This is a genomic window from Desulfomicrobium apsheronum (genome assembly GCF_900114115.1).
Taxonomy (GTDB): Bacteria; Desulfobacterota; Desulfovibrionia; order Desulfovibrionales; family Desulfomicrobiaceae; genus Desulfomicrobium; species Desulfomicrobium apsheronum.
In genome coordinates, this window is sequence record NZ_FORX01000010.1 from 1 (window position 1) to 55,752 (window position 55,752).

Genomic DNA, 55,752 nt, shown 5'->3' on the forward strand with positions numbered 1-55,752 from the left:
TGGCAAAGCAAAGAACGGAGTTGGTCGAACGAAGTTTCCAGCATGTGCTCGATCGTGGCGGAATGCGGCGAACACACCTTCGGGGACAGGAAAACGTCCACAAACGATACCTCTTGTGCGTGGCCGGGTTCAATCTCGGCCTGCTGATGCGCCAGTTGATAGGTTTCGGGACCCCGAAGGGGTATTTTTACCTCAATTCAGCGCAAATTGTTATTATTGTTTGGGGACGGATGGTCGTTTCGATGATTTTGGTTGAGATGAAGAGCGAGACTGGCGAAGAATTCGTCGGAACTCAGATTACCGTCGAGCTGTGTTGATCATGAATAAATCAACGGGCTGTTAGCCTTCATGTCTTCCGTGGTCTGCGCGGCGGGGAATCGTTCGAAGAGGTATTTCAGGTAGGCTTGGGGCTCGATCTCATTAGCCTTGGCAAGTTTCCACCAGGAAAAAGAGCATGGCGCTGGCGTCAGCACCCTTGGGATTAAGACGAATTAGGAAAGGGCGAATCTTCGCGCCTAGGACCAAGTAAACACTTCTAAACAAAAATGGCTAGAATCCTTTGTTATTCACTTAAAAGCTAATACTTTTTTTTCTTTTACACATTTATGAGTACTTCTTAGCCATCTCAATAAATCATTTTCATCTTTATCCCCTAGATACTCTTTCTTTCTGTCTTTTCTTTTCATATTTAGGCTTTTAAATACATCTGTTGAATAAAACCAACTTAATACATTTCCAGAATTATATTTACCTTTTGAAAAATAGATTTTTTCCCATAAATAAAGACCTATCGATCGAGAAAAGTTACTTGAAATGTTGAATTTAAAATCATTAATTTTTTTCAAGTAATTATTATATTCAAAAAAATCTTCTTTTTTTGCAAATTTCTTTTTTAAAACACTCTTGTTAATTTCGTTTATTTTCAACTCAACACTCGCGATATTCAAATAATCTTTAAAATTATATTTTGACTGATCAATATTTATTTCTATACTACTTAAAAAATTATCATAATCTTGAACTAGTTCATCTTCAATATTATTGTCAATTTTACAATTTACAGTAGATGATATCAAAAATTTGTACGATCTGTCAGTGAAGAAATGAGGGAACGGATTCACATAAAAATTATCATTTTCTACATTCTTAATTGAGTAATACCCAAATGGTTTAAATCTAAATTGCCACGGATAAAATTCATTTTTTATCATTAATTTATACAATTTATACAAAGATTTTAATTCGCTTTTCGTGAATATTGAAAAATAATCATCGATTTCTCTATAATTTCTATTTCTTAATTCATCTGAAAGACAATTTTTAATTGTTTTAAAAAATACAAAAACCATAGCTTTTTTTAGCTCATCATGATTGATTTCAATCACATCTCGTAACTCATAAACATATTTTAATACATTATTATAATCGTCAGACATTGAATATGAATATGCGTTAGTATAAATATAACACCATCGAATATAGCTTTTCATATAAACATTATAGTCTAGTCCGTTATTACTCATCAAAACACACCTCATATGAATTTGTAGTATTAATTTTATCGAACATCAAATCTCGTGGCAAGTAGTTAGAAATTATATCTCACAAGACGATTGCCTATTGGAATTTTCCAAAATCCTGTGAAGTTGTAAGCGCGCTGTTTGCCACCGGAAAAATGGGTCACGGCCCCAGCATGTCGCGCCAAATAGCCCGCTAATCCAGCAGCGCGAAAATAATCAAACCACCCGCCAACACGCGTCACTCCAACACTCATCCCCCCCTATCCCCCTCGATCCCATCATATCCCGTCTGTGCCAAACACTTCGCTTCCTCAAACAAGTGTTGGGCATAGTGTTGGGCAGGCAAAAAAAGAAAAGAAAAAAGGACCTAGATTTTACATCTAAGTCCTTGATTTCTATTGGTCGGGGCGAGAGGATTCGAACCTCCGGCCCTCGGTTCCCAAAACCGATGCGCTACCAAACTGCGCTACGCCCCGAAGAGCGCCGTATCTACACAGGCGCGCTTAACACTGTCAACAGGTTTCTCGATCGGGCTCTGGACAGGGTTTGAGCTTGGTCTTAGATACATCGAATGCGCCCGATTATCGTTCTACTCACTGATTTTGGTCTCCTCGATCCCTATGTCGGTCAGATGAAGGGAGTCATTCTGCGTGAGGCGCCGGACGCGTGCATCGTAGATCTTTGCCACGAAGTGGTCGCGCACGACAGTGTTCAGGCTGGTTTTCTGTTGCAAGCCAGCCATGGCCACTTTCCGCCGCAAAGCATCTTCGTGAGCGTGGTCGATCCGGGCGTTGGGTCAGACAGGTTCATCGTGCTGGCCCAGCGGGAGAATCAGTTCTTCCTGGCCCCGGACAACGGGCTGCTGTCGTTTCTGATCGACGAGCCCGTGTCGTGGTGGCGGATTGACGCGCAGGCCTTCGCCGCCGGCAACACCTTTCACGGTCGGGACATATTCGCGCCCATCGCCGCGCGACTGGCCCTGGGCGCGACGCCGCAAGCCTTCGGGTCGCGCGTCGCGCCGGACACGATCATACGCCACGATCTCAACTGGGCCGAAATCGGGAATCCTGTCGTTGACTGCACGGTCCTGCACGTGGACCGTTTCGGCAACTGCCTCGTGAATCTGCGCGCCGAACATTTTCATGAATCGCCAAGGACCTGGCTCCTCGATGACGGCAGAAGCGTCGTCAAGGCCGCCGCCTACGCGGAGCTCGCTCCCGGACAGATCGGCCTTCTGGCAGGCAGTCAGGGCGTGCTGGAACTGGCGGTAAACCAGGGCGACTGCGCCCGTACCCTTGGCCTTGCCCCCGGCCTGAACATCCGCCTGACCCGAAAGGACACCCCGCATCCGTGAACCCGCTCCAAGACTTCCTCGTGGCCCTGACTTTCCTGACCCGCCTGGGCCGCGCCCATATCACCACCTCCGAGGCCATCAGCAAGTCCATGCCCATGTATCCGATGGTAGGGCTGCTCCTCGGGCTGATCCTGGCTCTTTGCTCCAGGCTCCCGCTCTCGTCCTGGGTCCTGGCCTGGATTCTGACCGGGCTCAACATCTACCTGACTCGGGGCCTGCACTGGGACGGCTGGGCCGATCTGTGGGACGGATGGGGCAGCGGCGCGACGGGCGAGCGCTTCTGGGCCATCGTCAAGGACAGCCATATCGGAGCCTTCGGCACCATGGGCCTCATCTTGGGCCTGGGACTTCAGGCCGCGCTCCTTGAAGCAGCCGTTTCCCGCGATGCGTGGCCGGCGCTCATCCTTGCCCCTGTTTTTGGCCGGTTTTCCTGCCTGGTGCTGGCCCGCATGAGCCAAAACCTGTCCCGCCCGGGCCTCGGACAAAACGCCGTGCAGGGCGCAACGCGCTCCGCCCTGGTCGTGGGCGGATGCACCACCCTGCTCCCGGCCCTGGCTTTGGCCCCGAGCCATCTGGTCCTGAGCCTCGCGCTGACCAGTGCCGTCCTGGCTGCGCTGCTGGCCCTTGGCCGCAAGCAGGGCGGGGTAAACGGCGATTTTCTGGGAGCCGCCATCATTGCAGGGGAGATCTGCGTTCTTCTTCCCCTCTCCCTGCCGATCTGGTAAGTATTGATAGGTATCCCGCGTTTTTGAACGACTGTTCAGGGCCTTAGCATAAGTCCGAAAACCATACATGCAGATCGGCACACCAGCAGGCCGTGGGGCCTTCATTGACCCCCCTTTTTTTTTAAGTTAGCAGCGCCACAAACGCCTTTATTAAGTGGTCACTCAAGGTCTTCACTTCTAGCCGACCACACGGCGTAATCCATACAGGAGAACACAATGGACTTCCCACAACTCAAGATCGGTGATCTTGTTGCAAAAATCCCCATCATCCAGGGCGGCATGGGTGTTGGCATTTCCCTTTCCGGGCTGGCTTCGGCCGTGGCCAAGGAAGGCGGCATCGGCGTCATCGCCGCCGCCATGATCGGCATGGGCGAACCCGATATCGGAAGCAATTACCGCGAAGCGAACACGCGCGCCCTGGCCCGCGAACTCCGCAAGGCCCGCGAAATAACAGACGGCATCCTGGGCGTGAACATCATGGTCGCCCTGACCAACTTCAGTGACCTGGTCAAGACATCCATCAAGGAAGGCGCGGACGTCATCTTCGCCGGTGCCGGCCTGCCCCTGGATCTGCCCTCCTACATCAAGGACGGAGCCAAGACCAAGCTCGTGCCCATCATCTCCTCGGCCCGGGCCGCCAGCATCATCTGCAAGAAATGGCTGTCGAAGTTCGATTACCTGCCCGACGCTTTCGTGGTCGAAGGCCCCAAGGCCGGTGGACACCTCGGCTTCAAGCCCGAGCAGCTCGACGACCCCGAATTCTCGCTTGAAAAGACCGTGCCCGAAGTCATCGAGGCCGTTCGCGAATTCGAGGCCAAAGCCGGTCGCCCGATCCCGGTCATCGCCGCAGGCGGTGTCTATGACGGCGCGGACATCCACAAGTACCTGAAGATGGGCGCGGCGGGCGTGCAGATGGGCACACGCTTTGTGGCCACTCACGAATGCGACGCGGATATCAAATTCAAGGAAAGCTACGTAAACGCCACGGAAAAAGACATCCAGATCATCAAGAGCCCCGTGGGCCTGCCCGGACGTGCGGTCAGCGGACCCTTTCTCGACGATGTGAACAGCGGCCTCAAAAAGCCTTTCAAGTGCCCCTTCCACTGCATCAGCTCCTGCGACTTCACCAAGAGCCCTTATTGCATCGCGCTCGCGCTGGTGAACGCCAAGAAGGGACAGCTCAAGCACGGTTTCGCCTTTGCGGGCGCCAACGCCTACAGGGTGAACGCCATCATCTCCGTGAAGGAGCTCATCGAGTCCCTGCGCCAGGGCTATATCGCGGCCGCCAGCGCCGCCTAGCAAAAAGCGGCCAAAAGCCTCCCGAAGCCCGGCCGGAATAGCCGGGCTTTTTTGTGCACGCTTTTTGCTGGCATACCGACATGGCACGCCCCTTTCTGTTCAAACTTGAAAAGATCCTGGAATACCGCAGGCAGCTCGAAGACCAGGCAAAACTGGCCTTGAGCCTTACCAGACAACAGGTCGCGGAACAGAAACTGCGTCTCGAAGCCCTGCACAAAGACCTGGAAGCCTGTCTTGTCGAACTCAGCGCGATCAAACAAATGACCCAGCCGGAGCTGTGGCTCTGGTCGGGCTGGCGAAAACGTCTGGAACTTGACAAAACACAGGCACAGGCAAAACTTGTCGAACTGCAAAAGCTGGCCGAAACCCGTCGGCTCGAACTGGTGACAAAAGCCAAGGACCGCAAACTCCTGGAGAAACTCCGGGCCAAACAGGCAGAAAAACATGTTCAGGAAGAACAGCGAAAAGAGCAAAAGGAATTCGACGAAACAGGCACCCTCCGCCACGGGCGCACGCCTTACTAGGCTGGTCCAGGCCTTCATCGCCCTCGCGGCCGTCAAGCTGGCCGCCATCTGCCTGCTCTGGATTCCGCCCACTCTCCCCGACAATCCCTTGCTGCAGCCCGTGATCATCCGTCCGGCCATTGCCGCAACCCAGGCCCTGGCGCAGGAACCGGCCGCGCCCTCCACGCAGGACAACGCCACCGATTCCGACGCCCAGGCAAATCAGCCCCAGGACCTCAATGCCCGGGAACAGGCCCTGGCCAAGAAAGAGGCGGAACTGAAGGCACTGGAAGCGCAGGTCGATCAAAAGCTCACCACATTGCGGGAGCTTGAAATCAGGATGCAAAACCTGATCGACTCCGCCGCAAGCATCCAGGACGAGAAGATGGTGCACCTGATCGACGTCTATTCGAACATGAAGCCCAAGCAGGCAGCGGTGGTGCTGCAAACCCTGGAAGAACCCATTGCCGTCAGAATCCTGGCGGGGATGAGCGGCCGCAAGGCGGGGGAAATCCTGTCCTCGGTGCGGGCCGATCGCGCGGCAGCGCTCTCTGCGGCCCTGACCCGGCTGCAGACCGGCGAGAACGGGAACTGAGGAATGCCGCGCATCAGGCTTACCGTGGCCTACGTCGGCACCCGCTACCAGGGCTGGCAGATTCAGGGCCAGGGAGCGACCATCCAGGGCGCCATCGAGGACAAGCTGACCCGCATCTGCGGCGAACTGGTGCGGGTTCACGGCTCCGGACGCACGGACTCGGGCGTGCATGCCCTGGCGCAGGTAGCCCACTTCGACGTCCCGGAATCCAAGGCGCACATCCCCTGGCAACAGGCCCTGAACGCCATGCTGCCGGACGACATCGCCATTCTCGACGCAGTGGAAGCGCCCGAGGATTTTCATGCGCGCTTTTCGGTCCGCTCCAAGCGTTACGCCTACACCATCTGGACCGAGCCGCACTTCGTCCTGCCGCAACGGGCGCCCTTTGTCTGGGCCGTGCGCGGACTTGATTTCGAGGCCATGGACCAGGCCGCGCAAGAACTGGCCGGAACCCACGATTTCGCGGCGTTCCAGAACGCCGGAACGGAGATCAAAGGCACCGTGCGCACTCTCGAACCCATTCTGCGCACCCAGGGGCAGAGCCCGGCGGAATGGATCTTTCGCTTTCAGGCCGACGGCTTTTTAAAACAGATGGTCCGCAACCTCATGGGACTGCTGGTCGAAGCAGGACGAGGCGGGCTGGCCCCCGGCGAAGTCCGCGCCATCCTCGAAGGATGTGATCGCCGCAAGGCCCCGGCCACGGCCCCGGCACGGGGACTCACGCTGGAGGAAGTCATCTATTAATGACTTTTAAAAAACATCCGATTGGTCAGGAATGCGCACCGGAATCCGCCTGCGTCGATAACAAGCGCCCGTAAAGAGGTTTTCATGGCTTTAAGCGATCTGCAAAAACTCTTCGTCGTTTCCACCGCCACCCAGATGTGGCAGCAGGATCTGCTCATGAACGTCTACTTCCAGGGTTCATCGGTGGGCGCCAACCTGCGCGAAATGATACTTGGGCAGCAACCGGTCAAGCCCCTGACCAACCCCTTCGACGAGGCCATCACCGGCAGGCTGCGCTCGGACAGCGCGGCCATCCGCCAGGCCGGCAAGAATGTGCAGGAAGCATCCGCCATGGTCGGCATCGCGGCCAGCGCGGTGGGCACGATCAAAAGCACTTTAGAGGAAATGCTAAGCCTCGCCCAGCAGGTCAAGGACGGCGATCTGGCATACTCCGCGGATGTCGCCACGCAGTACAACGCCCTGCGCGACAAGGTCACGGGCATCATCGAATCGACCCAGTACAACGGCATCTCCCTGCTCGACGATACGCGATGGGGCACCGACCAGATCGACGCGGACGGCAATGTCTTCATCCAGTCGTTCGCCCAGGGCGCGAACGGCGGCTTCGACGTGACCTTCCAGAAACTCGACGCCACCGGTCTTGCCGCCCTCAGTGGCGCCGCCCTTGAAGACAATCCGGCAGGCAGCCTGCAAACCGAACTGGACACCCTCTCCGTCCATATCGGGGACATGACCACCCTTGAGGAAGTCTACTCCCAGCGCGAAGACGGCCTGAACTACCAGGCCACGGCCCTCGACTCCCAGGCGGATCTGCTCGATCAGGCCGTGGAAGCGCGGCGACAGACGCCGGTCCTGTCCCTGGAGGAAATCCTGATCCGGCTCCTCATGCGCGACACAGGCACCCTGCTCGACGAAACGAGCTGACGCAGCGCGCGACGTCCATTTTTTTTCTTGCCCGTAAGCCTCTCCAAAACTTGCCCGCTGCCATTTTAGCGTTTACCTTCCGCTATCGAACCTTTTTTTGAGAACAAAACAACTCGGCAAGCACAAGCCTGCTCGTTCGGCAGGTCAACACGGGTCGAACCCGAAGAAGGTGACCATGAGCCGCATACGCTCCGTAAAAATTCTGTTCTTTCTGATCGCCGGAGTCCTGATCATCAACTGCGGCAACGCATCTGCTTCATCTGAAAACGAATTCGCAGCCAGCCTTTACGGCGGAGTCATGACCGACGACAACTGGCGCCAGTCCATTTCCGGACAAGCCGACCTGGTCGATTCGCACATCCTTGTCGGAGCCTTGGGCTGGACATTTTACCGTCCGGCCAACCGCCTTTGGTCCCTTGAACTCGAAGCCAACGTGGCCCGGCATTTCGGCATCCAGGAACATTTTGAATTCAATGCCCCTATTCTGACTGCCCGCTGGGAATATTTCCCCTGGAACAAATTCCTGGAAACAAGCCTGGCATACGGCCTCGGCCCTTCCTACGCCACGAAACTGCCCGAATACGAACGACAAAAAAGTGGCGACAGCGAACAGTTCCTTCTTTTCTGGCACATCGAGGCCACCTTTGCCTTGCCGGAATCCAGATGGTCCACCCTCTTGCGTCTGCATCACCGCTCGTCCGGCTACGGAATGTTTGCCGACAAAGGCGGAAGCAACATCCTGACCATGGGATTGCGATACGACTTCTGATCATCTCCAGATGTATTTTTCCCTTGCCCGCAAGGCCCGATCGAACCTAGGTTATTCCATCCAATAATCAACACCGGAGGTCCCATGTCCATACGTGTCCAACTGCCGAATCTGAAAATCGTCTGCGCCCTGGTCACGATGCTGCTTCTTGGCAGCGTTTCAGGATGGGCCCAGAACAGTCTCCTGCAACAGGGGCTCGGGCTGCTTTCCTCGGGCGACGGAGCCAAGACAGGCTCCCTTTCCCAGGGTGAAATGGGCGACGGACTCAAGGAAGCCCTGCGCGTGGGCACCGAGAACGTGGTCGCAAAGCTTGGCCAAACCGACGGCTTCAACACGGACGAGGCCATCCACATCCCCCTGCCCGGACAGCTGGCCACGGTGCAAAAAGCCCTCAAGGCAGCAGGCTATTCGAGCCTCGTCGATGACCTGGAACTAAAACTCAATCGCGCCGCCGAACAGGCCACGCCCAAGGCCAAGGCCCTCTTCGTGGATGCCATTTCGGCCATGACCATTGAGGACGCCCAAAAAATCCTGAGCGGCCCCGAGGACTCGGCCACCCAGTACTTCCGCAAGTCCATGGGCCCGAACCTGTCCAGGGAAATGAAGCCCATCGTCGACACCACCTTGGCCGATGCGGGCGCAGTCCAGGCCTATGACAACATGATGGGGCAGTACAAGGCCCTGCCCTTCATGCCCGACGTCAAGGCCAACCTCTCGGATTACGTGGTCGAGAAGGGCATGGACGGCATCTTCCACTACGTGGCCAAGGAAGAGGCCGCCATCCGCACCAACCCTGCCGCCAGAACCACGGACCTGCTGAAGAAGGTCTTCGCCCAGTAACTCCCCAAAAAAGAGAGGGCGAAGCTTTGAAACTTCGCCCTCCCGCGCCCTGGGTATCCCCAGATCCTTCCTTCCCAGCCGACCCAGCCGACCCCGCCGAGCCAGCCGGCCCATCCGGTCAATCCGGTCCATCCGGTCCATTCAGCCCATGGAATCCACAATACCCAGAATTTCCTCGGTCTTCTCCTCCATGAGCGCCCTGTCCCCGCGCGACTCGACGTTGAGGCGCAGCACCGGCTCCGTGTTGGAAGAGCGCAGGTTGAAGCGCCACTGATCAAACTCAAGGCTCAATCCGTCGGTATTGTCACGGCGCCCCCCCTGGGCGGCAAAGCGCTCCTCCACGGCGGCAATGGCGACGGCCGCGTCCTTTACCCGGCGGTTGATCTCGCCGCTGGCCGGATACGCGGTCATGGCCTGGTCCACCAGCTCGGCCAGGGACTTGCCCGTGCGCGAAATCTGCTCGGCCACCAGCAGCCAGGGGATCATGCCCGAATCGCAGTAGGCGAAATCGCGGAAGTAGTGATGCGCGCTCATCTCGCCGCCATAGACGGCGTCCTCCAGGCGCATGCGCTCCTTGATGAAGGCGTGCCCGGTCTTGGACATGATGGGCCTGCCCCCGGCCGCCTTGACGGCGGCGATGGTGTTCCAGGTCAGGCGCGGATCATGGATGATGCCCGCCCCGGGAACCTTGCGCGCGAACGCTTCGCCCAGAAGACCGACCAGATAGTAGCCTTCGATGAAGCGCCCGTCTCCGTCGAAGAAAAAGCAGCGGTCAAAATCCCCGTCCCAGGCCAAACCCAAATCCGCCTTGTGCTCGATCACCGCCTGGGAGGTGAGTTCCCTGTTTTCGGGCAGCAGGGGGTTGGGCACGCCTGCCGGAAAATTGCCGTCGGGCTTGTGCAGCAGCTTGTGGAACTTGAAGGGCAGCCTGTGCTCCAGCAGATCCACGACGCTCCCGGCTCCGCCGTTCCCGGCATTGACCACGATGGACAGGGGACGCAGCACGTCGCGATCCACATAGGACAGAAGATGGTCGATGTAGCGCGGGCGCATTTTAAGTTCATGCAACTGACCGCTTCGCTGCGCGACCTTGAATTCCCCGGCCGCCGCCAGATCGCGGATGGCGAAAAGGCCCGTGTCCCCGCTGATGGGGCGGGACTCTTCGCGCACGAACTTCATGCCGTTGTAGTCCCTGGGGTTGTGACTGGCGGTGACCATGATGCCGCCGTCCAGTCCCTGATCGAAAACCGCGAAATACACTTCCTCGGTGCCACACTCGCCCAGGGTGAAAACATCCACTCCCGAATCGCGCAAGCCTTTGGTCACGGCCTCGGCCATGGCCGGACTCGACAGACGGATATCATGCCCGACAACCACCCGGTCGGGATTCAGGAACGCGGCGTAGGCCCGGCCGATGCGATACGCCAGGGCCTCATCGAGTTCGTCCGGGACGCGTCCGCGAATGTCGTAGGCTTTGAAGCAGGAAAGATTCATGGGTAAGACTCCTGAAATAATGACATGCATTGAAATATCATGAGCAAAAGGGCCGGACAGACGGCTAGCAAGGCCGGGCCGCCCGATGCAAGCAAAAAGAGGGATTCCGCCGCCACGCCGACCACCACATGTGGTTATGCCCTCCGGTCCGGCATGTCGACATGGACTTGTGCCCTGAAGCATGCAGGCCCGTACCGCTTCGTGTGAATCGTATCCGATTCCAGGATAAATCGAATCAAAACGGCCTGTTGAATTCAAGGGAAGCGCTGTTGCATGAAAAGCAGATTGATCTTGTCAGAATTCCTGTTTTCAAATATTGTTAACAGTATCTTTTATCGAAAACACGGGAGACGCTCATGCTTGATTCGAAATATCGTGCCTTTCACAAGGCGGTGGCCGCCTTTGTCCCCATCGCGCGCATCATCACCGATCCCTTGCGTCTTCTGGCCTACGGAACCGACGCAAGCTTTTATCGCCTCGTGCCGAAGATCGTCATCAACGTGGAATCCGAGGACGAGGTGGCCCGCATCCTGCGTCTGGCGTACAAAAGCCGCATTCCCGTGACGTTTCGCGCGGCAGGCACCAGCCTCTCCGGCCAGGCCGTGACGGACTCGGTGCTGATTCGTCTCGGCGAGGGCTGGCTTGGCTGCCGCGTCTATGACCAGGCCCGCCGCATCGACCTCGAACCCGGCATCATCGGCGCCCACGCCAACCGCACCCTGGCACCCTTCGGCAAGAAGATCGGCCCGGACCCGGCCTCCATAGACAGCTGCAAGATCGGCGGCATCCTGGCCAACAACGCCAGCGGCATGTGCTGCGGCGTGGCCGAGAACAGCTACCAGACCCTTGAAGAACTGCGCCTCATCCTCGTCGACGGCACCATCCTGGACACGGGAGACGACGAGTCCAAACGCAGGTTCACCGAAAAGCACCCGGAAATCGTGAACGGACTTGCGGACCTGCGCAACCGGGTCATGGCGGCTCCGGAGCTTGAGGCGCGCATCCGCCACAAGTTCAAGATCAAGAACACCACCGGCTACAGCCTGAACGCCCTGGTCGACTTCGAGGATCCCTTTGACATCCTCAAGCACCTGCTGGTGGGCTCCGAGGGGACGCTGGCCTTCATCTCCAAGGTCACCTACCGCACCGTGACCGAGCACGCGCACAAGGCCTCGGCGCTGATGCTCTTCCCGGACATCCGCACGGCCTGCGAAGCGACCATCATTTTGAAGAAACAGCCCGTGGCGGCCGTGGAACTGATGGACCGCCCGGCGCTCAGGTCCGTGCAGGACAAGGACGGCATGCCGCCCTACCTGAAGGAACTGAGCGACAGCGCCGCCGCGCTGCTGGTGGAGACCCGCGCCGAGGACACGGCGGGGCTTGACGCCCAGATCGAGACCATAAGGGCCGCCCTTGAGGGCGTGAAGATGGTCCGCGACATCGAGTTCACGCCCCTGCCCCAGGAATTCGCCAAGCTGTGGAACATCCGCAAGGGCCTCTTTCCGGCCGTCGGCTCAGTGCGCGCCACCGGCACCACGGTCATCATCGAGGACGTGGCCTTCCCCATCGAACGCCTGGCCGACGCGACCCTTGAGTTGCAGGGGCTGCTGGAAAAATACGGCTACTCCGAGGCCATCATCTTCGGCCACGCCCTTGAAGGAAACCTGCACTTCGTCTTCACCCAGGATTTCGGAGATCCCCGCGAGATCGAGCGCTACAGCAAACTCATGGACGACGTGGCCACCATGGTCGTCGACAAGTACGACGGCTCCCTCAAGGCCGAGCACGGCACGGGCCGCAACATGGCGCCCTTCGTAGAAATGGAGTGGGGCCAAGACGCGTACCGCCTCATGCAGGACGTGAAGCGCATCTTCGACCCGCTGACCCTCCTCAACCCCGGCGTCATCCTGAACCCGGACCCCAAGGCCCATTTGAAGGACTTAAAACCCCTGCCCGCCGCCCACGAACTGGTGGACAAGTGCATCGAGTGCGGCTTCTGCGAGCCCATCTGCCCCTCCAAGCACATCACCCTGACCCCGCGCCAGCGCATCACGTCCTGGCGCGAAATACAGCGTTTGAAAGGCAAGCCCGAACACAAGGCGGAGCTGGCCAAGCTCCTCAAAGCCTACGGCTACCAGGGCGACGGGACCTGCGCCACCGACGGATTGTGCGGCACGCGCTGTCCCGTGGGCATCGACACGGGCAAGATGACCAAGGCCCTGCGCGCCGAGAGCGCGACCATACGGCAGAAAAAAGCCGCCGACTGGATCGGGGAGCACTTCGCGGGCGTGGCCCGGACCGTGTCCGGAGTGCTGCAGGTCGTGGACGCGGTGCACGCCGTGACCGGAACCAAGTTCATGGACGTGTCGTCCGAAACCCTGCATCGCATGACGGGCAAGCGCGTCCCGCGCTGGAACGAACGGATGCCCGGAGGAATCAGCCGCATTCGCCGCGAAAAGGTGAACGCGGACAACCCGCTCAAAGTGGTCTACTTCCCGAGCTGCATTGCCCGCAACATGGGACCGTCCCGGTGCGAAAAGATCCGCCCCCTGCCCGAGACCACGGTGCGCGTGCTGCGCAAGGCCGGATACGAAGTGATCTTCCCCGAGAACATGGCCGCGCTGTGCTGTGGACAGGCCTTTGAAAGCAAGGGCTTCGTGGCCCAGGCCGACGTCAAGAGCGCCCAGCTCGAAGAGGCGCTCCTGGCCGCAAGCCAAAACGGGGCTCTGCCCGTACTGTGCGATACCAGCCCGTGCCTGAAGCGCATGCAGGAGGTGCTGGACCCGAGGCTGAAGATGTTTGATCCGAGCGTCTTCGTGCTGGAACACCTGCACGACAAGCTGACCTTCATCCAACAGGACAGGCGCGTGGCCCTGCACGTGACCTGCACGTCCCGCAAGCTGGGACTGGAAGGCAAACTTGTTGAGCTGGCCCGCAAATGCGTCACCAAGGTAGTCGTGCCGGAAGACATCTTCTGCTGCGGCTTTGCCGGGGACAAGGGCTTCTCCGTGCCGGAACTGAACGCCTCGGCCCTCAAGACCCTGGCCGAAAAGGTCGAGGACTGCACCGAGGGCTACTCCACCAGCCGCACCTGCGAGATCGGCCTGGCCCTGCACGGCGGCATCCCTTACCGCAACATCCTCTACCTGGTGGACGAGTGCACGGCTTGAGGCAATCCAGGGGCATTGCTTAATAATCACAACAATTATAAAAACACCATATTGGCCCGGCTAATGTCCGGGCCAATATGTGTCGTGTGACCATCTTTCCAGCACCTCTCGCGGAGGCTCTCATGTTCGGAATAGGCGTTCAGGAACTGCTCATCATTCTGGTCATCGCCCTTTTTGTCTTTGGGGCGAAAAATCTCCCGCTTCTCGGCACCAACATGGGCCGGGCCATCTTCAATTTCAAGAGAGGGCTCAGCGAACCGGAAGTGATCGACATCACCGCCGAATCAAAATCCAGGGACGCATCAGGGCAGAATTCGTAAAATTCAGGGCGGCATCCATCCCGTGCCGGTGCGACCGTCAAGACACATCACCTGACTTCCGGCACGAAAATCCGGGCCTGCCGACCGGACAAGCCCGCGATCCATCCCGAATGACATGATCCCCGCCGAACACCAAACGACGGGGATCTTCACTTTTTTTCCGGTGCAAAACCCTGAGTATTGGAAAGTCATTTGCCGCCCCCGTCGCATCTTGCTATGCTTGATCCAAATTTTCATGTGTTCACCGATAATCCGCATCCTCCGGGACAACCATTTCCTTCATAAAAGTCTGACTCAAGGAGTCTTCATGCCAACCAGAATCGTAATCACTTTCCTTTTTCTTTCGCTGTTTGCCTGCAGCGCCATGGCCATGGAGGCCTCGGACAGCGCGACCTCGCACCCACTGCCCGTGGGCAGCTCCATGCCGGACCTGCTCCTGCGCGGCGAACTGAACCCGGAGCATCTTAGGCATTTGGGACTCAAAACCCCCGCGCCGCGGCATCTCTCCGAAATAAATGCCAAAACAGTCATCCTCGTAGCGTTCAGCATGTACTGCCCGCACTGCCAGCGCGAAGCCCCGGCCCTCAATGAATTGAACGCACTGATCGCCAGTCGGGGCCTTGGCGAAGACGTCAAGCTCATCGGTGTCGGCATCGGCAACTCGGATTTCGAGGTACAGGTCTTCCGCGACAAGTACGCCATCACCTTTCCCCTCTTTTCCGACCCGGATTTCAAGGTCAACAAGGAGATCGGCGAAGTCGGGACCCCGTTCTTCTACGTGCTGGCCATGAACCCGGAGAAAAAGGAAATTCGTGTCGCCAAGACACTGCTCGGGCGCATGGAATCGGCGGAAACATTTCTTGAGCAAGCCTTGAAAGCCTGTGACGGAGGAAAATGAACATGATGCGCGCGCTGCTTTTTGCCGCACTGCTGACCATTGTCCCGGCCCTGCTCCCGGCCCAGGAAACGCCGATACCAAAAGAACGCATCTTCGAGACAGGCAGCCTGGACCCGCTGGACAGCAGCCTGAAGGTCAAGGTCGGTGACCCGGCGCCGGACTTCTCCCTGCCGACAATCGATGGACGCACCGTCACCCTGGCCGAGTTCCGGGGCAAGAAGAACGTCGTCCTGTCCTTCATTCCGGCGGCCTGGACGCCGGTCTGCTCCGGGCAGTGGCCCGGTTACAACATCGTAGAGGACATGTTCGATCAGGCCGAAACCCAGCTCGTGGGCATAAGCGTGGACAACGTGCCCACGCTGCACGCCTGGGTGCAGGAGATGGGCGGGGTGTGGTTCCCCGTGGCCTCGGATTTCTATCCGCACGGCAGATTGGCCGAGGCGCTGGGCATCCTGCGTTCAACGGGCGAGGCCGAACGCTCCCTGTTCCTGATCGATAAGCAGGGCATCATCCGCTACATCGACGTGCACGACATCAACTCGCGCCCGGACCTGGGGCCGCTCATGAAGGCCATGCAGGAACTCAAGTAGTGAATGGTGATTGGTGAATGATGAATGGGAGAGAACGTGGATGCTTGCCGCGCCTGTTTCCCGGAAAGTCGGGCTCGACGCGACGCGGATCGGGATTTACAGAGGCAGCATCCGTCTTGATTGGGAACACCCTGCAACCTGAGAGCAAGGAGAAACATGATGGAACTCCTGGACGCCATCCACACCCGTCGCAGCATCCGCAAATATCTCGATAAACCCGTCCCGGAGGAGATGCTCGGCATCCTCCTCAAGGCCGCCATGAGCGCGCCTTCGGCGGGAAACCAGCAGCCCTGGCATTTCATCGTCATAAGGGACAGGACCAAGCTCGACTCCATCCCAAGCTTCCATCCCTACAGCAAGATGGTCCTGCAGGCCCCTGCGGCCATTGTGGTCTGCGGCGACCCGGACGGCAAGAAATGGCCGACCTTCTGGGATCAGGACGCAAGCGCCGCCACCCAGAACATCCTCCTGGCCGCCCGTGACCTCGGGCTCGGCACAGTCTGGGTCGGAATCTACCCGGAGAAGGACCGCATGGACGGCTTCCGCAAGCTCCTCGGCATCCCGGAAAACATCATCCCCTTCTCCCTCGTCCCGGTGGGCTGGCCGGACGGAACCTTCGAGGCCGTGAACCGCTTCAGGCCGGAACTGATCCATAACGAGTCGTGGGGCGCCAAGTAGCCACAACGCTTCGAACAAACGCCCCGGCTTTGCGCATTGCACTGGACCGGGGCGTTACTCATGAGCGCCGAGACAATCCATAACTCCAGTCCCACGCCCAGCACCGCCGTGAACGGCGCTCCCACATAATACGAAGCACCGCCTTCGCGGGTGTCGTCCGAGGCGTTGATCCTGGAAACGTACTCGAGTCTGTCCGGCATCAAAAAAGGCGGACCAAAAAGGCCCGCCATCCAAAACTATATTTTCTGCTCAACCAACTGAAAACACGGAATACACAGTGTCTGCCCGGCAAAACGGCGCGTGCGCGACTCCATGGTCTTTTCGCCGCAGTGCGCGCAGGCAAGGCTTTCCAGGATCTTGGGAGGCCGTGGCGCGCCCTGCTCCACCGGGGTGACGCAGAACATCTCCTCAAGGGGCAGGGTCATGAAGCGCTGCTGCAGACCGGCGCGCAGTTCGGTCATGCGATTCTTCTGCGCTTCCGTGGCCGTGCCGTTCCCGCTGGCCTGCATCAGCTCGGCCATCTCGTCATCCATTCCGCCTCGCGCGGCCGGATTCAGCAGCGCCCGGACACCCTTGCCCGTGGCACGCCTGAAAAAGGAAAAGGCCATCTTGCCGTGATCGCGGTGAATGAGGTTGCCCTTGCCCATGGTCGTGCCCAGCAGAAACTGCAATGCGTCCACACCGCACATGTCCGTCTCAACCACAGCCACGATCTCCGTATCCTCGGGATTTTCAAGCTCGCGCAGGGCCAGCTCGGCGGCGCGGATGCCGATGGCCAGGCCCGGACAGCTGTGTCCGTGGAAGGCGATGGTCGCGTCTATCTGTTCCGGTGAAATCTGGCAGGACATGCAATTCTCCTTTTCAGTTTTGGGGGATGACTATGGATCGGCCGTCAATGCGGTGAATGTGCACCGGCAGGCCGTAAACTTCGTGGATGATCTCCGGGGTCACGCAGCCGGGCGTGGTCATGGCGTGGATGTCTCCATCCTTCAGGAAAATCGTCTTGTCGGCATGGCGCAGGGCCATGTTCAGGTCGTGCATGCTCATCACCGCCGCGATGCGATGCTCATCCACCACCCGGCGGATGAGGTTCATGATCTCTACCTGATTCCTGAGATCAAGCGCGCTGGTGGGCTCGTCGAGCAGCAGCAGCGAAGGCTCCTGCACCAGGGCGCGCGCGATGCACACTTTCTGCAGCTCGCCGCCGCTCAGGGTGTCGATGTGGCGCATGGCCTTGGAGCACAGGTCCATGGTGTGCAGAATGGCGTCGGTCTTGCGCAGATCGTCATCGCTCATGCGCCAGCGGATGTGCGGAGTGCGACCCATGAGCACGGCGTCGAAGACCGTCAGGCGGGAGGCCTCGTTCTTCTGGGAGACATAGCCGATGTCGCGGGCGATATCCGCGGGCGCAAGCGAAAGGATGTCGCGCTCCTGCACCAAAATCGATCCCGAGGCCGGACGCAGGATGGCGTTCATGCATTTGAGGAGCGTGGTCTTGCCCACTCCGTTGGGGCCGAGGATGGCCAGAAGCTCGCCGCGCTCAAGGCTGAAATCGATGTTCCGCAGGAGCGGATGGCTATTGTAGGTGAAATGCACCCCGCACACCGAGAGCATCATGAGCGCCGCCCCCTTACAATGAGATAGAGAAACGTCGGCGCGCCCAGAAAGGCTGTCAGCACCGAGACAGGCAGAAGGTGCGGAGCCATGACGAGCCGGGCCGCCGTGTCCGAGGCCAGCAACAGGAGCGCGCCGCCGACCAGCGATGCGGGGAGCAGAAACCTGTGATCCGCTCCGATGACGCGGCGGAACATGTGCGGCACGACCAGCCCCACGAAGCCGATGATGCCCAGAAAGGCGATGAGCACAGCCGTGACCAGGCTGGCCAGCAGCATGCCGACGATGCGCACCCGCTCGACCCGCACCCCGAGCCCTTTGGCCGTCTCGTCCCCGGCGTCGATGGCGTTGTAGTTCCAGCTATTGGCCAGAAAGTAGAGGGTACAGCCGAGGGTCGCAAAGGTCATGAGGCCAAGCTCGGCCCAGGACGCGCGGGACGTGTCCCCGAAAGTCCAGAAGACCATGGCCGAGAGCTGCACGTCGGTGGCGAAATACTGCAGGAACATGGTCCCGGCGGTAAAGAGCGCGCCCAGGGCCACCCCGGCCAGGACCATGGTTTCGGGCCTGGTGCCGCGCGTGCGGGAAATGGCGATGATGATCCCGGATGCCACCAAGCTGGCCAGGAAGGCCGAGATGGTGGTCACATAGGGACTGGTGATGTTCACGGCGCTTTGCCCCGAGGTCATGAGCCCCGAGTCCAGGGCCATGACCGAAAAAGCCGCGCCAAAGGCGGCGGCATGGGAAATGCCAAGGGTGAAGGGGGACCCCAGCGGGTTGCGCAGGATGGCCTGCATGACCGCTCCGGCCACGGCCAATCCGCCACCCGCGACCATGGCCGCCAGCGCCTGGGGCAGACGGATGCCGCGCACGATGGCGTCCACCCGGGGACTTGCGGACTGGCCGAGAAGGCTCGCGAGGACATCGCCCAACGGCAACCCCGCCGCGCCGACACACAGGGACAGAAGCAGAAAACCACCCAGCGCGAGGATGCACGCGACCACGACCAAGGTCTTCCAGGCCAGATAGCGTTTGTACTCCTCGGGCACGTTCCCGTGATCGGAATGCATCAGCGCACCGGCACCGGGATGAAGGCCAGTCCGGAAAAGGTCCGGTTCATCTCATCAAAAACGGACTTGCCGACCACAAATGAGTAGATCTCGTCGGCCTTGGCTTTTGGATCGACGTCCGCGAACCCCTCCGGATACAGAGTCTTGCCCACGAAATAGGCGTTGGCCAGGATGGATTCGAAATTCTGGGAATACCAGTTGTAGGGCAGCACCCCGTAAACCCGCCCCTCGGCTACCGCCGAGAGCGTTGCATATGCGGGATCGGTGCGCAGCTCGTGCAGGCCACCGGCATCCTCGCCCATCTGTAATGTGGAGAGGTCAAGAAACAGATGGTCCGGATCCCAGACCACGATCTTCTCCTTGGCCACATCCGTGTTGCTCAGATCCCTGCCCGCCCCGCCCTCTTCGCGGGCCAGGTTGCGGGCATTGACGAACCCGAAGGGCGGATAGGTCGGCTCCGTGGACTGAAAACCGTGCGGCCCCTTGTAGGCCACGCCGCCGATGTAGGCCGTGGGCCGCTCGGAATCCGGAATGTCCGCCGTGCGCCGCCCAAGATCGGCGATGGCCGCGTCGAAATAGGCGACAAGACTCTCGGCCCGCTCCTCCTTGCCCACAATCTGGCCCATGAGCCGCAACGCCGAATAGAATCTGTCGCGACGATCACCCAGATCCCCTGCGTCGAGCACGACCACGGGGATGCCGGTCTTGTTCTGCAGTTCCACCGGATCATGGCCCATGGTTGCGTAGGTCTTGAAGATGACCTGCGGCTGGGGATCGAGGGTCAGGATCAGCTCCGGGTTGTCCTGTCCACGGAACTGGCCGAAGATGGGCATGGTCTTGAACCCCGGATTGGCCAGGGCGTAGGGCCGCGAATCGAAGCGGTTGCGCCTTGATTCGATGTCGTCCACGGCCACGGCCAGATCCTGGGCCTGAAGGTACGCCAAGAGACGCAGGCAGCCGGAGCCGGAGCAGATGACGCGAGTGACGGGAGCCTGAAGTTCATGGGAGCGGCCCAGAGCGTCGGTGACTTTCAGCGCCTGGGCCGGAGAGGTCGCGCAAAGGACAAGGCCGATCAGGAATAACGTGCGAAGCGGCATCGGAATCTCGCGTTGCTTGATGGTTTGAAAAAATGCGCGGGTCCTTGGCCACCGCAACTGTCGCACTGCTGTCAGCTTCCCTTCAGAGCGAAACGAATCGGCAGCAAGGCGGCACACTCCATGCCCCGCCCCCGACAACCTGGACGTTTTTGAGATCTCCGCCAGGGCCTATGACCAAGTTCAGGACCACCAGCCCTTCCCGGCCTCGGCGGCACGGGAGGAAAAGAGCAACACTCGCCCAACCCAAGCTCCGACACGTCAAGACAAGCGAAATCTGTAATTCTGACTAAATTACTCATGAATTCAAGAAGTAATAAAATTTATGCGACGTGGAATCCCGTAACCCATCTGATTCGTGTAATCAATACCATAAGCGTAACACTATCTACATAACATCCTCGCCATAATCCAACCAACATCTTCACCACCATGGCTGGACAACTAGGTTCAAGGCACGAGAAAAATCAGGGCCACCCATAGCGGCAAAATTTTGCCGCAGCTGACCCTAGACGCTGTAAATCGATGCTGCGCAGCATGACAACCGGGATTGAATCAGGGAAACCAGGACACGAAGATACGAAAGAAAGCGGCAGGGAAGGACAGAATGGGATCAGGTCAGTTTAAGATCATATTCGGCGAGCTTGTAGCGCAGGGTGCGGGGACTTACGGCCAGGATCTCGGCCAACCTGGCCTTGCTGCCCCCCGCCTCGGCCCAGCCCCTGATGATGGCCGTGACCTCGGCCTGACGCACGGCCGCTTCCAGGGTCATGACGTTCTGGCCGCACTCCGTGGCCGGCAACCCGGTGGCCAGACGCATTTCCAGGGGCAGATGGGCGGGTTCGATGAGCGGATCGGCGCAAAGCAGAACAAGCCGTTCGGTCAGGTTGCGCAGCTCACGCACGTTGCCCGGCCAGGAATAGCCGCACAGGGTATCAAGAGTGGCCGGGGCCAGCCGCACATCGGGTTTGTGATAGCGGTGCCGGTACATGGCCAGAAAATATTCGGCCAGGGGAGGAATGTCATCGATGCGCTCCCGCAGCGGCGGAAGGGTCACGGGGATAACATTGAGGCGATAATACAGATCGGCCCGGAATTCCCCGGCCGCGACCATCTTGTTCAGCACCCTGTTGGTGGCCGCCACGATGCGGGCGTCGAAGGGCTGGGTCTTCTCTCCGCCCAGGCGGCGGAAGGTCTTTTCTTCCAGGACTCGCAGAAAATCGACCTGGTTGGGCGGCGGAATCTCGCCCACTTCATCCAGAAACAGGGTGCCGTCGGCGGCCATCTCGAAGCTGCCCTTGCGCTGGCGCTGCGCCCCGGTGAAGGCTCCGGCCTCGTGCCCGAAGAACTTGTCGGCGAAGAGTTCGCCCTTGAGCACTCCGCAGTTGACGGGGATAAAGGGCTTGGCTCTGCGGCCCGAGAGCTGATGTACGAGCCGGGCGAAGAGTTCCTTGCCCGTGCCCGATTCGCCGTAAACCAGGATGGTCGCATCCGAACCGGCCACCTGCGTGGCCAGGCGATAAAGATCGCGCATGGTGCGGGACTGAATGACGAACTTGCCCAGACCGTCTTCTGTTCCCAGCTCCAAAATCTCTGCTCCGGCCGAATCCTGCGGAGCATTCGGCAAATTATTGCCAGACCGGGCACGCCCTCTGCCTCTGGCTTTTTTACCGTTATCTGCACGAAATTCCATTGATTCTATCCTTTACAATGCATACTGAAAAACCGGAAATGCTGCTCGAAACCCCTTTGCCAAACCGACCTGTCATTTGGGAAAAAAGGAACAAACTTGCCGATTGCGGCAATATTTTGCCGTTTACTCTCTGCACTCACACACGTCAACACACGGCTGGCGTATATTTCCGTGCTGGCACACTCCTTGCCTAGAAGAGCTTCGGATGCGCTGTGCATCGTAGTGCTGAATCAATCAATGCTTGAGGAAACGTGTAAACGGGAGCGAAACAGGAATGAAACTGAACACGAAGTGGATGCGAATTCTGGGAGGGGCCGCAATGGGCGCACTCCTGTTGGTCACTTTGGCTTGGGCTAGCAATAACCCCGAACTCGCGGATGAAGCAGCCAAACAGCTGGCGGAAGCCACGGGCACAACTTCCGCCCTGCCTTGGTGGGGCTGGCCTACCATCTTGCTGTTTTTCTGTTTTATACTTGGCATCATCGCGGTTCTTGCCGGTGTCGGCGGCGGCGTGCTCTACGTACCGCTGGTCAGCGGATTTTTCCCCTTTCATCTTGACTTTGTCCGTGGCGCCGGTCTCCTCGTAGCCCTGGCCGGAGCCCTGGCAGCCGGTCCCGGTCTGCTGAAACGCAACCTGGCCAGCCTGCGTCTGGCTCTTCCGGTGGCGCTCATAGCATCAAGTTGCGCCATCGTCGGTGCCTTCCTTGGCCTGGCCCTGCCAAACCACATCGTCCAGATGTGCCTGGGCGGCACCATCATGGGCATCGCCATCCTGCTTCTGCTCTCCAAGAACACGGCCCGTCCCGTCGTTGAAAAGCAGGACGCCCTGAGTTTGGCTTTTGGAATGAGAGGCGCCTACATGGAGCCCGCCACCGGCGAGATCGTGGAGTGGAAAACGCACCGCACCGTCATGGGCCTCCTGCTCTTCATCGTCATCGGCATCATGGCCGGCATGTTCGGACTTGGCGCAGGCTGGGCAAACGTTCCTGTCCTGAACCTGCTCATGGGCGCACCGCTCAAGGTCGCCGTCGGCACCAGTAAATTTCTCCTCTCCATCACCGATACTTCCGCCGCCTGGGTTTATCTGAACCAGGGTTGCGTCATCCCGCTCATGGCCATTCCTTCCATCGTGGGATTGATGATGGGTTCTTTCGTCGGTGTGCGCCTGCTGGCCATCGCCAAGCCCACCTTCATCCGCTACATGGTCATCGGCGTGCTGCTCTTCGCGGGTGGAAAGGCATTGGCCAAGGGCCTGGGCTTCTAACATATTCCAGAATCTAAGGAGAAAAGACATGAATAAACCCGAGACCAACGCGCCTGCCGAACAGATCGCCTACGCAAACATCCTCTTCTACGGATGTTGGAGCGGCCTCGCGCTCATGCTGGTAACATACTTGCTCTACGTCACCGGCATCATGGACCCTTACGTGTCAATGGATAACGTGATCAAATACTGGTCGCTGCCTGTTGGTCAGTATCTCACTGACAACAACGTGCCCACCGGCTGGGGCTGGGCGACGCTTCTGTCCAACGGCGATTTCCTGAACTTCCTCGGGATCGCGCTTCTTGGCGGTCTGACCATTGTGGCCTATATTCCGGTCACTATCACCTACTTTAAGAAAAAGGACTTCGCGTTCGCCATTATCGCGTTTCTTGAAGTCCTGGTCCTGTGCTTCGCGGCATCCGGAATCGTCGGAGGCGGCGCGCACTAAAGGAGAGGCTCGTGCTCAAACGGATTGAAGAACTGATCGGCACCGATTGCCCGGACCTGCCCTCCCTTCTGGATGGGCTACCCGTTGGGGTGGCCCTCCTGGACAACGAGGGACATGTCCTCATGCTCAACAAGGCCCTCGAAGCCATGACCGGTTACACCCGAGAGGAAGTGCGCGGACTGCCTTGCAGGCACGTCCTGCGCAGCCGGGCCTGCCTGCAGGACTGTCCCCACGGGAAGGATGCGGCTCCGGGAGTCGGGATCGAGACCGATTGCATCAACCGTCATCACCGCAAGATTCACGTCCGCATCACCCCGGTGCGTGTCCTTGATGGAAACAACCGACCCATCTGCGTGCTCGACGTGGTGGAAGAGTTGACGGCCTTGCGGGAAATCGAGGCGCGCCTGTCCCAGGTCGCGGACCATGGCCAGATCGTGGGTCGCAGCCCGGCCATGAAAAAGATTCTTGGACTCGTGCCCGTCATCGCCCAGCACGACACCCCGGTGCTGATCACCGGCGAGACAGGCACGGGCAAGGATCTTTTGGCCGAATCGGTGCACAAGGCCTCGCCAAGATCACGCGAGCCCTTCGTGCGCTTCAGCTGCGGCCCCATGCCCTCCGAACTGCTCGACGCCGAACTGTTCGGACGCATGCAGGGCCCTGACGGAAAACTCAAGGCCGGCAGGTTCCAGCAGGCCCAGGGCGGAACCCTGTACCTCTCGGAGATCGCGGATCTGCCTCTCTCGCAGCAAAGCAGCCTGGTCAGATTTCTGGACGAAGGCACCATTGTGCCTGTCGGCGCGGGCAAGCCCATGCGTGCAAGCGCAAGGCTCATGGCTTCCACGGCCGAGTCTCCGGAAAAGCTGGTGCAGGAAGGACGTCTGCGGGAGGATCTTTTCCATCGCATTTCAGCCATCCGCCTGCACCTGCCCAGACTCAAGGATCGCGGGGAAGACCTCGGGTTCCTGCTGCACCATTTCATGGGCCATTATGCGACGCGTTTCAAAAAGAACATCACCGCCATAAGCCCCAAAGCCCAGCGCCATGTGTACGCCCACGATTTTCCGGGCAACGTGCGCGAACTCAAAAACATCATGGAATTCGCCGCCATGGTATGTAGCGGCGACACCATCCGGACCGAGCATCTGCCCATGCATCTGACGGACGACGCCGAAACCGAAGCGCCTGTCCGCCCGGTGGAAAAGAGCCGCAAGGCCGGTCGCAAGAACACGGAGGAGCGATAGCAATGGAACGCCGCGTGCTGATCACCGTCGCCAAGGACGAAATCGCCCCTCGCTTCGATCTGACTACCGAAGCCCTGTTGCTGACCATTTCCGAAAGCGGAGAAATCGTCTTGCGCAAGTCCTTTCTTCTGGCTTACGCTTCTGGAGACGAACTTTGCGATCTGGCCCTTTCCAGGGACATCGGAACCATCGTCTGCGGAGGCATTGAGGACGAGTATTACCACTATCTGCGCTGGAAGCGCATCGACGTCATCGACTCGGTCATGGGTCCGGTGGAACGCGTTGTCTCCCGCCTGACGGAAGGAACACTCAAAGCCGGAGACATCCTCTACGACCGGGCAACGGAAAAGAAATGAAAAAAATCCTGTCCGGCCCCATGGATGCCATCAAGGCCGACCTGGCCACGGAGATCAATTCTCCAGACCGCTACAAGCTTTTGCGGCGCAAGATCGTTTCGCTCATGGCCCTGGTCACCCTGCTGCCGCTGCTCTCGCTGGCCGCAATCAATTATTACGAGCACCAGAGCTCCATGTCGGCCGAAATCCAGGCCCCGCTCAGGGCTCTGGTGGGCAAGGCCAAGCATTCCTTCGAGCTTTTCCTGGCCGAACGGACCTCGGCGGTGAGTTTCATCGCCTCGGCCTACTCCTTCGACGAACTCTCCAACGACGCCAATCTGCAGCGCATCTTTCAGGTCATGCGCCGTGAATTCACCGGATTTGTCGATCTCGGGCTCATCGATACTGCCGGCAACCAGATCAGCTACGCCGGCCCCTACGATCTCAAGGACCGCAACTACACCTCCCAGGACTGGTTCCATCAGGTCCAGTTCAAAGGCACGTACATAAGCGACGTATTCCTGGGTTTTCGCAAATTTCCCCATGTGGTCATCGCGGTGCGGCACACCACGGAAAGCGGTCAGTCATGGATTCTGCGGGCCACCCTCGACACCATGCATTTTGACCGCATCATCTCGGCCATGGGTCTTGAACCCGGCAGCGACGCCTTTTTGGTCAACCGCAACGGAGTCCTGCAGACCGAATCGCGACGCTACGGGAAGGTGCTGGACATGTTGCCCTTCAGCCTGCCGCCAACAAATTTCGAATCCAACGTGCAGGGTATCCGCGACCGCGATCAAAACGACATCTTCATCGCTTCGGCCTTCATCGCCGACTCGGACTTCGTTCTCGTGGCCGTCAAGCTCAAACCGACGTTCTTCAGCACCTGGTACACGGTACGCATTGACCTGCTTGTCATCTTTGTCACCGGCGTCATCTTCATCTTCATCGCCGTCTACCGTCTGACCAGCGTACTCATCAACCGTTTACAGGAGAGCGACGAACAGCGCCTCGGTGCCATCCACCAGATGGAGCATTCGCAGAAGCTGTCCTCCATTGGCCGCCTGGCCGCAGGCGTCGCGCACGAAATCAACAATCCCTTGGCCATCATCAACGAAAAGGCCGGGCTCATGCGCGACATCATGGACCTTCGGCCCGACTTTCCGGACAAGGACAAATTTTCCAGACAGATCGAGTCCATTCTCAAATCCGTGGATCGCTGCCGGGGCATCACCCATCGCATGCTCAGCTTTGCCAAGCGCATGGACGTCAAGATCGAGATTCTGGACCTGAACGCCGTGCTCGTCGAGACATTGGGTTTTCTCGAACGCGAGGCCCAGTACCGAAATATCGAACTCAAGCGCGAACTCTCCATGAACCTGCCCAATATCGCCACCGATCACGGCCAGATCCAGCAGGTTTTCCTCAACATCTTGAACAACGCCCTGGCGGCCGTGCCTGATGGAGGCCGAATCGTACTCTCCAGCTGGAACGTGGATGACGACTATGTCGCCATCTCCATCGAGGACAACGGATGCGGCATGTCCGACGAGACGGCCAAGAACATGTTTGAACCGTTCTTCACCACCAAAAAGGAAAAAGGCACCGGGCTTGGCATGTCCATCACCTATGGCATCGTCAAACGCCTGGGCGGAGAGATCAAGGTCAAAAGCAAATTGAACGAGGGCACCACCATGACCATCCTGCTGCCCAAACACCCTGTGGAAGGTTAATCATGGATATGAACACATGGAACATCCTGTTGGTGGACGATGAGGTCGATTTCATCGTTACCCTGGCCGAACGTCTGGAACTCAGAGGGGTCAACCCCCGTGTTGTCCATGACGGAGAATCGGCCCTCAAAGCCGTGGCCGACAATGTGCCGCAGGTGATCGTACTGGACGTCATGATGCCGGGAATGAAGGGAATCGAAGTGCTGCAGAAGGTCAAAAGCGAACACCCAGATGTCCAGGTCATCCTGCTTACCGGACAGGGCAAGACGCGCGACGGCATCGAGGGCATGCGCCACGGCGCCTTTGCCTATCTGACCAAGCCCCTTGATCTCGAAGAACTGATCCGAACCATCAACGAGGCCATCAATCCGCCGGAAGGAATTCCACATGTCTGAAATCCCGAAAGAAGCGCGTTTCATGGGTGCTGTCACGGCTCAGAACATGCACGAAATGCAGAACATTCTGGCCATCATCCGTGAATCGGCGGGCCTCATGGGCGACATCCTCAAAGTCAACTCCAGGGTCGATTTCAAGCACAAGCCCAACATGGAGCGCACCCTTGAGAACATCACCTTCCAGGTGGACCGGGGCAAGGGGTTGCTGGACGCCACCAGTCGGCTGGCCCATACACCCGATGCGGATCTGCTCGAGTCCTGCGACCTGACCGCCTACTCCAAGACTCTGGCCCAGCTGGCGGATCGTTACGTGCGGTTGAAAGGCGCAGCCCTGACCCTCACGGCCCCCCCCAACGCCTTGCCCGTCTCCATGGGCGCCCTGCAGGTGCTCATGAGCGGTTACAGGGCGCTGCAATGGGCGGTAGGTACGGGCACCAAAGAAGGAGTGCTGCGTGTCGACCTTGCAGGCGGAACAGATTTTCATGTCCTGACCATTTGTCCCCCGGACGGGGTGAGTCCTGATCCGGACGGAGTCACCGCCTTGGGGGCGATGCTTGCGCCGGGTCGCGTGGAGTGGGACGGCAGTCGGCTGCGGCTCTTTTTTCCCGTTCAGTCTTGAGTTCACAATCGCGGTAGGAGCACATGGACGAACCCAGCATTTTGCTCATCGATGACGAAGAAGCTTTCGTGACCACGCTGCAAGAGCGGCTTGAAATGCGTGGATTCCCGGCCAGAGTGGCCCTTGACGGTCAAAGCGGACTGGACTTGATCGCCGAGGAACCACCCGACGTGATCGTGCTCGACCTGCGCATGCCGGGAATAAGCGGCGTGGAGGTGTTGCGCCGCATTCGCAAGCAGTGGCCCGGCCTCCCCGTGATCATGCTCAGTGGGCATGGCTCGGACATGGACTTTGAGACCTGCGTTCATCTCGGGGCGGCGATGTACCACAAAAAACCATTGGATATCAATACTTTAATAGAAAGTGTCAGAGCCGTAACCCAAGGCAACCAACATCCCCAGCGGTAAATCGATATGGTACGAGTCCTGGTCGTTGATGACGAACGCGATTTCACGAACCTGCTCTCCGAGCGGCTGCGCACGCGCGGCATGGAGGTCCGGACAGCGTATGACGGGCAGGGAGCCTTGGCGGTCGCGAAGGTCTTTGCACCGGAGGTCGTGGTCCTCGACATCACCATGCCGGGCATGAGCGGACTTGAAACCATGGACGCCCTGCGGGCCGAAAAACCCGCCCCGGAAGTGATCCTGCTCACGGCCGACACCACCCTGGGCACGGCTGTGGCCGGCATGAAAGGCGGCGCCAGGGATTACCTGACCAAGCCGACGGACATAAACGTCCTCGTTGCGGCCATCGGAGAAGCCGAAGGACGGCGGATGGAAAACATGTCCAGGCAGCGCATGGCCGAAACGGCCAAGCTTGCCGCCATGGGGGAACTGGCCACGGGCGTGGCCCACGAGATCAACAACCCGTTGCAGGTCATGCTCAATGAAGCGGGCTGGATCGAGGAAATCCTGGATGAAGCGGTTTTTGAGAACAACAGCCGCGAGCAGATTCTCGAATCCATAGACCTGATCAGACGCCAGGGCCTGCGCTGCAAGGCCATCACCTCCAAGCTGCTGACCTTAAGGTGCGCCTTGGACGCAAAAGGAGCGACCGCGAGCCCCCCCGGACTGGCGCAGGATGTTCTCGATGCACGCAGGAACCGGATCGAGCAAATGGACGTCAGGGTCGAACAGCTCTGGCCGGAATCGCTGCAAGAAATCCGGCTGCCGGATTCGGAGTGGAACCAGGTATTGGGCAACCTCGTCGACAATGCCTTGGACGCACTCGAATCCACACCCGCCAAAGAGCGATTGCTGCGTTTGCAGGGCAGCATCGAAGACGCCCGGCTGCGGATTTCGGTCCAGGATACGGGCTGCGGCATGGAAGAGCATCTGCTGACACGAATTTTCGAACCCTTTTTTTCCACCAAGGAGGTGGGCAAGGGGATTGGACTGGGGCTGGCTATTTGTCACGGCATCATCGAGGCCATGGGAGGGAGCATATCCGTGCGCAGCACACCTGGGCATGGCTCTACCTTCACCATGACGGTGCCCATGGCCGTGCATGCACACAACGAACATAACGGGCCGGAAGAACCGGCATCTGCCAAGGAGGAATGAACATGAACAAGATGAAGCTTCTGATCGTGGACGACGAGAAGGATCTCTGCCGCATTCTCGCCGATCGCCTGAATATCCTGTATGGCGTGTCTCCGGATGTGGCCCACACAGGTGACGACGCCCTGGAGATGGTCAAGAAGAAGAGCTACGATGTCGTGGTTCTCGACATCGAGATGCCCGGCATTGACGGCATCGAAACGCTCAAACAGATAAAGGCCATCAACTCCAAGATCCAGGTCGTCCTCTTCACCGGTCACGGCAGCGAAGAGACCCGCCGCCTGGCCGAAGTCATGGGCGCCTTCAGCTATGTCGACAAGATCGACGGCCTGCCCAAGCTCGCCCCCATGATCGAGGGCGCCTTCCGTCTGCGCAAGGTGCTCGAAGACACCTACGCCGACGCGGCCATGAACGAATACAACTAGACACGAAAAAGGGGGAGCGCGATTGCTCGCACTCCCCCCTTCAAATTTTCATCCGGCCTTTTTTCAGCCCATTCCGTAAAGCACGCAAAGCAGATTCATGGCCTTGGCCCCGTCATCCCACTTGGGGTTCCCGGGCACGGCGCAAAGCACTCCGAGTCCTTCGCTGTCCTCGTGAAAATCTTCCTCGCCCATGTCTGTTATGACCACGGTGTTGAGCATGGCGTTGACGCGCAGCAAATCCATCACAAAGGCCTTGTAGTCCATCCCGGGCGTCAGGGCATCGACCACGACAAGCTGCCAGGGCGGGGTCTTTGCACGGCTCAGTACATCTTCCGCGCTTTTCGCCCACTCGACATCGCCCCCCAGTCCCTGCGCAAAATCGTGCAGAGCTTCGTTCCGATCGGTGACAATGACCACCTGCATGACGTTCTCCTTCAAAGTTGCTTGAGAAAAAGGCCAGACGATCTCCATCGGCGAAATCGTCCGGCCAGGAGGATGGCTATTGACCGCCGCCGCAGGTGTATTCCTGGGTAAAGGGCACCAACGCGCCCTTCAGGAGCGCGTCCACGGCCGTTCCGACACTCGGTGCGCCGGCGCCGTAAAAAACCTGGATGCCGACCTGGTTGAAACCCATCAGCGGACGCATGCCCATGCCGCCGGCAATGAGCAGGTTCACTCCGTTGCTGGCCAGATGATTGACGGGGGCCATGCAGCCGCCCTGGGCATGGGGGACGTTGGGAAGGGTGCTGACCTGAGCCACGGAACCGCCCTCGACGTCGATGATGGTGTACAGGTCGCAATGCCCGAAATGAGCGCCGACTTCTGCTTCAAGTCCGCCCGGGAGCGCCGAAGGGACTGCAATTCTTACTTTTTCCATGAACGTGATTCTCCTTGTTCGATAAACTTATGAATGCAAAAGATCCGTGATCGTCCGCCACGCCTGCCGAACCTGCGTGGCAATGGCGCTGTCTTCGCCCTCGGTAATGGCCTGCCTTCGGACCATGGCCTCGGTGACCGCCGTGTCATGAGGCAGCAGCGCAGCCAGGGTGTAGCCCTTTTCCTTGCACAGCGCACCAATTCGACTTGTTTGCTCTGGATTGAGGTCATGCTTGTTGACCACGACCGCGACCCTGGTGCGAAAATGATCACACAGGCTGGCCACCCGCTCCAGATCGTGCACTCCTGACGGGGTGGGTTCGGTCACGACCACGGCCAGATCCGTCTGCGAAAGGGAAGCGATGACCGGACAACCAATGCCCGGCGCGCCGTCGCACAGGATGAGCTCAAGGCCACGCTCTTCGGCGAGCACGCGGGCCTCCTTCTTCAGGCGCGAAACCAGAAGCCCCGAATTCTCCTGCCCTGGGAAAAGCTGCGCATGCACCATCGGACCGAAACGGGTCTCGCTCATGTAATGCTGCCCGCAGTGACGGGGGGGGAAATCTATGGCCTGCTCCGGGCAGAAAGCCACGCAGACCTTGCAGCCCTCGCAGCGCAGCGGGGCGATGCGGTACACGTCGCCGTCCTGATCGATGGCATCGTACCGGCACATGGATGCGCACAGGCCGCAGCCCGAGCACTTTTCCGGATCGATGATGGCCTCGTGTCCGGAAATGAAGGCCTCGTCGCGAACGACGGAGGGATCCAGCAGAAGATGCAGATCCGGCGCGTCCACGTCCAGGTCGCAGATCACCTTGCTCTCGGCCAAATGAGCGAACGCCGCTGTCAGCGAGGTCTTGCCGGTGCCGCCCTTGCCGCTGATCACAACTACCTCACGCATGTCGGGCCTCCTTGGCCATACGCCGCAAGTCCTGGCCCAGCTTGGTAAACAGTTCGCCCAGGACCTCATCCATTTCGGCCAGGATCATCCCCTTGGAGTAATGCTCCGCGATGTCGCGGCGGTAGGGAATTTCGGCCAGGATCGGCAGGTTTTGGGCCGTGCAGAATTCGTAGACACGGTTGTCTCCCAGACCAGCCCGGTTAATGACTGCGGCGATGGGCTTGCCGTAGGGGGAAAACGCCTCGAAGGCCAATTTGAAATCGTGGAAGCCGAACGGCGTGGGCTCGGTGACCAGCACGATGACATCGCTGTCGGCCACGGCGCTCATGGCCGGGCAACTCACGCCGGGAGGGGCGTCGACGAGCACATCCAGGGACCGCTCCGCGCTCTCGGCCCTCATGCATGAGCGCACGTGCCGCATGAGAGGGGGGCTCATGGCCTCGCCGACACGAAGCCGCCCGGTCAGGCACGGCAGCGTGCCCCGGGCAACACCGCGTTCCATGACACCAAGCTCGCGCGTTCCCGCACTTATGGCGCCTTCGGGACAGATGGCCATGCATCCGCCGCAACCGTGACACATCTCCGGAAAGGTCATGATGGCCTTGCCCATGACCGCGATGGCCTTGAACTGGCACAGCTCGGCGCACTTGCGGCAATACGTGCACTTGCTCTCATCCACTTCGGGCACTTCGATGGTCACGACCTCGGTGTCCGTGACTTCGGGTTTCAAGAACAGGTGGAGATTTGGTTCTTCCACATCCAGATCAACGGCCACAAGGGGCCGAGACCAGGAAACGGCCAGAGAGGCCGTGACCGTGGTCTTGCCCGTCCCGCCCTTTCCGCTGGCAACCGAAACGATCATGATGACACCCTATCTGTTTGGAGAGTCGGTGAATTCAACCTTGCCGGCCTTGAATGCTTCCACCGCGTCGGCCACGGTGCCGCCGCTCATGTTGTGGCCGATCTTGACGCCGCCGCCCTTCAGCGCCGCAAAAGCCTTGGGGCCGACGCTGCCGGTCAGAAGCACCGAGGCACCGGCGTTGATGATGTTTTCCGCAGCCTGGATTCCGGCCCCGTGAGACAGGGTCTGGGAACCGCCGTTGTCGATGTACTTGGACTCCATGGTCTCAAGATCGACGACGACGAATCCCGCCGCACGGCCAAAACGCGGATCAACGCGATCCGTCATGTTCGGGCCTTCACTGGTAATGGCTATCTTGGTCATGCTAAGCTCCTTCTTGCGGGCCGCCACACGGTCCGGATTCAGTTGAAAACACGGCATCTGGGCATCATGGGCGATGTGCAGAGCCAACCCATCCACGAGCGCCTTGGCCACGACGCGACGGGCATCTCCAAGGATTCGGCCGAAAGTGTGCCGGGAGACATGCATGCGCTCGGCGCCTTCCTCCATGCCCAGGCCCTCGTAGTCGGACAGGCGCAGGGCTTCAAAACCATCCATGGACAGATAGACTTCCGTCAGTTCGCGCAGGGGAATTCCCTGTGGCTTGAAAAACGACGCCTTGGGGCATCCTTCGATGCGGCGGCATTTCCTTGGTCGTGGCATGGCACCTCCGTTTTGCTCAAATGAGCGTTTATTCCTCGGATTTCACGGTGTCAATCCCCGGCGAAGCCGGAGCCTTTTCGTCGGTCAGGCAGGATCCGTCGCGACGTAACCGCCCCTGTCCGGCTCCACCCTGACCGCCTCCGGCGCCGCAACCCGGGCGCCTTCCGCGACATCCGCCGCCCTGCCCGCCCTGGCCTGCTCCGCCCTGACCGCGTCCGCCCTGTCCTCTTCCACCGCCACCCTGTCCTGTCCGTCCTGGCATGATCGTTCTCCCTGCATTTGCCCCGCGCCTTTTGCGCAGATCTTGCCACGCTGACAACACGGAGTCGTTTCCTCAAAATCGGCGCCCGTCACGGTGTGCTCGCCGTCTATATCGATACGTATGACCCAGCCCCGCGAGAGAGCCCGCGCCGTCTGGGTCCGGGCCTCTCCCAGGATGCGACACAGCGTCGGCCTGGAGACCTGCATTCGCAAGGCTGCGTCCGCCTGACTCATACCCTCGCCGTCCACCAGCCGCATGGCCTCGAAACCATCGAGCCCGAGCACCACGCCGTGCAGCCGCCCCATGGGTATACCCACGGGCTTGAAAACCGTCACTTCGGGCACATCGGCCACAAATCTGCATTTTCTCCTGCGTCCCAAGCGTGTTCTCCTTATATTGAAATTATGTTCAAAATAATCCCGTCATGCGAACCTGTCAAGGCCCCTCTTGATAACTCCATGGCAACTTTTGTTTATGACGCAATTTAAGTTGCTACGCATCCTGTCGCGCATGGAGGCTCTTCATGCGGAGACAGCGTTTTTCTCGTCAATTTTTATTGCTCGCGCGCGAGCCCTGTTTCCCGGTTCGCGCTGTGCCGCCACCAAATCCACGCTGCGAATCCACGCACCTTAAAACACAACAATTCGATATTATGGTATTTTTTGAAAAAGAAACGACAAAGAGACCTTCTTGAGCCTGGACAGATGCATTGTGGCACGAACTTTTCTTAGCAAACACCGACACCATCACCCCGCGAAAAAGGAGCAACCATGTTTGTCGGCCTCAAAATGCTCAATAATTTCATAGCCATGCCACCGGATGCACTGGTCGAGGACGCGCAACGGCTCATGGACGAGCAGCAACTCTGGATGCTGTTCGTGGTCAAGGACGAAAAACTGGTCGGATACGTGCGCACCGAGGACATCAGCGCCGCCATGCCCTCGCTGGCCACGGGTCTGGACAAACACGAGATCAACTATCTTCTGTCCAAACTCACCGTCGGGCGAATCATGCGCACGGACATCACGCCCGTGACCCCCGAGACCGAAATCGAAACCGCCGCCATGCTCATGCACGCCAAGAACCTGGCCGGACTGGCCGTGGTCAATCAGGACGGCGACCTCATCGGCTACATCAACCGCACCATCATGCTCGAAGTGCTGGCCGAGGAAATGGGCTACGGCCAGGGCGGCTCGCGCATCGTCTTCGAGGTCGTGGACCGTCCCGGCGTGCTGCGCGAAGTCTCGGGCATCATCGACACCATGGGATATTCCATCATCTCCACCGGCACCTTCACGCACAGGGAACGGCGCGTGGTCGTGATCCGCGTGGACACGCCCAACCCGTCGTCCATCGCGGCCGCCCTGCAGAAAGCCGGCTACGACGTGGTCGGCCCCGAGGATTTCAAGCATGAATGGCAGTAGCGCCCTGCTCGAAATCAAGGAGGTCAGCCTGACCTTCAAGAATGTGGCCGCCCTTTCGCGGGTCTCGTGCTCCGTTCAAAAGGGCAGCATCACCTCTCTCATCGGGCCCAACGGCGCGGGCAAGACCAGCATGCTCAACTGCATCTCCGGCCGTTACACCCCGACCAAGGGCAAGATCAGCATGGACGGCCGGGAACTTTCCGGCGTGCCCGCGCACAAGCGCACGGGGTTCGGCCTGGCCCGGACCTTCCAGAACATCGCCCTCTTCAGGGGGCTCTCGGTCCTGGACAATCTCATGGTCGGCCGCCACTCCCGCCTGAACTACGGGCTGCTGGCCTCCATTTTCTACCTGGGCAAGGCCCGCGCCGAAGAGACCCGTCACCGTGAACGCGTGGAAGACATCATCGATTTCCTGAACCTCTCCGCCTACCGCCATCAGATAGCCGGACACCTGCCTTACGGAGTGCAGAAAAAAGTCGAACTCGGCCGCGCGCTGGCCGCCGAGCCCGAACTCCTGCTCCTGGACGAACCCATGGCGGGCATGAACCTGGAGGAAACCGAAGACATGGCCCGTTCCATCCTGGACATCAACGAGGAATGGGACGTGACCGTCTTTCTGGTGGAGCACGACATGGGCGTGGTCATGGACATCTCCGACCATGTCGTCGTGCTCGATTTCGGCCGCGTCCTGGCCAGCGGCACGCCAGAGGCAATCCAGAACAATCCCAAAGTCATCAGCGCCTACCTCGGCGACGATGACGGCCTGTATAAGGGACGCTGAATGACCGCTCCGTACGATACCACCCTGCCAAGCCTGCTCCTTGAAAACAGCCGCAAGCGCCCCGGCCGCACGGCCCTGCGCGAAAAGACCCTGGGCATCTGGAAACCCGTGACCTATGCCCAATACTGGGCCATCACCTCCGAGTTCGCCGCCGGTCTCAGGGCGCTGGGCCTTGGACGGGGAGACATCATCGTCATCATCGGCGACAACCGCCCGGAATGGCTCTGGGCCCAGTTGGCCATCCAGGGCCTCGGCGGGGTGTCCCTCGGACTGTACCAGGACTCGCCCGGCGAGGAGATCGGCTACGTCTTCGAGCTGTCCAAGGCCCGGCTGGTGGTGGCCGAGGATCAGGAGCAGGTCGACAAGATCCTGTCCATCCGGAACGATCTGCCGCTGCTGGAATACATCATCTACCACGATTCCAAGGGGCTGATCGGCTACGATGCGCCGGGGCTCAAGTCCTTCGACGACATCCGCGCGCTGGGTCAGGACCGCGCTCACGAATTCGAGCACTGGATCAAGGACGTCACCCCCGACGACACGGCGCTCATCGCCACCACCTCCGGCTCCACCGGACGGCCCAAGCTTGCCATGCTCTCGCACAGGAACCTTTTGTCCATGGCCTGGAACCTCGGACTGTCCGATCCCAAGCGCGCAGACGACGAGTTCGTGTCCTTCCTGCCCCTGGCATGGATGGGCGAACAGATGATGGCCGTGTCCTCGGCCCTCCTGTTCGGCTTTTGCGTCAACTTCCCCGAAGAACCCGACACGGTGCAGGAAAACATCCGCGAGATCGGGCCGCACCTTATCTTCTCGCCGCCGAGGGTCTGGGAGAACATGGCCGCCAAGGTCCGGGTGCGCATCATGGAGACAACCCGCTTCAAGCGCTTTCTCTTCAACATCTTCATGCCCGTCGGACTCAGGTACGCAGGAACCGTGCTGCGCGGCGAGACACCGTCCGCAGGCCTGCGCATGGCCAACAGGCTGGCCGACTGGGGGCTTTTCAGGGCCCTGCGCGACCGGCTCGGCTTCTCGCGCGTGCGTTCGGCGTCCACGGGCGGCGCGCCGCTTGGCCCCGACACCTTCACCTTTTTCCACGCCCTGGGCGTAAACCTGAAGCAGATCTACGGCCAGACCGAGATCGCAGGCATCTCCTGCATCCACCGCGACGGTGCGGTCAGCTTCGAATCCGTGGGCGAACCAATCGCCGAGACCGTGATCCGCATCTCCGAAGATGGCGAAATCCTGTCCAGAAGCGCGGCCGTGTTCAAAGGCTACCTCGGCAACGACGCCGCCACCGCCGAGACCGTCACCGACGGCTGGCTGCACTCCGGCGACGCCGGATTCTTCAAGGACAACGGCCAACTGGTCATCATCGACCGCCTCTCGGATGTCATGACCACAGACAAGGGCGTGCGCTTCTCCCCCCAGTTCATCGAAAACAAGCTCAAGTTCTCGACCTACGTGCAGGAAGCCGTGGTCCTCGGTCACCAGCGCGACTTCATCACCGCCATCATCTGCCTCGACGGCGACATCGCGGGCCGCTGGGCAGAATCCCGGGGCCTGACCTACACCACCTACCAGGATCTGGCGGCCAAACCCGAACTCTACGACCTGATCGAATCCGAAATCCAGGCCATCAATCCGTCTTTACAACCCGGGACCGAGGTCGCGCGCTTCGCCCTGCTCTTCAAGGAGCTCGACGCCGACGACGGCGAACTGACCCGCACGCGAAAAATCCGGCGCAAGGTCATCGGGGAGCGATACGCCGAGCTGATCCATGCGCTCTACGACGGCACGGACAACACGGACCTGTGCATCGCCATTACCTACCAGGACGGCTCGCACCGCGAGATGACGGGCGCCATCTGCATCCGCGACGTGAACGCGGGAGGAATGGCATGATGGAGACGAGAATGGAAACGGAACTGTACGGAAGATGGATCCCCGCCTTCGCGGGGATGACTCGGTGGATTGTCCGTGAACCGCGCTCACTGGTTCCGGAGTCGGCATGTCCGCCTTGCGTCGATGTCATTCCCGCGAAGGCGGGAATCCATGCCTTTCACGCATTCCAGAGACTCTGGAACGAAAACGCCGACGGCAACAACCCATACGGAAGATGGATCCCCGCCTTCGCGGGGATGACTCGGGGGATTGTCCGTGAACCGCGCTCACTGGTTCCGGAGTCGGCATGCCCGCCTTGCGTCGATGTCATTCCCGCGAAGGCGGGAATCCATGCCTTTCACGCATTCCAGAGACTCTGGAACGAAAACGCCGCCGACGGCAACAACCCATAAGGTCATTTATGGAATACTACCTCCAACTCATCATAAACGGCCTGGTGGTCGGCTCCATCTACAGTCTGGTGGCGCTGGGCTTTGTCATCATTTTCAAGGCCACCAAGGTCGTCAACTTCGCCCAGGGCGAGCTGGTCATGGTCGGCGCATACTTCTGCTTCGCCCTGACCGTGCAGTACCAACTGCCGTTTCTGGTCTCATTCCTTCTGACGCTGGTCTTTTCCGTCATCCTGGCCATTCTCGTGGAACGCCTCATCCTGCGGCCGCTCATCGGCGAGCCCATCATTTCCGTCATCATGGTCACCATCGGGCTCTCGTCCATGCTCAAATCCTTCGTGCAGATGGTCTGGGGCACGCAGATCCAGGTCTTTCCGCCCATCCTGCCGCAAGAGCCGTACATGCTCCTCGGGCTGCCCATCGCGCCGGTCTACGTAGCGGCGTTTGGGCTCTCCCTGCTACTCTTCGGGGTCTTCAGCCTCTTCTTCAAATATTCGTCCCTGGGCATCGCCATGCGCGCCACTGCTTTTGACCAGCAGGCCGCCCAGTCCATGGGCATCGGCATCAAATCCATCTTCGCCCTGTCCTGGTGCATCGCGGCCGTGGTTTCGAGCATCGGCGGCATCATCCTCGGCAACATCAATGGCATAAACGCCCAACTCGGCCAGCTCGGCCTCAAGGTCTTCCCCGCCGTGATCCTGGGCGGGCTGGACAGCCTGCTCGGCGCAGCCCTGGGCGGACTCATCATCGGGGTGCTTGAAAACATCTGCGAGGGCGCGGCCAAGGACCTCTTCGGACTCGGCGGATTCAAGGAGGTGGCCTCCTTTGTGATTCTGGTCATCATCCTCATGATCAAGCCTTACGGACTTTTCGGAACCAAGGAGATTGAACGGGTATGAGCATGCAAAAATGCGGACTTTTCTACACCACCTACGCCCGTGAGGACGGCCTCTTCCCCTCGAAGTTTCAGAAGATCTGCCTGGCCCTTTTCTTCGCGGTCCTGCTGGTGTGCCCGCAGTTTCTGGACTCCTATGTCATGTCCATCCTGAACCTGATCCTCATCGCGGTCATCGGGGCGGTGTCCCTGAACCTTTTGACCGGCGTCTGCGGCCAGATGTCGTTGGGGCACGGGGCGTTCGTCGGAGTGGGGGCCTACGGCGCGGCGGTGCTTTCAAACATGGGCGTGCCTTTTTTCCTGGCCCTGCTGGGCGGAGGCGCGGTGGCCGCCATGGTGGGCATGATCTTCGGCATCCCGTCGCTGCGCCTCAAGGGAATCTATCTGGCCATCTCCACCCTGGCCGCGCAGCTCATCCTGGAATACGTCTTCCTGCATGCCGGGAGCGTCACAGGCGGGGCCAACGGCCTACCCGTCGATGCGCCCGAGATCATGGGCTATTCCTTCGACACCGATTCCAAGATCTTCTACCTCATCCTGCTGGTCACCGTGCTGTGCGTCCTGGTCGTGACCAACGTTATCCGCACCCGCCCCGGGCGGGCCTTCGTGGCCATCCGCGACTACCACCAGTCCGCCGAGAACGTGGGCGTGAACCTTTTCGCCTTCAAGCTGCAGGCCTTTGGGCTGAGCTCATTCCTGGCCGGCATCGCGGGGGGCCTGTGGGCCCACTACACCATGTACATCACCCCGGAGCAGTTCTCCATGGGGCTGTCCATCAGCTACCTGGCCATGATCATCATCGGCGGGATGGGATCCGTCCTTGGTTCCATATTCGGGGCCATCTTCATCACCCTGCTACCGGAGATGCTCAATCTGCTGACCACGTCCCTGGGGGGCATCGCCCCGGACCTGAGCGCCATCATCGTGCCCATGAAGGAAGGGGTCTTCGGACTCATGCTGGTGCTCTTCCTCATCTTCGAACCCGAAGGACTGGCCCGCAAATGGAGGCTGACCAAGGCCTACTGGAAACTCTACCCCTTTGCATACTAACGGCCCGGCCCTCTTGCGCCGGGGAAACCTTTTGCCGCATCCGGAGACACCATGAAAAAACTTCTTGCCCTGACCATCCTGGCCCTGGTCGCCAGCATCGGCACGGCCTCGGCCGCCTACAAGGTGGGCCTCCTGTCCGACCTGACCGGTCCCACCTCCAGCGTGGGCGGACCCTACGCAGACGGCATCAAGGCCTATGTAGGGTGGCTGAACGACAACGGCGGCATAGACGGCGAACCCGTGGAACTCATCCAGGTCGACTACGCCTACAACGTGCAGCAGGCCCTGGCCGCCTACAAGCGTTTCACCTCCAGCGGCATCGTGGCCATGCAGGGATGGGGCACGGGCGACACCGAAGCCCTGGTCAAGTTCGTAGCCAAGGACAAGATCCCGGTCTTCTCGGCCTCCTACTCCGCGCATCTGATGGACCCGGCCAAGGCGCCCTACAATTTCACCGCCGCGCCGGATTACTCCACCCAGGGCCGGGCCGGACTCAAATATCTGCGCGAGACCTGGAAGGAAGAGCGCGCCCCCAAGCTGGCCTTCGTCTTCCCGGACAATCCCTACGGATCGGTGCCCATCCCGGCCATGAAGGAATATGCCGCCGAACTGGGTTTTGAGATCGTGGGACAGGAAAACGTGGACCTCAAAGCCATCGACGCAACCCCGCAGCTTTTGAGCCTCAAGAAGGTCGGCCCCGACTTCGTCTGGACCGGCGGAACCACCCCCTCCACGGCCGTGATCGTGAAAGATGCCCAGAAGCTCGGCATGACCTGCACCTTCCTGACCAATATCTGGAGCAGCGACGAGAACATCTTCAAGCTGGGCGGCGAAGCGGCCAACGGGCACTACGGGCTTCAGGGCGGAGTCATTTACGGCCAGGACGTGCCGGGCATGGCCCTGATCCGCGAACTGACCAAGGATGAGCCGCAGATGACCCACTACGTCCGCGGATTCGTGTCCGCCATGGTCATGTGCGAGGGCATGAAGATGGCCAAGGCCAAAGGCGAGGTGACGGGCGAGAGCATCAAGGACGCGCTCGAAACCATGCGCGATTTCGATCCTGAGGGGCTCGCTCCGGCCATCAGCTACTTCGCCGATGACCACCGTCCGAACCTTTCGGTGAACATCACCGCCTTCAAGGACGGCAAGCTCGAATTCGTCAAGACCGAAACCCTGGAGCGCAAGAAGGAATGGCTCGGCCATTAGACGCGAATTGTGGAGGCGGAGCGCCAAGCCGTTCCCGCCTCCACAATCACGCGGACGGCTCTTTTCAATCAACAGCAACTTCTTGAGAACAAAGCATGAACATCCTCCAAGTGATGAACCTGGAAGTGGTCTACAACGATGTGGTCCTGGTTTTGAAAGGCCTGTCCCTGGACGTGACCACGGGCAGCATCACCACCCTCCTGGGCGCCAACGGGGCGGGCAAGTCCACGACGCTCAAGGCCATTTCCGGCCTGCTGGCCGGAGAGAACGGCAAGGTCACCTCCGGGTCCATCATGTACGACGGCACGGAGACGGTCCGTCTTGTGCCGGAGAAACTGGTCCGGGCCGGAGTTTTTCAGGTCATGGAAGGACGGCGCATCTTCGAGGACCTGACCGTGGAGGAAAATCTGCGCTGCGGCGGGTACACGCAACCCGCGCGCCTTTTTGCCCACAACTCCGAAAAGGTGTACGCGTATTTCCCAAGACTCAAAGAACGCCGCCATCAGCTGGCGGGCTACATGTCCGGCGGCGAGCAGCAGATGCTGGCCATCGGGCGGGCGGTCATGGCCAGTCCCAAGCTGCTGCTCCTCGACGAACCGTCCCTGGGGCTGGCGCCGCTTCTGGTGGAGGAAATTTTCGAGATCGTGGGCAAGATCAACAAGACCGAAGGCGTGAGCGTGCTGCTGGTGGAGCAGAACGCGCGCATGGCCCTGTCCCTGGCCGATTATGGCTACATCATGGAGAACGGGCGCATCGTCATGGACGGCAAGGGCGAAGAGTTGCTGCGCAACCCGGATGTGCAGGAGTTCTATCTTGGTCTCGGACATGGCGGGGAAAAACGCAGCTATCGCGACATCAAACATTACAGACGCAGAAAACGCTGGCTCGGATGAAGACATCGCGCTCAGGGCCGTTCCCGTGCAGTGACTTCACCCCAACGACCCCAGCCATCTGAAAACATCTCCAAACATCTCCAAACCTCTATTGATCGGAGCGTTCATGGACAGGACAAAGGGCTACTATCACGATCTGGAAACCGACTCCCAATCCATAAGGACAAGCAAGCAATGCAACGCCATTCAGGATATGGTGAAAAAGGCGTTGTCCTTTGATGGGGAGTTTCGTGAACGGCTCGCATCGGCGGGCGTCGTGGCGGATGAAATCCGTTCCCTGGACGATTTCACGTCCATCCCCGTGTTGCGCAAAAAGGACCTGTCCCGGCTACAGCGCGAGAAGGGGCTGGCCTGGTTTCTGCCCGGAGTCCCGGGAACTCTGGCGCGCATCTATCAGTCTCCCGGTCCCATCTACGACCCCGAAGGCCGGGGGCCGGACTACTGGGGCTGGACCGAGGCTTTTCATGCCGCCGGCTTTCGCTCCGGCGATCTGGCGCAGATGACCTTCAGCTACCATCTCACCCCTGCCGGACTGATGCTCGAAGAGCCCCTGCGCGCCCTCGGTTGCGCCGTGATCCCGGCCGGACCGGGAAACTCCTCCGTGCAGTTGCAGCTCATGCAGGAATTACCCGTAACGGCCTTCGTGGGCATGACCAGTTTTCTCAAGACCCTGGGCGAAAAGGCCAGGGACAAGGGGCTCGACCCGAAAAGGGATTTCGGGCTGCGGGTCGCCTTCGTGGCCGCGGAACGCCTGCCGGAAAGCCTGCGCACGGAAGTGCAGGACATGTTCGGCATGATCATCCGTCAGGGCTACGGCACGGCCGACGTGGGCTGCATCGCCTACGAGTGCCCGGAGCTTGGCGGCATGCACCTCTCAAGCCGCTGTTTCGTCGAGATCTGCGATCCGGCCACGGGGCGGCCAGTGCCCACGGGAGAGGTCGGCGAAGTGGTGGTCACGCCGTTCACCCCGGACTATCCCCTGATCCGTCTGGCCACCGGAGACCTTTCGCGCCTCGATGACTCCGACTGCCCCTGCGGCCGCACGGCGCCGAAGCTGCAAGGCATTCTGGGACGGGTGGACGACACCGCCAAGGTTCGCGGACAGTTCGTCTATACCGCCCAGGTCGCGCAGGCCTTGAGCCGTTTTCCGCAGGTCCTGCGTCATCAGGTGGTGGTGAACAACGACGGCGGCAAGGAAACCCTGACCCTGCGCATCGAAACCAATGGCCCGGCGGACCACGGCGCCATCGCCGCGGGTTTTCAGGAAGTGATCAAGCTGCGGCCGGTCGTGGTCACCCTCGGCCTGGGGGAAACCATCCCGGAAGGCGCCCCGGCCCTTGTTGACGAACGCACATACGATTAGGAAACAGACATGACGAAATTCCCATCCTATCCCGTCCTGCTCGTCGATGATGAGGACACGTGGCTGCGGTCCTTTTCCCTGGCGCTCAAATCCCACGGAATCGACAACATCATCTGCTGCAACGACAGCACCACGGTGCCCGAAATCCTGGCCAAGACCGAAATCGAGGTCATGGCCGTGGATCTGGCCATGCCCGGCATGTCCGGACAGGACCTCATCGACAGCGTGTCCGCGACCAATCCGGACATTCCCATCCTGGTCATCACCGGCATGAGCCAAGTGGAGACGGCGGTGCAATGCATCAAGCGCGGTGCCTTCGACTTTTTCGTCAAGACCAACGACAAGAGCAGCCTTGTCTCCGGCATCAGGCACGCCATCGAAATCCGCGAACTCAAGCGCGAAAACAGCAGCCTGCGCACCCGCTTCCTGCAGGACACCCTGGAGCACCCCGAGACCTTTGCGCCCATCGTGACCTGCTCCAAGGCCATGCGCTCCATCTTCCAGTACATCGAGGCCATCGCGCGCAGCACCCAGCCCGTGCTCATCACCGGCGAATCCGGGGTCGGCAAGGAACTGGTGGCCAAGGTCATTCACGATTTGAGCGGACGACAGGGCGAATTCGTGCCCGTCAACGTGGCCGGCCTCGATGACAACATCTTTGCCGACGCCCTGTTCGGGCACAAGAAGGGAGCCTTCACCGGCGCCGACAGAGCCCGCCCCGGCCTGGTGGAAAACGCCAAGGCTGGCACCCTTTTTCTGGACGAGATCGGCGACCTCCCCCAGGCCTCGCAGGTCAAACTGCTGCGTCTGGTGCAGGAACGCGAATACCTGCCCATCGGCTCCGACGTGACCCGCAAGACCGATGCCCGCATCATCGCGGCCACCAACGTGGACCCCGGCGTCATGGCCGAGGCGGAACGCTTCCGGTCCGACCTGTACTACCGCCTGCGCGCCCATCACGTGCACCTGCCCCCCTTGCGCGAGCGCCGCGAGGACCTGCCCCTCCTGATCGACCACTTCATGCGCCAGGGCTGCCAGCAGCGCAAACGCCCCGCAGTGCCGGTCGAGCTTCTGAACCTGCTCGCAAGCTACGACTTTCCGGGCAACATACGCGAACTGCGATTCCTGATTCTGGACGCCCTGAGCTGCTCCGGAGACGACGAACTGAACCTGGACCGCATCAAGGCGCATGTGCGCAAGAACCCCGCCGCATCGCGCAAGGTCCTGCCCGGGGAAGGCACGCGCCTGCAATTCGGCCCGGAACTGCCGACCCTGAAGCATGTCTGCGCCGAACTCGTGCGCGAGGCCATGCGCCGCACCGGAAACAATCAGGCCCTGGCCGCGAGCATGCTGGGAGTATCCCGGCAGGCGCTCAACAAGCGCCTCAACAAGCTGCGCCAGATGGAGGGCCCTGAAGAGTGAACGCCGGCCGGGAAGATCTGCTGCAGAGGCTGCGCGAGCTGGAACGCTCCAACCGCCAGCTCACCCGCGAAGTGCAGGACCTGCGCGCCCTGATCGACACGCCGCTCAATGTCATGCTTTTTTCCCTCGACCTGAACTACAATTACATCACCTTCAACCAGGCCCACCGGGAATTCGTCAAACACAACTGGAACCTCGACATCCACCCCGGCATGCACGTTTTCGATGTCCTGAACGAGCCCGATGAGCGCGTAACCTCCCGCCGCAATTTCGACCGCGTCCTGGCGGGCGAATCCTACATCCTGCGGCGCAAGTACAGAAAACCCAAAGGGGAGATCGGCTTCTACCAGAACACCTACGTGCCCTTGCAGCGCGGAGGGGAAATTCTCGGGGCCGTGGTCTTTGCCCACGACATCACCGAATGGAGCGAGCGCGAAGAGGAAGGCAAGAAATACCGCGCCATTTTCGAAAAGGCCCTGGAGGGCATCTACCGTTCCACGTCCAAGGGACGATTCATCGAAGCCAACCGGGAAATGGCCCGCATCCTTGGCTACGACTCACCTCAGGATCTCATGTCCACGATCACCAACATCAGCCGCCAGCTCTACTGCGACCCCGACGACAGGGAGCTGGTCTTCTCCATCCTGCGCCGCGACGGAGTGCTCAAGGATTTCGAGACCCGCATGCGTCGCAAGGACGGCAGTGAAATCTGGGTGGAATTCAACGCCCGGATCGAAAAGGACGATCAGGAACGCACGGTGTTCATCGAGGGCAAGCTGACGGACATCACCACCCGCAAGGAAGCGGAGTACAAGGCCCAGCTGCGTGGACAGAAGATGATCCAGGCGGACAAGATGGCATCCCTTGGCGTGCTGGTGGCCGGAGTGGCCCATGAAATCAACAACCCCAACAGCTTTCTGACGCTGAACCTGCCGCTCCTGCGCGACGTCTGGGCCGACGCCCTGCACGTGCTGGACGAATACCAGGAAGAACATGGGGATTTCGTGCTCGGCGGACTCGAATATTCGGAACTCAGGCAGCAGATGCCGCTGCTGCTGCAGGGCATGGTGGACGGGTCGGAGCGGATCAAGGATATCGTTTCAAGGCTCAAGGACTATTCCCGCCAACGTCCCGAAGGGGAACGCGAGACGACCGACGTGAACAGCGTCGTGGCCGGAGCCCTGGCCTTCGTGCGCCAGAAACTGAAAACCGCGGCCCCGGGCTATCTCGTCAGGCTGGGGGCGGAGCCCGTTCTGGTGGAAGCCGACCTGCAGCGCCTCATCCAGGTGCTCATCAATCTGCTGGTCAACGCCTGCGAAGCCGTGCCCGCCTCAGGCGGCGAGATCACGTTGCAGGTCCTGTCCAGATACGGGGAGGACAAGGCCTGGGCCGGAGTGGAAGTGCGCGACAACGGCTGCGGCATCCTCCCCCACGATCTCAAATACATTCAGGACCCGTTCTTCACCACCAAACGGGAACTGGGCGGAACGGGACTTGGCCTGTCCATCTCCTCGGCCATCATGCACGACCATGGCGGCCGCCTGGAATTCTCATCCCCGCCCGGCCAGGGCACCTGCGTACGCATGCTCCTGCCCATGATGCGGTGATGCGGTGATGCGGTGAATAGTGAATAGTGAATAGTGTGCGGAAAAAACATGTTACGAGCAAGGACTTACCCTCACTGCCTTCCATTCACCATTCACCAATCACCATTCACTATTCATTCTTCTCTATCATCCGCTCCTTCACGATGGCGCTGTCCATGGCGAAGTCGATGATCCCGGATACAAGGTAGCCAAGGGCCACAAGCACAAGCAACGCAATCACAAGCTTCACGGTCTGCCGGGGCTGTTTCCAGAACAGGAACACGACGACCGCGCCCACTCCCAACCCGATCAGCGGATTGGACATGATCCAGGCCCAAATCCCCATGATGAATGCGTGCATGCGCGCCTCCGGTTATTTTTTCATGTTCACGAACTGCAAGGGCAACTCGAACTCGGATCCTCTCAAGAGCGCCATGACCTCCTGCAGATCGTCGATCTTCTTGCCGGAGACCCGCACCTGTTCGTCCTGGATGGCGGCCTGGACCTTGAGCTTGCTGTCCTTGATCAGCTTGACCAGCTTGCGGGCGGCATCCTTGTCTATGCCATCGTGCAGCTTGATTTCCTGCTTGAGCTGACCACGGGAGGTGTTTTCAGACTCCCCGAACTCCAGGGCCTTGGGGTCGACCTTGCGGCGCACGAAATGCGAGATGAGCATCTCCCGTATGGCCCGTATCTTCATCTCGTCTCCGGTTACCAGAGAGAGGGTTTTCGTCTTGCGATTGAACTCCATTTCCGTGATCACGCCCTTGAAGTCGTACCGGGTCTCGACTTCCTTACGCACATTGTTCACCGCATTATCAACTTCCTGCAAATCGATTTCATTCACAATATCAAAAGATGGCATTGATCCTCCTTTTGGTCTCGCCTTCTCTCACAACATGCACGCATGCTGACCTCAAATCCCCATCGTCGTCAAGCTTCCCAGACAGATGTATTTCCCTGGCAAGAAAATCGAGACCCCGAAAACCCACATATTTCCTCAAAGGATTCAGACACGTTCACAATGATCCTCCCGGCAATCAGGAACAGACATAACAGATTGTCAACAAAGCATTTGACATTCCATCATTCTCTACTATGAAGTAAGCTACTTTGTCTGACGGATTACAGCGTTATCAATGACCCTATTATAGCTATGGAGTAAACATGGAAGATTATCTGAAGCAAGCAATCGAAATCGTGAAGGCCCAGGCTTCTGTCCGCAACATGAACGAAGACGAAATCACCTCGATGATCCGCGCCCTGACGCAGAGCATTCGTGGCGTCGCCGAAGGCGTTGTCCCCGTTGTCGACACCGAGCCCGCCGTGGATCCCAAGAACGCAATCCGTGAAAAGAGCGTCATCTGCTGCGAATGCGGCAAGTCCTTCAAGGTTCTGACCAAGCGCCACCTGGCCACCCACGGTCTGACCCCCGAAGAGTACCGTGAAAAGTACGGCTACAAGAAGGGCACCTCGCTGGTCGCCAAGTCCCTGGCTCGCGACCGCCGCAAGACCATGCAGGGCATGAAGCTCTGGGAAAAGCGCAAGAAGGCCGTCAAGACCCCGGCATAAATGCAAGAAACCCTCATTATGAGGGTTTTTTTACGCCCATGGACAAAGATTGCCAAGCAGGACAGGCATGGCTGAAACAATCACCATGCCCGCTTTTTGATTTAAAATCACTGAACTTTCTTTCCCAGAAGCCCCAGCCTTCACCCCCTGATTTCGAACCAGACCACAGCCCCCCGCCCGCGCTGCCCCGGGTTGATGCGCTTCAGGGCCTCGACCTTTGGGAATTTCTCCCAAAAACCGGGAATAATACCCAGTTCATCATCCCAAAATGACCAGGAAAATGGGATGCGATCCTATCGACACGACCGCGCTCCAAACATAGATAATCTATTGAATTTCTCCATGCTCCACCATTGACCGCCTGCTCGAAACGCGTGCCGATGCGTAGCGCCACCACGGATTCCCTACCCGGTTCTCTGGTGGCGACGTGCGTTTTGGAGAAACACAATACTCAAATTTGCATACGGGAGACGAAAACGATGATCCAATGGCCCAAAAGCAACGATGTTCTCGGCACCACCAATCGCGGTAACCCGGCCGAATCCGGCCTGTGCACGTTATGCCGCTCGGACTGTGCCGGAAAGTGCGAAACTTGGATGTCCTGCCTCAAGGGCAGGCACATGCTCTATCCCCGGGATTTCGGATCCGTCACCGCCGGCAGCGCGAACACCTGTCATGTCGGCGTGAGCTACAATTCTCTGCGCATCCAGGGCTTCAGCTACGGCGCCCAGGGCGTCGCCGCCGGGCGCACCACCAATCCCGATGACTGTCTCTTCACCAACGTCTCCCTGGAAACGTCCTTCGGCGCTACGGAAAAGACCAAGGTGCGCATGCCGCTCATGACCGGCGCCCTGGGTTCCACGTTCATCGCCGCCAAATACTGGGACTCCTTTGCCGCCGGTTGCGCGCTGATCGGCATCCCGATCGTGGTCGGTGAAAACGTCGTCGGCGTGGACCGCGCCTCCAGCATGTCCGGCGGCCGCATCGAGAAATCCCCCGAACTGGACCGCCGCATCGAGATCTACAACCGCTATTCCGACGGCTACGGCACCATGATCGTGCAGCTCAACGTCGAGGACGCACGCAACGGCGTGGCCGAATACGTCATCGAAAAGTACGGCAACAAGGTCTGCATCGAACTCAAATGGGGCCAGGGCGCCAAGAACATCGGCGGCGAGATCGAAGTCACGAGCCTTGACTACGCCCTGTTCCTGAAGAAACGCGGCTACCTGCTCGATCCGGATCCGGAACTCCCCGAAGTGCAGGACGCCTTCAAGGCCGGAGCCATCAAGGGCTTCGCCCGTCACAGCCGTCTGGGCTACACCGACCTGCCGTCCTCCGACGCCGTGCACCAGAACTTCATGGAAACCGTGGCCTACCTGCGCGGGCTCGGCTACACCAAGATTTCGCTCAAGACCGGCTCCTACGGCATGGAAGCCCTGGCCATGGCCATCAAGTATGCCACCGACGCCAATCTCGACCTGCTGACCATCGACGGCTCCGGCGGCGGCACGGGCATGAGCCCCTGGAACATGATGGAGACCTGGGGCGTGCCGTCCATCCTGCTGCACTCCAAGGCCATAGAATACGGCAACATCCTGGCCTCCCAGGGCAAGAAGGTCGTGGACATGTCCTTTGCCGGCGGCCTGGCCCGCGAGGACCACATCTTCAAGGCCCTGGCGCTGGGCGCTCCCTTCGTCAAACTGATCTGCATGGGCCGCACCCTCATGATCCCCGGTTTCCTGGGCTCCAACATCGAAGGTGCGCTGAACCCCGAGCGCAAGGAAAAAGTCGCCGGCAACTGGGACAGTCTGCCCAAGACCGTCAGGGACATCGGCGAAAGCCCCGAGCAGATCTTTGCCGGCTACGAGTCCCTGAAGGCCAAAATCGGAGCCGACGAGATGAAGACCGTGCCCTACGGCGCCATCGCCGCCTGGACCCTGGCCGACAAGCTCGGCGCCGGCCTGCAGCAGCTCCTGGCCGGCGCACGCAAGTTCTCGGTCACCGAGATCACCCGTGGGGACATCGTCTCCGCCAACCGCGAAACCGCGCACGAGACCGGCATCCGGTTCATTACCGACGTGCAGGACGAAATCGCACGCAAGATCCTGGCCTGATCCTCATGAATCCCCAGGGGCGGACCGGCCGCATGCCGGTTCCGCCCCTGGCACCCTGCCCCGTCCTGTGCTACACGGCCAACGCGCCCGTTGCCCAGGAGAAACGCCCATGACCATCCACCCCGACAGTACCGACAGTTTTCCAGCCTCAAGCGAGGAGTGGAGGATGTTTGTGGCCCAGAGCCGCAAGACCCAGCACGACCTGCTTGAGCGCATAAAAGAGCTCAACTGCCTCTACGGCATCAGTCGGCTGGCCCAAAACCGTGAACAACCACTAGGCGAACTCCTGACCGGCATCGCCGACCTGATCCGCGCTTCCTGGCAATATCCCGACATCGCCTGCGCCTCCATCCGCCTCGGCGACACGCGCCACAACTCCGGCAACTTCGTGCGCACCCGCTGGTGCCAGTCCAGCCCCGTCATCATCGAGGCAGAGGAATGCGGCGCGGTCGAGGTCTGCTACCTGGAGGAGCGCCCGGACAGCGATGAAGGCCCGTTTCTGCGGGAGGAGCGCAGCCTCATCGACGCCGTGGCCGATCAGGTCGGCCGCATCGTGGCCCAGCGCCGGGCAGAGGAGCAGATGCGCGCCCTGTCCCAGGAACTGATCATGGCCCAGGAAAATGAACGCCAGCGCATCGCCCGCGAACTGCACGATCACCTGGCCCAGGATCTCTCCCTGGCCCGGGCCGACCTGGAGCGCATCGGGGGCAGCCTGCCTGAAGGGGGCCCTTGGCGCGCCCAGACCGGAGTCATCGCCGAAAGAATCGGCACGGCCATCCGCTCCATCCGGGACCTGGCTTACGGCCTGCTCCCGCCGGGGCTGACCGAGCTTGGGCTGGTCGAGACCGTGCTCGCGCACTGCGAGGACTTCTCCCTGCGCCACGGCATCGCCGTCGATGTCTTTGCCGACGGACTTGGCGGAGTCGCCTTCGACTTCGACACCCAGATCAACATCTACCGCCTCATCCAGGAAGCCCTGAACAATGTGCGCAAACACGCCAAGGCCAGCCGCGTGACCATCCGCCTGCTCGGCTCCTACCCGAATCTGCTGGTGCGCATCGAAGACGACGGCTGCGGAGCCGACATGGACCGCTGCCTGTCCCAGGCCGGTCGCACCAAACGCATGGGCCTGTGGAGCATGCGCGAGCGGGTCAAGCTCCTGGGCGGCAAGATCAGCTTTCGTTCCAAACCCGGACAAGGCCTGCACATCCGCATCGAAACCCCGCTCAACAGGAGCAGCAATGAGCACGCCTAAACGCATCCTCATCATCGACGATCACCCGCTCTACCGTGACGGTCTGAAGGCCCGCCTCGGCACCAGACCCGACCTCTGCGTCGTCGGCGAGGCCGGAACCTGCGCCGAAGGGCTGCGCCTGACCCAAACCCTGGCCCCGGACCTGGCGGTCATCGACATCTCCCTGCCCGACGGCAGCGGCATCGAACTCACCCGCGAACTCCGCGCCTCGCAGCCGGACCTGCCCGTGCTCATCGTCAGCATGCACGCCAAGCTCGATTTCATCGCCGCCGCCTTTCAGGCCGGAGCCAGCGGCTACATGTCCAAGGAATCAGGGGGCGAAGGAATCCTGCAAGCCATCGGCACCGTCCTCTCCGGCGGTCAATACCTCGACGGCTCCCTCTCGCCCTCGGTGCTGCGCCGTCTGAGCGACATCTCCGGCCGCAAGGCCAAGACCCTGGACGCGTCCTATGGCAGTCTCTCGCTGCGCGAACAGCAGGTCATGCGCCTTCTGGCCGAAGGACTGACCCCGGAGGAGATCGCGGCCAAGCTCTTCGTGTCCCGCAAGACCATCCTCAACCACCGCTACGCCATCATGACCAAGCTCGGCATAAAAAGCCCCGTGGCCTTCGTACGCCACGCCGCGCGCCTCGGGTTGATCGAAATCGACGACTGATCCGGCAATCGCGAAATTTCGGCGACAACGCCATTTGCGTCTTTACCCTGACGGGCGATCATGGTTACAGATGAATGAGAACGCCGCGAGGGCTCCCACCACGCAGGCCAAAGTTCAAACAGTCCGTTTTCATCAAGGATTTCTTCATGCTCCGCTCTTTAGCATTTCTGCTGCTGGTCGTCCTGCTGGTTCTGGCCAACGGCTTTTTCGTGGCTTCGGAATTCGCCCTCGTGGGAGTGCGTCGTTCACGTATCGCAACCCTTGCGGACAGCGGAAACAGAAAAGCCAAACTGCTGTTGCGCCTCATCGATCACCTGAACGCCTACATCTCCGCCACCCAGCTTGGCATCACCCTGTCCTCCCTTGCCCTGGGCTGGATCGGCGAACCCGCCATCGCCGAGCTGCTGCACCCACTGCTCGAAGGGCGGGTCCCCCCAGCCGTGTTGCACTCCATCTCATTCGCCATCGCCTTCAGCCTGATCACCTTCCTGCACATCGTGCTCGGAGAGCTCGCGCCCAAGACCATCGCCCTGGAGCGGGCCGAGAAAACCGCCCTGGCCATCGCGCTGCCCATGGAAATCTTCTACCGCATCTTCTACTGGCCCATCCGCCTGCTCGACTGGTCCGGCACACGCACGGTGCGCCTGCTCGGCTTCACCCCCACCCCGCACCACGGCTCCGTCTACACCGAGGACGAGCTGCGCATGCTCATCGACGCCAGTTACTCCAGCGGACAGATAGAGGAGGAAAAACGCCGCCTCATCCGCCGCGCCTTCGACTTCAACACCACCGAGGCATGCGAAGCCATGATCCCGCGCTCGGAGATCGCGGCCCTGCCCGTCACCTCCACCCTGGACGAGGTCCTCGAGGCTTTCCGCATTCATGGCTACTCCCGCCTGCCCGTCTACGGCGAGGACCTGGACGATGTCGTCGGCGTGCTCTTCCGTCAGGACATGGAACCGTTCATGTCCCGCGAGCCGGGACTGGTCTTCTCCATGACCGCCCTGCTGCATCCGCCCGCTTTCGTGCCCTCGGGCAAACGCCTGGGCAGCCTCTTAAAGCAGATGCAGGCCACACGCACCCACCTGATCTTCGTCATGGACGAATACGGCGGACTCGAAGGCCTGGTCACCCTGGAAGATGTGCTGGAAGAAATCGTCGGGGAGATCAACGACGAGTACGATGAAGAAGTGCGCTCACAGATCGTACGCGACGGCGCGGCGTTCATCCTCGACGGAATGCTCGCCGTGCGCGACGCCAACCGCAAACTCGGACTCGGGTTGCCCGAGGACGAGGCCTACACCACCGTGGCCGGATTCCTCCTGGCCCAGGCCGGACGGGTCCTTGAACCGGGAGACATCGTGCCCGTCAAGGACGGCGAGTTCAAAGTCGAACGCGTCGAAAGACGCCGCATCACCCGCATCCGCTTCACCCCCGAAGCGCGCTAGACGGGATGAAAGGCATGGATTCCCGCCTGCGCGGGAATGACTTGGCAGCAGTGCGCCCAGCCACAATATTTCTCTTCCTCTCCTCGCCCTTGCTCTTCGATCCATATGCGCATATTTTATTCACATACTTCACACAGGAGAGATGCGCATGAATCTCGCATATAACACTCAGGCACCCAAGAAACCGACCAACGTCAGCATCAACAGCGATCTGCTAGCCAAGGCCAAAGCCTTGAAAATCAATGTGTCCGCGACGCTTGAAACCGCCCTGGCCGATATCGTCGCGACCCGTCAGCGTAAATTGTGGAAAGAGGAAAACCGCTCGGCCATCGAAGCATACAACCAGTTGGTCGAAGATGCCGGTGTCGCCGGTGACGGCATGCGGAGTTTTTAGATGGCGCAATTCGCGGTCTATGCAAATCCGAACCGTTCCACTCGCGCGACCTACCCGTACCTGCTGGACATCCAGTCCGATCTTCTGGACGACCTGCGCACAACTGTCGTCATCCCCCTGTCTCCGCTCCGTCTTGCCGGCAAGGCCGCCATCTCCAGGCTTTGCCCGGTGCTGGACATCGACGGCGAATCGTTCGTCGCACTCACGCAGCAACTGGCCGGTGTGGACAGAAAAACCCTCGGCAAGGTGGTCTGCGATCTTGGCCGCTATCGATCAGACATCATCGCCGCCCTGGATTTCATCGTTTCAGGCATCTGAAACCCTCGCGAAACAAAATGCGGCGACCCGGAAACCGGATCGCCGCCGCACGAAGAAAGTTGAAAATCATGGATTCCCGCCTGCGCGGGAATGACTTGGCAGCAGTGCGCCCGCCACATTATTTCCCTAGCATTTCACCCGAAAAGACGACCCGCGCAACTCGCGTTACCAGCGGGCCGGGGTGTTTCGGGGCGGGGCCGTCGACTGTCTGACTGATCCAGGCATCGTTTGCTTCCCCGCTGCTCCACCGCCCAAAGCGCAAAACAAAGTTCCCCGCACGCAGCGGGGAAGCATTACGAGGCCGGAGAAGGAGTTTCGGCGGTCCCGACCCGAAACGCACCGGATCGCGGCCGCACGAAGAAACACGAAGAAACAAGATCCCTTCGGCGGACAAGTCATTTCAAGAAGTTGAAAATCATGGATTCCCGCCTGCGCGGGAATGACTTGGCAGCAGTGCGCCCAACCACTTTATTTCCCTCGCGTTTCGATCAAAAAAGCCCCCGACACGCTTCCTCTCTATGACCATTTTCCAGCCACAGTCTCTTCCATCAGCCTAAATATCGATCTTGGTCCCCGAATACGTGAACGCATTCCTGTTCATCTTGATGAACGAACCCTTGTCGATACCCACTGCCTTGCCGCACTGACACCAGACCTTGCCGTCCCGCTCCTCCAGAATCCAGACCTTCTCGATCCGCTCCCGGTGGCAGCGCAACACCTCGCCCGGTCCCAGCTTGCGATAGCGCCACAATTTCTTGCGGCACGCGGCGCACTTGATGATCAGCATTATTCCGGCACGCGCTCCATCCCGGCCCATTTCGGTTCGTGCAGGGGCAGGATGTGGTCGGCCAGGGTCTTGGCCCGAACCAGGGTTTCGTAGGCTTCGTAGGCATTGACGTGGGTGCCGGGGGGGATGACCTCCATCTCCATGGCCGTGACCGCCTTGGGGGGATAAAGATTTTCCAGAATGGTGCAGAATCCGCAGATGAGGACGCTGCCCTTGTCCGTCTCCACGCGCACGGACATGCCGCCTTCGGTGTGGGCCGGGGTGTGAATCATGGTGATACCGGGCACGATCTCCGTGTCGCCCGTCAGAGCCACGATCTGACCGTTCTCCTCCGCCTCCTCGATGTAGTCCTCCAGATAACGGAAATCGAGAGGGTGCGGGTCGTGGATGCGCGCAAGCTCCTTTTCGTGGACGTAGATCTTCGCGTTCACGCATCGTGCGTCGTTCTCGCAGTGATCGTTATGCAGGTGGGTGTGCAGAACGATGTCGATGTCCTCGGGCGTCAGGCCGTAACGGGCCAGCCCCTCGTCGAAGGTATGGATCTTCCCGCCGATGGCCTTTTCCCGCTCCTCTGAGATCACCGGGTGCATCTCCCCCGTATCCACCAGGATCTTCCTGTCCCCGCCTTCCAGATACCAGCAGTAGATGGGGATGGTGTAGGGCGTGCCGTAATCGTGCTGATAGGTCATCATGCCTTTGTCGAAGACCTTGGTGCCCATGACGATGGGATGGATGGTGTAGGTCATGCATTGCTCCGCTGGATGGCGCCACGG

61 protein-coding genes, 1 tRNA gene and 1 pseudogene are annotated in these 55,752 nt (G+C 59.8%); 44 read left to right on the top strand and 19 right to left on the bottom strand.

The features are described from left to right. A pseudogene (locus BMZ40_RS10460) lies at positions 1 to 317 on the top strand (hypothetical protein); the annotation flags it as partial. Here the strand turns inward: BMZ40_RS10460 and BMZ40_RS20175 are convergent. The 3 genes from BMZ40_RS20175 to BMZ40_RS10470 form a co-directional block, all read right to left on the bottom strand. Beyond that, positions 318 to 473, bottom strand: coding sequence for a transposase domain-containing protein (locus BMZ40_RS20175; RefSeq protein ID WP_177193111.1), 156 nt, complete (start codon positions 471 to 473; stop codon positions 318 to 320). Between the two features lie 93 nt (positions 474 to 566). Beyond that, on the bottom strand, positions 567 to 1,385 hold the full coding sequence (locus BMZ40_RS19195) for a hypothetical protein (protein ID WP_177193112.1): 819 nt from the start codon (positions 1,383 to 1,385) through the stop codon (positions 567 to 569). 534 nt (positions 1,386 to 1,919) lie between these two features. Then, positions 1,920 to 1,996 (bottom strand) — tRNA-Pro (locus tag BMZ40_RS10470). 95 nt (positions 1,997 to 2,091) lie between these two features. On the opposite strand from BMZ40_RS10470, the gene BMZ40_RS10475 reads away from it, so the two are divergent. The 9 genes from BMZ40_RS10475 to BMZ40_RS10515 all read left to right on the top strand — a co-directional run bounded on the left by BMZ40_RS10475 (position 2,092) and on the right by BMZ40_RS10515 (position 9,273). Further along, complete coding sequence (locus BMZ40_RS10475) at positions 2,092 to 2,874, top strand: SAM hydrolase/SAM-dependent halogenase family protein (RefSeq protein ID WP_092375104.1); 783 nt, start codon at positions 2,092 to 2,094, stop codon at positions 2,872 to 2,874. Next, positions 2,871 to 3,599: an adenosylcobinamide-GDP ribazoletransferase gene (locus tag BMZ40_RS10480; RefSeq protein ID WP_177193113.1), complete on the top strand. Its 729-nt coding sequence runs from the start codon at positions 2,871 to 2,873 to the stop codon at positions 3,597 to 3,599. Before BMZ40_RS10475 ends, BMZ40_RS10480 begins: the two co-directional genes overlap by 4 nt. A 216-nt stretch (positions 3,600 to 3,815) precedes the next feature. Further along, complete coding sequence (locus BMZ40_RS10485) at positions 3,816 to 4,898, top strand: NAD(P)H-dependent flavin oxidoreductase (protein WP_092375108.1); 1,083 nt, start codon at positions 3,816 to 3,818, stop codon at positions 4,896 to 4,898. An 80-nt stretch (positions 4,899 to 4,978) separates the two neighbouring features. Continuing rightward, entirely contained in the window at positions 4,979 to 5,422 is a 444-nt protein-coding gene (fliJ, locus tag BMZ40_RS10490; RefSeq protein WP_092375111.1) for a flagellar export protein FliJ, read from the top strand. Next, positions 5,343 to 5,996: a MotE family protein gene (locus tag BMZ40_RS10495; protein WP_092375113.1), complete on the top strand. Its 654-nt coding sequence runs from the start codon at positions 5,343 to 5,345 to the stop codon at positions 5,994 to 5,996. The genes fliJ and BMZ40_RS10495 overlap by 80 nt, the downstream gene beginning before the upstream one ends. 3 nt (positions 5,997 to 5,999) lie before the next feature. Beyond that, positions 6,000 to 6,740 carry a tRNA pseudouridine(38-40) synthase TruA gene (truA, locus tag BMZ40_RS10500; RefSeq protein ID WP_092375116.1) on the top strand — a complete coding sequence of 247 codons (741 nt, stop codon included), beginning with the start codon at positions 6,000 to 6,002 and terminating at the stop codon, positions 6,738 to 6,740. A gap of 84 nt (positions 6,741 to 6,824) precedes the next feature. Then, a complete protein-coding gene (locus tag BMZ40_RS10505; RefSeq protein WP_092375119.1) occupies positions 6,825 to 7,664 on the top strand; it encodes a flagellin in 840 nt (279 codons plus the stop codon). Positions 7,665 to 7,839: 175 nt separating this feature from the next. Then, entirely contained in the window at positions 7,840 to 8,433 is a 594-nt protein-coding gene (locus BMZ40_RS10510) for a hypothetical protein (protein ID WP_092375122.1), read from the top strand. An 84-nt stretch (positions 8,434 to 8,517) separates the two neighbouring features. Continuing rightward, positions 8,518 to 9,273: a DUF4197 domain-containing protein gene (locus tag BMZ40_RS10515; RefSeq protein ID WP_092375125.1), complete on the top strand. Its 756-nt coding sequence runs from the start codon at positions 8,518 to 8,520 to the stop codon at positions 9,271 to 9,273. Between the two features lie 141 nt (positions 9,274 to 9,414). Here BMZ40_RS10515 and BMZ40_RS10520 read toward each other — a convergent pair whose 3' ends face one another. After that, a complete protein-coding gene (locus BMZ40_RS10520; protein ID WP_092375128.1) occupies positions 9,415 to 10,767 on the bottom strand; it encodes a phosphohexomutase domain-containing protein in 1,353 nt (450 codons plus the stop codon). Positions 10,768 to 11,123: 356 nt separating this feature from the next. Here BMZ40_RS10520 and BMZ40_RS10525 point away from each other — a divergent pair, with 356 nt between their 5' ends. The 5 genes from BMZ40_RS10525 (at position 11,124) to BMZ40_RS10545 (ending at position 16,423) form a co-directional block, all read left to right on the top strand. Further along, complete coding sequence (locus BMZ40_RS10525; RefSeq protein WP_092375131.1) at positions 11,124 to 13,937, top strand: FAD-binding and (Fe-S)-binding domain-containing protein; 2,814 nt, start codon at positions 11,124 to 11,126, stop codon at positions 13,935 to 13,937. Between the two features lie 122 nt (positions 13,938 to 14,059). Beyond that, positions 14,060 to 14,257 carry a twin-arginine translocase TatA/TatE family subunit gene (locus BMZ40_RS10530; protein ID WP_092375134.1) on the top strand — a complete coding sequence of 66 codons (198 nt, stop codon included), beginning with the start codon at positions 14,060 to 14,062 and terminating at the stop codon, positions 14,255 to 14,257. Positions 14,258 to 14,564: 307 nt separating this feature from the next. Further along, positions 14,565 to 15,155, top strand: a complete 591-nt coding sequence (locus BMZ40_RS10535; RefSeq protein ID WP_177193114.1) for a peroxiredoxin family protein — start codon at positions 14,565 to 14,567, stop codon at positions 15,153 to 15,155. A 2-nt stretch (positions 15,156 to 15,157) separates the two neighbouring features. Further along, complete coding sequence (locus BMZ40_RS10540; RefSeq protein ID WP_425429359.1) at positions 15,158 to 15,745, top strand: peroxiredoxin; 588 nt, start codon at positions 15,158 to 15,160, stop codon at positions 15,743 to 15,745. 156 nt (positions 15,746 to 15,901) lie between these two features. Beyond that, entirely contained in the window at positions 15,902 to 16,423 is a 522-nt protein-coding gene (locus BMZ40_RS10545) for a nitroreductase family protein (protein WP_425429358.1), read from the top strand. A gap of 236 nt (positions 16,424 to 16,659) precedes the next feature. Here BMZ40_RS10545 and BMZ40_RS10550 read toward each other — a convergent pair whose 3' ends face one another. The 5 genes from BMZ40_RS10550 to BMZ40_RS10570 form a co-directional block, all read right to left on the bottom strand. Then, positions 16,660 to 17,271 (bottom strand): FmdE family protein, encoded by a 612-nt coding sequence (locus BMZ40_RS10550; protein ID WP_092375145.1) that lies wholly within the window; start codon positions 17,269 to 17,271, stop codon positions 16,660 to 16,662. 13 nt (positions 17,272 to 17,284) lie between these two features. Further along, on the bottom strand, positions 17,285 to 18,040 hold the full coding sequence (locus tag BMZ40_RS10555) for an ABC transporter ATP-binding protein (RefSeq protein WP_092375148.1): 756 nt from the start codon (positions 18,038 to 18,040) through the stop codon (positions 17,285 to 17,287). After that, complete coding sequence (locus BMZ40_RS10560; protein ID WP_092375150.1) at positions 18,037 to 19,104, bottom strand: FecCD family ABC transporter permease; 1,068 nt, start codon at positions 19,102 to 19,104, stop codon at positions 18,037 to 18,039. The genes BMZ40_RS10555 and BMZ40_RS10560 overlap by 4 nt, the downstream gene beginning before the upstream one ends. After that, complete coding sequence (locus tag BMZ40_RS10565; RefSeq protein WP_092375153.1) at positions 19,104 to 20,201, bottom strand: iron ABC transporter substrate-binding protein; 1,098 nt, start codon at positions 20,199 to 20,201, stop codon at positions 19,104 to 19,106. Before BMZ40_RS10565 ends, BMZ40_RS10560 begins: the two co-directional genes overlap by 1 nt. Before the next feature lie 610 nt (positions 20,202 to 20,811). Then, a complete protein-coding gene (locus BMZ40_RS10570) occupies positions 20,812 to 21,786 on the bottom strand; it encodes a sigma-54 interaction domain-containing protein (protein ID WP_245751088.1) in 975 nt (324 codons plus the stop codon). A gap of 379 nt (positions 21,787 to 22,165) precedes the next feature. Here BMZ40_RS10570 and BMZ40_RS10575 point away from each other — a divergent pair, with 379 nt between their 5' ends. Genes BMZ40_RS10575 through BMZ40_RS10620 form a run of 10 tightly spaced genes read left to right on the top strand, consistent with a single transcriptional unit; the run spans position 22,166 to position 29,913 of the window. Next, positions 22,166 to 23,155, top strand: a complete 990-nt coding sequence (locus BMZ40_RS10575; RefSeq protein ID WP_092375159.1) for a sulfite exporter TauE/SafE family protein — start codon at positions 22,166 to 22,168, stop codon at positions 23,153 to 23,155. Positions 23,156 to 23,183: 28 nt separating this feature from the next. Beyond that, positions 23,184 to 23,603: a DUF1634 domain-containing protein gene (locus tag BMZ40_RS10580; RefSeq protein ID WP_092375162.1), complete on the top strand. Its 420-nt coding sequence runs from the start codon at positions 23,184 to 23,186 to the stop codon at positions 23,601 to 23,603. Positions 23,604 to 23,614: 11 nt separating this feature from the next. Continuing rightward, entirely contained in the window at positions 23,615 to 24,847 is a 1,233-nt protein-coding gene (locus tag BMZ40_RS10585; RefSeq protein WP_177193115.1) for a sigma 54-interacting transcriptional regulator, read from the top strand. Positions 24,848 to 24,849: 2 nt separating this feature from the next. Next, positions 24,850 to 25,203: a NifB/NifX family molybdenum-iron cluster-binding protein gene (locus BMZ40_RS10590; protein ID WP_092375168.1), complete on the top strand. Its 354-nt coding sequence runs from the start codon at positions 24,850 to 24,852 to the stop codon at positions 25,201 to 25,203. Further along, a complete protein-coding gene (locus tag BMZ40_RS10595; protein ID WP_092375171.1) occupies positions 25,200 to 26,915 on the top strand; it encodes a sensor histidine kinase in 1,716 nt (571 codons plus the stop codon). Before BMZ40_RS10590 ends, BMZ40_RS10595 begins: the two co-directional genes overlap by 4 nt. A 2-nt stretch (positions 26,916 to 26,917) precedes the next feature. Beyond that, the gene (locus BMZ40_RS10600) at positions 26,918 to 27,310 is read left to right on the top strand and encodes a response regulator (RefSeq protein ID WP_092375174.1); all 393 of its coding nucleotides are present in this window, start codon (positions 26,918 to 26,920) and stop codon (positions 27,308 to 27,310) included. Further along, complete coding sequence (locus BMZ40_RS10605) at positions 27,303 to 27,929, top strand: hypothetical protein (protein ID WP_092375177.1); 627 nt, start codon at positions 27,303 to 27,305, stop codon at positions 27,927 to 27,929. The genes BMZ40_RS10600 and BMZ40_RS10605 overlap by 8 nt, the downstream gene beginning before the upstream one ends. Positions 27,930 to 27,952: 23 nt before the next feature. Further along, positions 27,953 to 28,336 carry a response regulator gene (locus BMZ40_RS10610; protein WP_092375180.1) on the top strand — a complete coding sequence of 128 codons (384 nt, stop codon included), beginning with the start codon at positions 27,953 to 27,955 and terminating at the stop codon, positions 28,334 to 28,336. Between the two features lie 6 nt (positions 28,337 to 28,342). Then, a complete protein-coding gene (locus BMZ40_RS10615; protein ID WP_092375183.1) occupies positions 28,343 to 29,491 on the top strand; it encodes a hybrid sensor histidine kinase/response regulator in 1,149 nt (382 codons plus the stop codon). Between the two features lie 2 nt (positions 29,492 to 29,493). Beyond that, entirely contained in the window at positions 29,494 to 29,913 is a 420-nt protein-coding gene (locus BMZ40_RS10620; protein WP_015774444.1) for a response regulator, read from the top strand. 63 nt (positions 29,914 to 29,976) lie between these two features. Here BMZ40_RS10620 and BMZ40_RS10625 read toward each other — a convergent pair whose 3' ends face one another. The 6 genes from BMZ40_RS10625 to BMZ40_RS10650 form a co-directional block, all read right to left on the bottom strand. Continuing rightward, entirely contained in the window at positions 29,977 to 30,336 is a 360-nt protein-coding gene (locus BMZ40_RS10625; protein WP_092375186.1) for a DNA-binding transcriptional response regulator, read from the bottom strand. A 76-nt stretch (positions 30,337 to 30,412) separates the two neighbouring features. Further along, positions 30,413 to 30,790 (bottom strand): NifB/NifX family molybdenum-iron cluster-binding protein, encoded by a 378-nt coding sequence (locus tag BMZ40_RS10630; protein WP_092375189.1) that lies wholly within the window; start codon positions 30,788 to 30,790, stop codon positions 30,413 to 30,415. 27 nt (positions 30,791 to 30,817) lie between these two features. Then, on the bottom strand, positions 30,818 to 31,690 hold the full coding sequence (locus BMZ40_RS10635; RefSeq protein ID WP_092375192.1) for an ATP-binding protein: 873 nt from the start codon (positions 31,688 to 31,690) through the stop codon (positions 30,818 to 30,820). Then, complete coding sequence (locus tag BMZ40_RS10640) at positions 31,683 to 32,552, bottom strand: ATP-binding protein (RefSeq protein WP_092375194.1); 870 nt, start codon at positions 32,550 to 32,552, stop codon at positions 31,683 to 31,685. The genes BMZ40_RS10635 and BMZ40_RS10640 overlap by 8 nt, the downstream gene beginning before the upstream one ends. A gap of 9 nt (positions 32,553 to 32,561) precedes the next feature. After that, a complete protein-coding gene (locus BMZ40_RS10645) occupies positions 32,562 to 33,254 on the bottom strand; it encodes a NifB/NifX family molybdenum-iron cluster-binding protein (RefSeq protein ID WP_092375197.1) in 693 nt (230 codons plus the stop codon). An 84-nt stretch (positions 33,255 to 33,338) separates the two neighbouring features. After that, positions 33,339 to 33,896 carry a DUF134 domain-containing protein gene (locus tag BMZ40_RS10650; protein ID WP_092375200.1) on the bottom strand — a complete coding sequence of 186 codons (558 nt, stop codon included), beginning with the start codon at positions 33,894 to 33,896 and terminating at the stop codon, positions 33,339 to 33,341. 390 nt (positions 33,897 to 34,286) lie between these two features. Between BMZ40_RS10650 and BMZ40_RS10655 the strand changes: the two genes are divergently transcribed. The 11 genes from BMZ40_RS10655 to BMZ40_RS10705 all read left to right on the top strand — a co-directional run bounded on the left by BMZ40_RS10655 (position 34,287) and on the right by BMZ40_RS10705 (position 46,454). Continuing rightward, positions 34,287 to 34,940 (top strand): CBS domain-containing protein, encoded by a 654-nt coding sequence (locus BMZ40_RS10655; RefSeq protein ID WP_092375203.1) that lies wholly within the window; start codon positions 34,287 to 34,289, stop codon positions 34,938 to 34,940. Then, on the top strand, positions 34,927 to 35,721 hold the full coding sequence (locus tag BMZ40_RS10660) for an ABC transporter ATP-binding protein (protein ID WP_092375206.1): 795 nt from the start codon (positions 34,927 to 34,929) through the stop codon (positions 35,719 to 35,721). The genes BMZ40_RS10655 and BMZ40_RS10660 overlap by 14 nt, the downstream gene beginning before the upstream one ends. After that, the gene (locus BMZ40_RS10665; RefSeq protein ID WP_092375209.1) at positions 35,722 to 37,626 is read left to right on the top strand and encodes an AMP-binding protein; all 1,905 of its coding nucleotides are present in this window, start codon (positions 35,722 to 35,724) and stop codon (positions 37,624 to 37,626) included. 11 nt (positions 37,627 to 37,637) lie between these two features. Further along, on the top strand, positions 37,638 to 38,018 hold the full coding sequence (locus tag BMZ40_RS10670; RefSeq protein WP_143075597.1) for a hypothetical protein: 381 nt from the start codon (positions 37,638 to 37,640) through the stop codon (positions 38,016 to 38,018). A gap of 8 nt (positions 38,019 to 38,026) precedes the next feature. After that, complete coding sequence (locus BMZ40_RS10675) at positions 38,027 to 38,914, top strand: branched-chain amino acid ABC transporter permease (RefSeq protein WP_092375214.1); 888 nt, start codon at positions 38,027 to 38,029, stop codon at positions 38,912 to 38,914. Next, complete coding sequence (locus tag BMZ40_RS10680; protein ID WP_245751090.1) at positions 38,911 to 39,960, top strand: branched-chain amino acid ABC transporter permease; 1,050 nt, start codon at positions 38,911 to 38,913, stop codon at positions 39,958 to 39,960. The genes BMZ40_RS10675 and BMZ40_RS10680 overlap by 4 nt, the downstream gene beginning before the upstream one ends. A 51-nt stretch (positions 39,961 to 40,011) precedes the next feature. Next, the gene (locus tag BMZ40_RS10685; protein WP_092375217.1) at positions 40,012 to 41,169 is read left to right on the top strand and encodes an ABC transporter substrate-binding protein; all 1,158 of its coding nucleotides are present in this window, start codon (positions 40,012 to 40,014) and stop codon (positions 41,167 to 41,169) included. Positions 41,170 to 41,264: 95 nt separating this feature from the next. Next, on the top strand, positions 41,265 to 42,062 hold the full coding sequence (locus tag BMZ40_RS10690) for an ABC transporter ATP-binding protein (RefSeq protein ID WP_092375219.1): 798 nt from the start codon (positions 41,265 to 41,267) through the stop codon (positions 42,060 to 42,062). 106 nt (positions 42,063 to 42,168) lie between these two features. Next, a complete protein-coding gene (locus tag BMZ40_RS10695; RefSeq protein WP_092375222.1) occupies positions 42,169 to 43,425 on the top strand; it encodes a phenylacetate--CoA ligase family protein in 1,257 nt (418 codons plus the stop codon). A gap of 9 nt (positions 43,426 to 43,434) precedes the next feature. After that, on the top strand, positions 43,435 to 44,847 hold the full coding sequence (locus tag BMZ40_RS10700) for a sigma-54-dependent transcriptional regulator (RefSeq protein ID WP_092375225.1): 1,413 nt from the start codon (positions 43,435 to 43,437) through the stop codon (positions 44,845 to 44,847). Next, entirely contained in the window at positions 44,844 to 46,454 is a 1,611-nt protein-coding gene (locus BMZ40_RS10705; protein ID WP_092375228.1) for a PAS domain-containing sensor histidine kinase, read from the top strand. Before BMZ40_RS10700 ends, BMZ40_RS10705 begins: the two co-directional genes overlap by 4 nt. A gap of 109 nt (positions 46,455 to 46,563) precedes the next feature. Here BMZ40_RS10705 and BMZ40_RS10710 read toward each other — a convergent pair whose 3' ends face one another. Then, on the bottom strand, positions 46,564 to 46,794 hold the full coding sequence (locus BMZ40_RS10710) for a hypothetical protein (RefSeq protein ID WP_092375231.1): 231 nt from the start codon (positions 46,792 to 46,794) through the stop codon (positions 46,564 to 46,566). Positions 46,795 to 46,806: 12 nt separating this feature from the next. Further along, positions 46,807 to 47,298: a YajQ family cyclic di-GMP-binding protein gene (locus BMZ40_RS10715; protein ID WP_092375234.1), complete on the bottom strand. Its 492-nt coding sequence runs from the start codon at positions 47,296 to 47,298 to the stop codon at positions 46,807 to 46,809. A gap of 302 nt (positions 47,299 to 47,600) precedes the next feature. Here BMZ40_RS10715 and BMZ40_RS10720 point away from each other — a divergent pair, with 302 nt between their 5' ends. The 8 genes from BMZ40_RS10720 (at position 47,601) to BMZ40_RS10750 (ending at position 54,192) form a co-directional block, all read left to right on the top strand. Then, positions 47,601 to 48,005, top strand: a complete 405-nt coding sequence (locus tag BMZ40_RS10720; RefSeq protein WP_092188915.1) for a Ros/MucR family transcriptional regulator — start codon at positions 47,601 to 47,603, stop codon at positions 48,003 to 48,005. Positions 48,006 to 48,043: 38 nt separating this feature from the next. Further along, positions 48,044 to 48,277, top strand: a complete 234-nt coding sequence (locus BMZ40_RS19200) for a hypothetical protein (RefSeq protein ID WP_143075598.1) — start codon at positions 48,044 to 48,046, stop codon at positions 48,275 to 48,277. 207 nt (positions 48,278 to 48,484) lie between these two features. Continuing rightward, positions 48,485 to 50,122, top strand: a complete 1,638-nt coding sequence (locus BMZ40_RS10725) for a glutamate synthase-related protein (RefSeq protein ID WP_092375237.1) — start codon at positions 48,485 to 48,487, stop codon at positions 50,120 to 50,122. Positions 50,123 to 50,231: 109 nt separating this feature from the next. Further along, positions 50,232 to 51,377, top strand: coding sequence for a sensor histidine kinase (locus tag BMZ40_RS10730; protein WP_092375240.1), 1,146 nt, complete (start codon positions 50,232 to 50,234; stop codon positions 51,375 to 51,377). Further along, positions 51,364 to 52,032 carry a response regulator transcription factor gene (locus BMZ40_RS10735; RefSeq protein WP_092375244.1) on the top strand — a complete coding sequence of 223 codons (669 nt, stop codon included), beginning with the start codon at positions 51,364 to 51,366 and terminating at the stop codon, positions 52,030 to 52,032. The genes BMZ40_RS10730 and BMZ40_RS10735 overlap by 14 nt, the downstream gene beginning before the upstream one ends. 146 nt (positions 52,033 to 52,178) lie before the next feature. Then, entirely contained in the window at positions 52,179 to 53,480 is a 1,302-nt protein-coding gene (locus BMZ40_RS10740) for a hemolysin family protein (RefSeq protein ID WP_177193116.1), read from the top strand. Positions 53,481 to 53,628: 148 nt separating this feature from the next. After that, positions 53,629 to 53,874, top strand: coding sequence for a type II toxin-antitoxin system CcdA family antitoxin (locus BMZ40_RS10745; RefSeq protein ID WP_092375250.1), 246 nt, complete (start codon positions 53,629 to 53,631; stop codon positions 53,872 to 53,874). Next, positions 53,875 to 54,192 (top strand): CcdB family protein, encoded by a 318-nt coding sequence (locus BMZ40_RS10750; RefSeq protein WP_092375252.1) that lies wholly within the window; start codon positions 53,875 to 53,877, stop codon positions 54,190 to 54,192. Between the two features lie 553 nt (positions 54,193 to 54,745). Here BMZ40_RS10750 and BMZ40_RS10755 read toward each other — a convergent pair. Both BMZ40_RS10755 and BMZ40_RS10760 read right to left on the bottom strand, forming a co-directional pair. Next, positions 54,746 to 54,979 (bottom strand): hypothetical protein, encoded by a 234-nt coding sequence (locus BMZ40_RS10755; RefSeq protein WP_092188945.1) that lies wholly within the window; start codon positions 54,977 to 54,979, stop codon positions 54,746 to 54,748. After that, positions 54,979 to 55,725, bottom strand: a complete 747-nt coding sequence (locus tag BMZ40_RS10760; protein ID WP_092375255.1) for an N-acyl homoserine lactonase family protein — start codon at positions 55,723 to 55,725, stop codon at positions 54,979 to 54,981. The genes BMZ40_RS10755 and BMZ40_RS10760 overlap by 1 nt, the downstream gene beginning before the upstream one ends. Between the last annotated feature and the right edge of the window lie 27 nt (positions 55,726 to 55,752).

Coding starts and splice junctions, on each gene's coding strand:
- BMZ40_RS10685 (WP_092375217.1), top strand. CDS start 40,012: ATGAAAAAACTTCTTGCCCTGACCATCCTGGCCCTGGTCGCCAGCATC.
- BMZ40_RS10600 (WP_092375174.1), top strand. CDS start 26,918: ATGGATATGAACACATGGAACATCCTGTTGGTGGACGATGAGGTCGAT.
- BMZ40_RS10760 (WP_092375255.1), bottom strand. CDS start 55,725: ATGACCTACACCATCCATCCCATCGTCATGGGCACCAAGGTCTTCGAC.
- BMZ40_RS10700 (WP_092375225.1), top strand. CDS start 43,435: ATGACGAAATTCCCATCCTATCCCGTCCTGCTCGTCGATGATGAGGAC.
- BMZ40_RS10525 (WP_092375131.1), top strand. CDS start 11,124: ATGCTTGATTCGAAATATCGTGCCTTTCACAAGGCGGTGGCCGCCTTT.
- BMZ40_RS10595 (WP_092375171.1), top strand. CDS start 25,200: ATGAAAAAAATCCTGTCCGGCCCCATGGATGCCATCAAGGCCGACCTG.
- BMZ40_RS10640 (WP_092375194.1), bottom strand. CDS start 32,552: ATGATCGTTTCGGTTGCCAGCGGAAAGGGCGGGACGGGCAAGACCACG.
- BMZ40_RS10720 (WP_092188915.1), top strand. CDS start 47,601: ATGGAAGATTATCTGAAGCAAGCAATCGAAATCGTGAAGGCCCAGGCT.
- BMZ40_RS10475 (WP_092375104.1), top strand. CDS start 2,092: ATGCGCCCGATTATCGTTCTACTCACTGATTTTGGTCTCCTCGATCCC.
- BMZ40_RS10505 (WP_092375119.1), top strand. CDS start 6,825: ATGGCTTTAAGCGATCTGCAAAAACTCTTCGTCGTTTCCACCGCCACC.
- BMZ40_RS10740 (WP_177193116.1), top strand. CDS start 52,179: ATGCTCCGCTCTTTAGCATTTCTGCTGCTGGTCGTCCTGCTGGTTCTG.
- BMZ40_RS10540 (WP_425429359.1), top strand. CDS start 15,158: ATGATGCGCGCGCTGCTTTTTGCCGCACTGCTGACCATTGTCCCGGCC.
- BMZ40_RS10610 (WP_092375180.1), top strand. CDS start 27,953: ATGGACGAACCCAGCATTTTGCTCATCGATGACGAAGAAGCTTTCGTG.
- BMZ40_RS10690 (WP_092375219.1), top strand. CDS start 41,265: ATGAACATCCTCCAAGTGATGAACCTGGAAGTGGTCTACAACGATGTG.
- BMZ40_RS10615 (WP_092375183.1), top strand. CDS start 28,343: ATGGTACGAGTCCTGGTCGTTGATGACGAACGCGATTTCACGAACCTG.
- BMZ40_RS10715 (WP_092375234.1), bottom strand. CDS start 47,298: ATGCCATCTTTTGATATTGTGAATGAAATCGATTTGCAGGAAGTTGAT.
- BMZ40_RS10750 (WP_092375252.1), top strand. CDS start 53,875: ATGGCGCAATTCGCGGTCTATGCAAATCCGAACCGTTCCACTCGCGCG.
- BMZ40_RS10660 (WP_092375206.1), top strand. CDS start 34,927: ATGAATGGCAGTAGCGCCCTGCTCGAAATCAAGGAGGTCAGCCTGACC.
- BMZ40_RS10535 (WP_177193114.1), top strand. CDS start 14,565: ATGCCAACCAGAATCGTAATCACTTTCCTTTTTCTTTCGCTGTTTGCC.
- BMZ40_RS19200 (WP_143075598.1), top strand. CDS start 48,044: ATGGACAAAGATTGCCAAGCAGGACAGGCATGGCTGAAACAATCACCA.
- BMZ40_RS10670 (WP_143075597.1), top strand. CDS start 37,638: ATGGAAACGGAACTGTACGGAAGATGGATCCCCGCCTTCGCGGGGATG.
- BMZ40_RS10520 (WP_092375128.1), bottom strand. CDS start 10,767: ATGAATCTTTCCTGCTTCAAAGCCTACGACATTCGCGGACGCGTCCCG.
- BMZ40_RS10630 (WP_092375189.1), bottom strand. CDS start 30,790: ATGGAAAAAGTAAGAATTGCAGTCCCTTCGGCGCTCCCGGGCGGACTT.
- BMZ40_RS10725 (WP_092375237.1), top strand. CDS start 48,485: ATGATCCAATGGCCCAAAAGCAACGATGTTCTCGGCACCACCAATCGC.
- BMZ40_RS10560 (WP_092375150.1), bottom strand. CDS start 19,104: ATGCATTCCGATCACGGGAACGTGCCCGAGGAGTACAAACGCTATCTG.
- BMZ40_RS10655 (WP_092375203.1), top strand. CDS start 34,287: ATGTTTGTCGGCCTCAAAATGCTCAATAATTTCATAGCCATGCCACCG.
- BMZ40_RS10580 (WP_092375162.1), top strand. CDS start 23,184: ATGAATAAACCCGAGACCAACGCGCCTGCCGAACAGATCGCCTACGCA.
- BMZ40_RS10680 (WP_245751090.1), top strand. CDS start 38,911: ATGAGCATGCAAAAATGCGGACTTTTCTACACCACCTACGCCCGTGAG.
- BMZ40_RS10510 (WP_092375122.1), top strand. CDS start 7,840: ATGAGCCGCATACGCTCCGTAAAAATTCTGTTCTTTCTGATCGCCGGA.
- BMZ40_RS10695 (WP_092375222.1), top strand. CDS start 42,169: ATGGACAGGACAAAGGGCTACTATCACGATCTGGAAACCGACTCCCAA.
- BMZ40_RS10625 (WP_092375186.1), bottom strand. CDS start 30,336: ATGCAGGTGGTCATTGTCACCGATCGGAACGAAGCTCTGCACGATTTT.
- BMZ40_RS10555 (WP_092375148.1), bottom strand. CDS start 18,040: ATGATGCTCTCGGTGTGCGGGGTGCATTTCACCTACAATAGCCATCCG.
- BMZ40_RS10530 (WP_092375134.1), top strand. CDS start 14,060: ATGTTCGGAATAGGCGTTCAGGAACTGCTCATCATTCTGGTCATCGCC.
- BMZ40_RS10485 (WP_092375108.1), top strand. CDS start 3,816: ATGGACTTCCCACAACTCAAGATCGGTGATCTTGTTGCAAAAATCCCC.
- BMZ40_RS10755 (WP_092188945.1), bottom strand. CDS start 54,979: ATGCTGATCATCAAGTGCGCCGCGTGCCGCAAGAAATTGTGGCGCTAT.
- BMZ40_RS10645 (WP_092375197.1), bottom strand. CDS start 33,254: ATGCCACGACCAAGGAAATGCCGCCGCATCGAAGGATGCCCCAAGGCG.
- BMZ40_RS10550 (WP_092375145.1), bottom strand. CDS start 17,271: ATGTCCTGCCAGATTTCACCGGAACAGATAGACGCGACCATCGCCTTC.
- BMZ40_RS10590 (WP_092375168.1), top strand. CDS start 24,850: ATGGAACGCCGCGTGCTGATCACCGTCGCCAAGGACGAAATCGCCCCT.
- BMZ40_RS10605 (WP_092375177.1), top strand. CDS start 27,303: ATGTCTGAAATCCCGAAAGAAGCGCGTTTCATGGGTGCTGTCACGGCT.
- BMZ40_RS10565 (WP_092375153.1), bottom strand. CDS start 20,201: ATGCCGCTTCGCACGTTATTCCTGATCGGCCTTGTCCTTTGCGCGACC.
- BMZ40_RS10745 (WP_092375250.1), top strand. CDS start 53,629: ATGAATCTCGCATATAACACTCAGGCACCCAAGAAACCGACCAACGTC.
- fliJ (WP_092375111.1), top strand. CDS start 4,979: ATGGCACGCCCCTTTCTGTTCAAACTTGAAAAGATCCTGGAATACCGC.
- BMZ40_RS10710 (WP_092375231.1), bottom strand. CDS start 46,794: ATGCACGCATTCATCATGGGGATTTGGGCCTGGATCATGTCCAATCCG.
- BMZ40_RS10730 (WP_092375240.1), top strand. CDS start 50,232: ATGACCATCCACCCCGACAGTACCGACAGTTTTCCAGCCTCAAGCGAG.
- truA (WP_092375116.1), top strand. CDS start 6,000: ATGCCGCGCATCAGGCTTACCGTGGCCTACGTCGGCACCCGCTACCAG.
- BMZ40_RS10735 (WP_092375244.1), top strand. CDS start 51,364: ATGAGCACGCCTAAACGCATCCTCATCATCGACGATCACCCGCTCTAC.
- BMZ40_RS10575 (WP_092375159.1), top strand. CDS start 22,166: ATGAAACTGAACACGAAGTGGATGCGAATTCTGGGAGGGGCCGCAATG.
- BMZ40_RS10545 (WP_425429358.1), top strand. CDS start 15,902: ATGATGGAACTCCTGGACGCCATCCACACCCGTCGCAGCATCCGCAAA.
- BMZ40_RS10675 (WP_092375214.1), top strand. CDS start 38,027: ATGGAATACTACCTCCAACTCATCATAAACGGCCTGGTGGTCGGCTCC.
- BMZ40_RS10495 (WP_092375113.1), top strand. CDS start 5,343: ATGTTCAGGAAGAACAGCGAAAAGAGCAAAAGGAATTCGACGAAACAG.
- BMZ40_RS10665 (WP_092375209.1), top strand. CDS start 35,722: ATGACCGCTCCGTACGATACCACCCTGCCAAGCCTGCTCCTTGAAAAC.
- BMZ40_RS10635 (WP_092375192.1), bottom strand. CDS start 31,690: ATGCGTGAGGTAGTTGTGATCAGCGGCAAGGGCGGCACCGGCAAGACC.
- BMZ40_RS10620 (WP_015774444.1), top strand. CDS start 29,494: ATGAACAAGATGAAGCTTCTGATCGTGGACGACGAGAAGGATCTCTGC.
- BMZ40_RS10515 (WP_092375125.1), top strand. CDS start 8,518: ATGTCCATACGTGTCCAACTGCCGAATCTGAAAATCGTCTGCGCCCTG.